Below are 46,557 nucleotides of genomic sequence, written 5' to 3' on the forward strand. Positions count from 1 at the left end.
TCTCCTTGCAGGCCGGGCACACGGGGCTGCCGGGCTTGGGGCTCTTCGTCACCGGGAAGACCTCGCCGCACAGCGCCTCGACCATGGTGCCCATGACGGCGCTCTCGGCGATCTTGTTCTTCTTGACGTAGTGGAAGACCTCGTTGGCGCTGTCGGTGTCGGCGTCCCGGACGTCCGGCCGCTCGAGGATGTCGCTGCTGCTCACGGGCTCTCCTGATCGTCTGCGGGTCACGCGGACTGCCACCCCCGGGGTGGCGGTGCGACCGCACCGGCACTCCATGATGACAGGGTGCCTGCCGCTCCCGATCTTCCCGCCCGCCCCGTCCTCTCCCCCGAGGTCGCCGAGGCCCTGGCCGGCGGACGCCCGGTCGTCGCCCTGGAGAGCACCCTGCTCGCGCACGGTCTCCCGCGGCCGGAGAACCGCCGGGCCGCGGACGACGTCGAGGCGGCGGTGCGGGCCGGTGGCGCCGTGCCCGCGACGATCGCCGTCCTGGACGGCGTCCCGCACGTGGGGCTGACCGCCGACGAGGTGGACCGGGTGTGCGCCGATCCCGAGCTGGCCAAGCTGGGCGTCCGGGACCTGCCGGTGGCCGTGGCCCTGGGACGCAGCGGCGCCACCACCGTCTCGAGCACCGCGCTGCTGGCCGCCGCCGCCGGCATCGACGTCTTCGCCACCGGCGGCCTCGGTGGGGTGCACCGGGAGTCCGTCGACACCTTCGACGAGTCCGCCGACCTCACGGCGCTGTCGCGCACCTCCCTGGTCGTCGTGTGCGCGGGGGTGAAGTCGATCCTGGACGTGCCGGCCACCCTCGAGCGGCTCGAGTCGCTGTCGGTCACCGTGGTGGGGTACCGGACGACGAGCTTCCCCGGGTTCTACGTGGCCGACTCCGGGTCGGCGCTGGACTGGTCGGTCGCCGATGCGGCCGAGGCCGCCCGGGTGTTCGCCGCCCGGCGGGAGCTGGCGCCGGGCGCCGTGGTGGTCGCCAACCCGCTGCCGCCCGACCAGCAGCTGGACCCCGGCCTGCACGACCGGGTGATCGCCGGGGCGCTGGCGGCCGCCGGCGAGGCGGGCGTGCGGGGCAAGGACGTGACGCCGTTCGTCCTGGACCACCTGCACCGCGCCAGCGAGGGGGCCACGCTCGCGGTGAACGTCCGGCTGGTGCTGCGCAACGCCGAGCTCGCCGGGCAGATCGCGGCCGAGCTGGCGGGGCTCTCCCACCGATGATCATCGGCAGGTGGCTGCTCGACACGCCGGCGGCTTCCGCCGTCCGCCGATGATCGACAGCAGACAGCGACCGCGCGTGGTCGTCGTCGGGGACGTCGCCACGGACGTCGTCGTCGTGCTGTCCGGCGAACCGGCGCCCGGCTCCGACCGGCCGGCCGCGATCCGCACCCGCGGCGGGGGTGCGGGGGCCAACGTGGCGGCGCACCTGGCCCGGCTGGGTGCCGGGACGACGCTGGTGGGCTGCGTGGGCGACGACGCACCCGGGACAGGGCTCGCGGCGGAGCTGGCCGCCGTCGGCGTCGAGCTGCGGCTGCGCACCGTGCCCGGCACACCGACGGGGACGATCGTCAGCCTGGTGGAGCCCGGCGGCCAGCGCAGCATGCTGGCCGACCGCGGTGCGAACCTCCGGTTGCGGCCGGCCGACGTCCCCCACCCCGCGCCCGGGGAGCACCTGCACCTCTCCGGCTACACGCTGCTGGATCCGGGGCCGCGGGCCGCCGGCCTGGCGGCGCTGGAGGCGGCGGCCGATGCCGGGTGCACCGTCTCGCTGGACCCTGCCTCGACGGGCCCGCTGGCCGGATACGGGGTGGACAGGTTCCTCGCCGACACCGCCCGGGCGACGATGCTGCTGCCCAATGCCGACGAGGCGCGGCTCCTGACCGGCTGCGGGGACCCGGGCGACGCGGCGCGGGCCCTGGCCGCGCGCCACCGCATCGTGGCGGTGAGCCTGGGCGCCGACGGCGCGCTGTGGGCGTCGGGCGACGTCCTGGTGCACCGGCCCACGCACCCGGCCGACGTGGTCGACACCACGGGCGCCGGCGACGCCTTCGCCGCCGGCCTGCTCGCGGCCTGGCTGCGCTCCCCGGACGACTCCCCCGCGTCGCTGCTCGATGCGGGGCTGGCGCTCGCCGCCGAGGTCGTCCGCCGACCGGGAGCCCGGTAGCCTGCGATCACGGCCCGACCGCGGTGTGATCGCGGTCACCGCACGGCCATCGTGACCTGTTCGTGATTGTCAGTCGACACGTCCCTCCCTAGGTTAGGCGAGGCTCACCTAAGCGGTGTGGCTCTCCAGCTTCCGGAAGGACCCCATGCGCCGCGCACTCCGACTCGCCGCACTCTCCACCGCTGCGCTCCTGGCCGGCGGGCTCGCCGCCTGCTCCTCGGACTCCTCCGCCGCCGAGGACACCGCCGGCGGTTCCGCCGACTTCACCCCCGTGACGATCGAGCACGCCTTCGGCAGCACGACGATCGAGTCCGAGCCCGAGCGCGTGGCGACGGTGCAGTGGGCCAACCACGAGGTCCCCCTCGCGCTCGGCGTCGTCCCGGTCGGCATGGCCGCCGCCAACTTCGGCGACGACGACGGCGACGGGCTGCTGCCCTGGGTCAGCGAGCGGCTCGAGGAGCTGGACGCCGAGACCCCGGTGCTGTTCGACGAGACCGACGGCATCGACTTCGAGGCGGTCGCCGACACCGACCCCGACGTCATCCTCGCCGGCTACTCGGGACTGACCCAGGAGGACTACGACACGCTGAGCGAGATCGCTCCGGTCGTCGCCTACCCGGAGGCGCCCTGGGCGACCCCGTGGCGCGAGATGATCGAGGTCAACGCCGCCGGGATGGGCATGGCCGAGGAGGGCGCGGAGCTCATCGCCGACCTCGAGCAGGAGATCGCCGACACCGTCGCCGAGCACCCGCAGCTCGAGGGCACGTCGACCATGTTCCTGACCCACGTGGACACCACCGACCTCAGCGAGGTCAGCTACTACACGCCCTTCGACACCCGGAGCGCGTTCTTCACCGACCTCGGCCTGGCGACCCCGGCGAGCATCGAGGCGGCCTCGACCGATCCCGAGAAGTTCTCCGGCACGATCAGCGCCGAGCAGATCGACACCCTGGACGACGTGCAGATCATCGTGACGTACGGCGACCAGGCGCTGGTCGACGCGTTGTCGGCGGACCCGCTGCTCTCGCAGATGCCCGCCGTCGCCAACGGGGCGATCGTGCTGCTGCCGAACACCCCGCTGGGGACGGCAGCCAACCCGACGCCGCTGGCCATCTCCTGGGTGCTCGAGGACTACGTCGCCCTGCTGGCCGAGGCAGCCGACAAGGCTGCCTGACGATCACCCGGTGACGCTCGCCCCATCCCCCTCCCCGACCCCGGGTGCCGCCGTCGCGCAGCGCCTGGGGTCGGTGCGGCGCCCGCGGTCGGTCCGGGTGCTGTGGCTGCTCGTCGTGCTGGCGGTGCTGGTCGCGGTCATGACCACGTCGGTCGCCGTGGGCTCCCGGGGCGTCGGCTGGTCGGAGATCGTCGCCGCCCTCGGCGGCTCGTCGGAGACGATCGGCGAGGCGGCCGTGACCAAGCGGATCCCGCGCACGGTGCTCGCGGTGGTCGTCGGTGCGGCCCTGGGGCTCTCCGGCGCCGTCATGCAGGGCGTCACCCGCAACCCGCTGGCCGACCCGGGTGTCCTCGGCATCAACATGGGCGCCTCGCTCGCCGTCGTCGTCGGCTTCGCCTGGTTCGGGCTCTTCTCGGCGACCAGCATCGTCTGGACGGCGATCGCCGGCGCGGCCCTGGCGGCGGTGTTCGTGTACGCCGTCGGCTCCCTCGGCCGCGGCGGGGCCACCCCGCTGAAACTGGCCCTGGCGGGCACGGCCACCTCGGCCGCCCTCATCTCCTTCCTCACCGCCGTCGCCCTGCCGCGCGGCGACATCGCCGAGAGCATCCAGTCCTGGGAGATCGGCGGCGTCGGTGGCGCCAGCTTCAGCGGCCTCAGGACGGTGCTGCCGTTCCTGGTGGTGGGGTTCGCCGTCAGCCTGCTGTCGGCGCGGGCCCTCAACTCCCTCGCCCTGGGCGACGAGCTGGCCGCCGGTCTGGGCGAGCGCGTCGTCCTCGCCCGGGGCGTCGCGGCCCTGGGCTCCGTCCTGCTGTGCGGAGCCGCCACCGCGGTCGCGGGGCCGATCGGCTTCGTGGGGCTCGTCGTCCCGCACGTGTGCCGGCTCCTGGTCGGGGTGGACCACCGCTGGCTGCTGCCGTTCACGGCGCTCACTGGCGCGTGCCTGCTCACCGCCTCCGACGTGGTCGGGCGCATCGTGGCCCGCCCGAGCGAGATCGACGTTGGCATCATCACCGCGCTGATCGGGGCACCGTTCTTCATCGCCATCGTCCGCCGGCAGAAGGTCCGGGAGCTGTGACCGTCGTCGTGCCCCCACCGGCCGCCACCGTCGACGCGGTCGCCCGGAACCGGGTGCGCCGGGCCGGCCGCCGGCGCGCGGTGATCACCGTCCTGGCGGTGCTGGTCGTGGTCGCGTTCGCGGCGTCGCTGATGATCGGGCGGACCTTCTACCCGCCCGGCGACGTGGTCCGGGTGGTGCTCGGCCAGGAGGTCCAGGGCGCCACCTTCACCGTCGGCCGGCTGCGGCTGCCGCGCGCGGTCCTCGCGGTCGTGGCCGGGCTGAGCTTCGGCCTCGCCGGCGTCACCTTCCAGACCATGCTGCGCAACGCGCTCGCCAGCCCGGACGTCATCGGCGTCACCTCGGGAGCCGGCGCGGCGGCCGCCTTCGCCATCGTCTTCCTCGGCTGGAGCGGCACGGCCGTCTCGGTGACCGCGATCGTCGCCGCGCTGGCGGTGGCCCTGCTGATGTACGCGCTGGCGTTCACCGACGGCGTGGTCGGCACCCGGCTGATCCTCATCGGCATCGGCATCGCCGCGATGGCGCGGAGCATCACCTCCTGGGTGCTGTCCGAGGCCGGGGCCTGGGACTTCGCCGAGGCGCTGCGCTGGCTGACCGGCAGCCTCAACGGCTCGACGTGGGAGGCCACGGTGCCCGCCCTGGTCGCCCTGGTGGTGCTGGCCCCCGTGCTGCTGGTGCTCACTCGGCAGCTCGGGGCCCTCCAGCTCGGCGACGACACCGCCTCCGCGCTGGGCATCCGCGTGGACCGCACCCGGGTCGTGGCGATCGTGGCGGCGGTCGGCCTGCTCGCCTTCGCGACGGCGGCGTGTGGTCCGATCGCCTTCGTGTCGTTCCTCGCCGGCCCGATCGCGGCGCGCATCGTGGGGCCGAACGGGTCGCTGCTGATCCCGGCCGCGCTGGTCGGGGCGCTGCTGGTGCTCCTGGCCGACCTCGTCGGCCAGTTCGCCCTCGGCACGCGCTTCCCGGTCGGCGTCGTCACCGGGGTGCTAGGGGCGCCGTACCTCATCTACCTGATCGTCCGCACCAACCGGGCCGGAGGCTCGCTGTGAGCGACACCCATTCCCTGACGGCCGAGCAGCTGACCCTCGGGTACGGCGACCGCACGGTCATCGAGGACCTCGACCTCGTCGTCCCGGCCGGCCGGATCACGGCCATCGTGGGCGCGAACGCCTGCGGCAAGTCGACGCTGCTGCGCTCGATGTCGCGGCTGCTGGCCCCTCGCGGCGGGCGCGTGCTGCTCGACGGGCGGGCGGTCCACGGCATGCCCGCCAAGGAGCTGGCCCGCACGCTGGGGCTGCTGCCGCAGTCACCGATCGCCCCGGAGGGGATCACCGTCGCCGACCTGGTCGGTCGCGGCCGTCACCCGCACCAGGGGATCTTCTCCCGCTGGAGCCGGGAGGACGACGCGGCGGTGGCCGCGGCGCTCGAGGCGACGCAGACGACGGCGCTGGCCGACCGCGCCGTCGACGAGCTGTCCGGGGGCCAGCGCCAGCGGGTGTGGATCGCGATGGCGCTGGCCCAGCACACCGACGTGCTGCTGCTCGACGAGCCGACCACGTTCCTGGACGTGAGCCACCAGATCGAGGTCCTCGACCTGCTGACCGACCTCAACCGGACCCGCGGCACCACCGTCGTGATGGTCCTGCACGACCTCAACATGGCCGCCCGGTACGCCGACCACCTCGTCGCGCTCGCCGCCGGCCGGGTCCACGCGGCGGGTGCCCCGGCGGACGTGCTGACCGTGGACACCGTGCGCGCGGTGTTCGAGCTGGAGTGCCGGGTCATCGTCGACCCGACGTCGGGAACCCCGCTGATGCTGCCGATCGGCCGCCACCACATGACGGCGGACGAGCCGGTTGCGGCCGGCGGCCGGGCCGGCTGACCGACGGCGGCGTCTCAGCCGTCGATGACGCGGACGGGGCGGCTCTCCAGCACTCGGTCGGGCCGGGCGTCGTAGGCGTTGACGTGCAGCCGCTTCTTGGGCGGCCGGTCGTTGGCCATGAGCACGGCGACCCACGGCAGGACGGTGCCCAGGAGGACGAAGATCAGCATCAGCCAGACGACCTGGTAGAAGGCCGCCGCCAGGATGATGGAGACGGCGCGGACCCCCATGGTGATCGCGTAGCGCTTCTTCCGGAAGGCGTGCTGCTCGGCCACGCTCGGCTCGGCCTCGGTGATGAGCACGGGCTCCGGCCGGCGCTGACGCGGGAACTGCTGGCTCGAGGCCACGGGCTCCATCCCTCCACGACCGGGCGTCCGGGGCGCTCCCCGGGCAGTGCACGGTGCACAACCCATCGTGCCACCGTCTCGCCGCCGATGCTGCCGCCGCCGGCTACTTCTGCTTCGCCGCCCGGGCCGCCTGCTTCTGCTCCTGCTTGAACGCCCGGACCTCGGTCAGCGACTCGGGGCCGGTGATGTCCGCGACGGAGCGCCGCGATCCGTCGAGCCCGTAGTCGCCGGCCGCCTCCCGCCAGCCCGGCGGCGCGACGCCGTACTGCTTGCCGAGCAGGGCGAGGAAGATCCTCGACTTCTGGGCGCCGAAGCCGGGCAGCTCGTTCAGCCGCCGCAGCAGGGTCGCGCCGTCCGGCGCATCGGCCCAGAGGTTCTCCGGACGCCCGTCGTACCGCTTCACGAGCAGCCGGCACAGCTCCTGGGTCCGGCCGGCCATGGAGCCGGGGTAGCGGTGCAGCGCGGGCGGGCCCTGGAAGACGCGGGTCAGCTCCTCGGCGTCCATCCCGGCGAGTTGCCGCGCGTCCAGGGCGTCGACGCCCAGCCGGTCGGCGAGCAGCCGGGGCGCGCCGAACGCGCGCTCCATCGGGAACTGCTGGTCTACTGGCCTCCCAATGAGCCTCCACGCCCTTAGGTCGCTCTGAACGGCGCACTATGGGGCAGCGGGAGTGCTCGCGACCGTGAGGCGACCGCGCGAGAAGACTGGGCTTCTCAGAGCGCCGAGTTGCGGGGCCTTGGCGCGTCTTCGAGAGTTCGCTTCCAAGATCACGGACTCTCGGCAGGAACGGTGCAGCAGCGATGATCCAAGGCAATGGCTGGTTCGGTGTCCTCCTGTTCTTCGTGTTCTCCGCTGTTGCGGTCTACCTGGCATACCGGACCTGGAAGAAGCGATGACCACGTCACTGGCTGGCAATGCCGTCCGCATCTACGCGGGCGCATCAGGTGGGGACGGCATACCGGTGCCGACGTGGGTTGCCATGTTGGTGGTGATTGCGGCCGTCGCAGCGATTGCGTTCGCCATCAGCCGGTGGATCCGACGCATGAGGAAGTAGGACCGGCTGCGGGCAGGTGTCTCTGAAGCCGCCTTCGGGGCGAAGGAAGGCTGCCGGGAAGTTAGTGGCTAAGCACTACGCTGGTCCAGCAGCATCCCGACCAGCAGGGCGAGCGGATCCCGGCCCAGCAGTTCGTCGGCGGCGTCGTCCTGGGCGATGCGGAGTGTCGGCACACCGAAGATCGTTGCCGCGCGGCGGGGACACCGCAATCACCTGCCGCCCGGGGCTCCCCTCGACCGCACCGAGGCCGGACGTCGTGCTCCGTGAACCGCCGCCGGGAGGACGTCCGTCCCGGCCAACCACAGGCCTTCGGCCCTCGCGGGACCCGGTGGTCGGCCACCTAGCGTAAGACTCGCCGACCCTCACTCGACCCCGAGGAGCGCCCGTGCCTACTGCACCGCATGACTACGTCGACATGTTCCTCGCGCCGGTGGCGCTGCGGATCGATCAGCGGCTCGAGCAGTTCGCGAGGCTGGATCGCGACGACTTGCACAAGCGCATCGTTCTGGAGACGAACAGCGAGGCCGACGACCGGACCCTCCGGGCGCGCGACGTGGTCGAGAGCGTGACGCATCTGCTGGATCTGCACGGGTGGAACACCAGCTGGGACGACCGCGGCCTCCGGCTGAGTCACGGCCCACACAACCTCGTCCTCGGCGCACCCCCCAACATCACCGCGTACATCGAAGAACTCCCATCGGCTGAGTAGCCCTGTCGCCGGAAACGTTCCAGCGATCAGCTGCTTCGTCGACGCATGTGCTGGTCCAGCAGCATCCCGATCAGCAGCGCGAGGGGGTTGCATCCCAGCAGGTCGTCGGCGGCGTCGTCCTGGTCGATGCGGATCGTCGGCACGCCGAAGACGGTCCCGTGTCGGGATCCTGACGCAATCGCCCGCAGCAGCAAGGAGCGACAGCCGCACGGGGTGAGCCAACCGAACGAAGGTCGTTGCACAGTAGTACAACAATTGTATAACCTCGGGGCATGACCAGGACCATCGGATTTCGTCCGACCGACGAGGACGACCGGATCATCCGCGAGGCGATGAGGGACGACGAGCGAACGGCCGACGTCATCCGCCGCGCCCTCCGCCTTCTCGACCGTGAGGCGTGGTTGGCGAGAGCACGGGCCGACGCCGAGCGGCTGGCGGACGAGGACCTGTCCGACGAGACCGACGCCTGGTGATCCGCGGGGCGGTCTACCGGGTGGACCTCGGGGAGGCCCGTCGTGGACATGAGCAACGCGGTCGGCGCTACGGCTTGGTCCTGAGCCCGACCGACATGGCTTGGCACGTCGCCACGATCGTCCCGACGTCGACCCAGGCACACCAGACCGTCTTCCGGCCCGAGATCGAGTTGGGCGGAGTTCCCACCCGGTTCCTCGCCGATCAGCTGCGCAGCATCGACGTCCGTTTCGTCCACGACGAACCCGCGTTCTTCCTCCATCGCCACGAGCTCGAGGAGGTCGAACTCGCCGTCGCCAGGTACCTGGGGCTCTGACAGCGACCCCGGCTGCTAGCGGATCCGGGCGCCGGCGAAGGCGACGCTCTCACCGCTTCGCCCATGGATGTGCTGGTCCAGCAGCATCTCGATCAGCAGCGCGAGCGGGTCGTGTCCCGGCAGATCGTCGGCGGCGGGATGCAGGGCGATGCGGACGGTCAGGGCGACCGGCTCATGCCCGGCGAACCACCATCGCAGGACCGGCTGCTCGGGACGGTGTGGGCACCTCGGCACAGCGCCCGCTCCGCATACCGGGAGCAGACTGTGCGGCGAGGCCGATCCCGACCGAGTGGCCGGCAGGAAGGGCCTCCGACGCTCAGGAAGGGTCCGCCATGGACGACGACATCCCGATCCTGTACTACCGGCCGGGCTGCCCCTACTCGACCAAGCTGCGGGCGCAGCTGACCCTGGCCCGTGTGCCCTACCGATCCGTCCGTTTCCGCGACGAGGTGGGGGCGGCCGAGGTCCGGGCGCGGCACGAGAAGGGGTACGAGCTCTCGCCCACCGTGGTCGTCGGAGGCGAGCACCTGACGAATCCCTCGGTGCGGCAGGTCCGTGAGGCGATGGCCCGTCGCTGACACGCGCGGCCGGTCCGCGCTCCCGCCAGGAGCACCCCGTCGCCACCCGGTGGCGCCCGGCGGACGCCGGGACTCCCCTCGTGCCGGCCCTCGTCGCAGGGGCAGGGTGCCGCATCAGTTCCGTTCGGCCGGGGGGTCGGCGTCCTCGACGGTTGCCGGACGTCTCCCCTCCTGCTCCCGCCGGCGCCTCGTCGTCCACGACAGGCCCGCGGGGACGAGCAGCACGAACCAGACCGCGGGCCCGACCAGGATCGCCAGCACCTCGCCGAACCGGCCGCTGCCGGACAGCAGGATCCCCAGGGCGACGACCGTGCCGCCCCACACGGTGACGGCTCCGACCAGGTAGACGACGGTGCTGCGCCGGTCCACTGCGCTCCCTCGCTGCTGCCGGGTCAGCGACCGGCGATGCGGCCGGCGTCGGCCGCCTGATCGGCCACCGGGACCGGGCGGTGATCGAAGCCGAGCCGGCCGCGGGTCAGCACGACCAGGGCGACGGCCGCCAGCACGAGCACGCCGAGGATGGAGGCGTCGACCACGAGGCTGTCGTCGACCAGGACCAGGTGATCCAGCGACGGCGTGAAGGCACCGTGCAGGGCGACGCACAGGAGCAGGCTGCCGGTGCGGTTCCACAGCCACGTGTAGAAGACGGCGAACAGCATCGGTCCGACGAAGCCGATGCCGTAGATCGGCAGGTGCCACAGCCCCCAGATCAGCGCGAGCAGGGCCGTGGCGGCCAGGGGTGAGTGGCGGGCCTGCAGCCGGTCGAGCGCGAAGCCCCGCCAGCCGGGCTCCTCCTGCCCCCCGCCGACGAGCGCCACCACGACGAAGGTGCCGATCCAGGACCCGGCCGCCGCACCGAGCCGGTCCAGGTGCACCTGCTCGCCCAGCAGCGCCAGCACGACGTTCACCGATAGGAACAGCGCGACCGGCAGCCCGAGGGCGTAGACCCAGTAGCGCGCCGGTACCCGCCAGCGCAGCAGCGGCTGGAGCCAGCCGCGCACCGAGCCCCCCGACCAGCGGACGACGAGCCCGGCCGCGACCGCCGGGCCGAACGCGCCCGCCGCCAGCAGCACCGTTCCCGCGGGCCCTCCGACCCCGAGCACTGCCGGTGCCCACAGCAGCCAGGAGATGCCGTAAGCCAGCAGCACGAAGGTCAGCAGCGGACGTGCGCTCGCCGCGGTACGGACACCGGCGCTCCGCGTCGCGCTCATCCCCGGGCCGCCGGCGCCGGGCGCCCGATGTGCGGGTGGGCGCGCACCAGACGCACGCGACATCCGGTCATGCGGGCTCCTCGGTTCTCGACCACGGCTGCGACGCTGCCGGTCACCCGTGCGGCCCCACATGGGCGAACGGCCGTGCCGGTGAGGACCTCGGTCGGTGGTCCGGGATCCGTGGGGTCTCGGCCCGGAGGTGCCGTGGTCACGCGGCGCGCGAGCGGTGCACGAGCCACCGGATGGACTCTTCCTCCTCGTCCCGCTCCCGGTACTCGCGGGCGATCGCGGCCGCCGCGCGGCGGGCGCGCTGACCCGCGGCGGCGAGCAGTCCCGGCCGCATCCCGAAGTTGACGAACCGGAGCCCGGGCAGCGCCGCCTCCTCGTCCTGTGCCACCGGCAGCCCGTCGTCGTCGAGCACGTCGAGGTCGCCCAGCAACGGCTCCAGGCCGGGGCGGAGTCCGGTCGCGGCGATGACGGCGTCGACCTGCAGGACGCTGCCGTCGGCCAGGTGCACGCCGTCGCGGTCGAAGCGGTCGACCGCGGCCACCACCGGGATCCGGCCGGACCGCAGGTCGTCGACGACCCCGCGGTCGACGATGGCCGGACCGGCGTCGTGCGGCCGACGCTGACGGGTGAAGGGCCCCTCCTCCGGTGCGGGCAGGCCGACGTCGGCGAGGTCGCCGATGGTGAGCCGCTGCAGCGGTCGCACGGCGGCGTCGGCCACCCGTGGCGGCAGCCGGCGCAGCAGGTGGACCGCCGGATCACCGGGCATCCCGGCCACCGACCGGGGCAGGATGTTCGGCGGTGTGCGCACCGACAGCCGGACGCTGCGGGCGCCACCGTGCGCCAGGTCGTGCGCGATCTCCAGCCCCGACGAACCGGCGCCGGCGACGAGCACGTCGCATCCGGCGAACGGAGCCGGGTCGGCGTACTCGGTCGAGTGGACGACGCGGATCGAGGATGCGTCCGCGTTCCACTCCGACGGCACGGTGCCGCGGGCCAGCAGCCCGGTGGCGACGACGACCTCTCCGGTGCGCCAGTCGCCGTGGTCGGTGACGACCCGCCACTGGCCCGCGTCGTCGCTCACCTGCTGCACGTGCACGCCGGTGCGGACGTCGAGACCGGCGGTGGCGGGGTAGGACTCGAGGTAGGCGATCACGTCGTCCCGGCCGGGGAAGGTGCCGCTGCTCCGGGGGATCGGCATTCCGGGCAGCCCGGAGAACGCCCGGCCGCTGTTCAGCCGGAGCCCGCGGTAGCGGCGGCGCCACGCCGCACCGACGGCGTGCCCCTGCTCGAGGACCACCGCCGGCACCCCGCGGCGGCCGAGGGCGGCGGCGGTGGCCAGACCGGTCGGCCCGGCTCCGATCACCACGACCGGCAGCGTCTCCTCGGATCCGGTGCGTGCTGTGTCGTTCCTCATCGTGGACACATCTCCCCTCGGTTCCGGTCCCATCGTGCGGCTGGACGGCCGGTGGGACCCACCCCCTGCCCGGGGGGTCTTCCGCGGTGCACCGGCGGGTTCGACAGCCCGGCGGAGGAGGCGGACAGTGGCGGGATGGGCACCGGTCCCGCTGCCGCCCGGACCGCCGCGGAACGCGCGGTGGCCCGCCGCTGCTCGCGGGTCCTGCCGCCGGAGGACCTGCTCGACGAGGTGGCCGGCGTCGTGCGCCGGGGACTGCCCTACGTGGCCGCCGGGTGGATGCTCAGCGACCCGGCGACCGGGCTGGCCACCACGGTGCACGGGGAGCGGGTGGACCCGGACGTCCAGCGCCGGCTGATCGAGCACGAGCGGACGACGCCGGACCTGAACTCGTTCGCCGCACTGGCCCACCGCCGATCACCGGTCGGTCGGTTGTCCGCGGAGACCGGCGGGCGGCTGGCCGACAGCGCCCGGCACCGCGAGCTCTACTCGCCGCTCGGCCTGGGGGACGAGATCCGCGGGGTGTTCCGCGCCGGCGGGAACTGCTGGGGGCAGGTCTGCCTGACCCGCCCGGCCGGAGCGCCGTGGTTCACCGCCGCGGAAGAGCGGTCGCTCGCGCGCGTCGCGGCGGCGCTGGGCGGCGGACTGCGGCAGGCGCACGCGCTGGCGCGGGCCTGCCCGGAGCCCGGCGACCCGGACGGCCCGGCGGTACTCCTGGTGACGGACGACGGCCGGGTGACCGGCTGCAGCGATGCCGCCCGGCAGCTGCTCGCCGAACTCCCGGACGACGGGACGCCGCTCCCGGGCGTGGTGCACGAGGTGGCCTCGCTGGCGCGTGCACTCGAGGCGACCGGCACGGGGCCACCCGCCAAGGCGCGGGTCAGGGGTCGCGCGGGGCGCTACCTCGTCGTCCGTGCCGGCGTACTCGGTGGCGGGGGCACGACCGGTGCACTCGTCGCGGTCCTGCTGGAGCCCGCGCGACAGAGCGACCTGGCCCCGCTGGTGCTGGCCTCGGCGGCCCTCACGGCGCGGGAGCGGGAGGTGGCCGGTCTGCTCGCCGGCGGAACCCCGGAGGCGGAGATCGCACGGCGGCTCTGGCTGTCGCCGCACACCGTGCACGGCTACGCGAAGGCTGTCTTCGCCAAGCTCGGTGTCGGCAGCCGGGTCGAGCTGAGCGCCCTCCTCGGCGGGGCTCCGGAGCCCGCTCCGGCCGGCTGAGCCCCACGCCGGTCGGCGTCCGTCGCCCAGGAGCACGACCGGCCCGGGTCAGGGCATCCACGAAGGTCCCCCACTGCCGGGGACGACCCGCCCTGGTCCCCCGCCGCACGGTCGGACAGCGTGGGCGCACATGATCGAGGCCCACGAACTGACGAAACGCTACGGGCACACCACGGCGGTGGACGCCGCCTCCTTCACGGTGCGACCGGGGACGGTGACCGGCTTCCTCGGCCCGAACGGCGCGGGCAAGTCGACGACGATGCGCATGATCGTCGGGCTGGACAGGCCCAGCTCCGGCGAGGTCACCGTCAACGGCCGGCCCTACGCCGAGCACCGTCGACCGCTGGCCGAGGTCGGGATCCTCCTCGACGCGCGGGCGGTGCACACCGGACGCAGCGCGCGGCAGCACCTGCGGGCCATGGCCGCCACCCACGGGATCTCCGCTCGTCGCGTCACCGAGGTCGTCGAGATGACCGGGCTGCAGAGCGTCGCCGGCAGGCGGGTCGGGGGCTACTCGCTCGGCATGGGTCAGCGGCTGGGCATGGCCGCCGCGCTGCTCGGGGACCCGCGGACGCTGATCCTCGACGAGCCGGTCAACGGCCTGGACCCGGAGGGCGTGAAATGGGTGCGCACCATGGTGCGCCGGCTCGCGGCGGAGGGCCGCACGGTGTTCATCTCCTCGCACCTGATGAGCGAGATGGCCCAGACGGCCGATCACCTGCTGGTGATCGGCCGCGGCCGGATCATCGCCGCCGGCGCGGTGCAGGAGATCATCGACGCCACCACGACGGCCACGGTGCTGGTCCGGTCACCGAGGGCCGGGGAACTCGCGGAGCTGCTCACGGCCTCCGGCGGCACCGCGACACCCGCCGCCGACGGCCGGCTGGAGGTGCGCGGGCTCGGCAGCGAGCAGATCGGCGACGCAGCGGCCCGATCGGGGATCCCGCTGCACGAGCTGACTCCTGTCCGGGCGTCGCTGGAGGACGCCTTCCTGTCCCTGACCCACGACGAGGTGGTCTACCGCTCGGAGCCCGCCCCGGAAGGAGCCTCCCGATGAGCACCGCCGTCACTGCGGCGACCGCGACCGCCACCGAGCAGCAGGTCGCCGTCTCCCCCGTGACCTTCCCCCGGGTGCTGCACTCGGAGTGGATCAAGCTGTGGAGCCTGCGCTCGACCTACTGGTCGGTGGTGGCCACCGTGCTCGCCATGGTGCTGATCGCGACGGTCATGGCCCTGGCTGCAGCCGTCGGCGCCGCCGGGGCGGACGATGCGCCGGGCGGGGAGGCAGCCATCGGGCTGGGGTACACCTTCGCCCAGGTCGTCGTGGCCGTCCTCGGCGCGCTGATGATCACCGGGGAGTACTCGACGGGCATGATCCGTTCCTCCCTGGCCGCGGCCCCGCGGCGGACCCCGGTGCTCGCCGCCAAGGCGGTGCTCATCGCCGCCGTGGGATTCCTGCTGGGTGTCCTCGGTGTCGCGCTGGCCTACCTGGTCACCCTCCCGGTGCTCGGCGGCCAGGACGCCGCCGACCTCGCCGATCCGGAGGTTCAGCGCATCTTCTGGGGCACCGGGCTCTACCTGGCCGGGGTCGGCCTGCTGGGCCTGGGCCTCGGGGCCCTCATCCGGCACACGGCCGGCGCCATCACCGCGGCACTCGGCGTCCTCCTGCTGCTGTCCACCGTCGTCCAGCTGCTGATGCTGACCTCGGACTGGTTCACCGGTGTCTACCCGTACCTGCCGTCCACCGCGGGAGAGCGCATCGCCTCGCCGGAGGTCACCGCGGCGGTCGATGGGGGGCCGGTGGTGCTCGCGCCATGGACCGGGTTCGCCGTCTTCATGGCCTACGTGGCCGTCACCCTCATCGGTGCGGCGGTGTCGCTGCGCCGGAGGGACGCCTGACCGGTTCCCCGGGACGATGGTCGGTCACCCGAGGAACCCTCCGGCCCTCCCGGTCCGGGAGGCCGCCGGGGACCGTTCCGTACGGCTGACCGATGCCGGCGGGGCCCTCGGGCCTCGTGGCCCGATGGAGGGAACGCACCGTGACCTGCACCGTGGGATACCCGGAACGGACGCCGGACCGCTGGCCGCCACCGCGGGGACGACGAGGCCCCCTCCAGGTCGCCGACGACGTCCACGTCGTCACGCTGGGCCGCGGCTTCCCCGCCTCGAACGTCTACCTGGTCCGCTCCCGGGAGGCGTGGGCGCTGATCGACGCGGGATGGGCCGGCGACGCAGACACGATCCGGCGGACGGCCGAGTCGCTGTTCGGCCCGGGTGCGCGTCCCGCGGCGATCCTGCTCACCCACATCCATCCCGACCACTCGGCGGCCGCCGGGGAGCTCGCCAGGTCGTGGGACGTGCCGGTCCACGTCCACCCCGTCGAGCTGCCGATGGCAGCCGGGAAGTACCTCCCCGAGTTTGACATGCCGCTGGACCACTGGGTCGTCATGCCGATCATGCGTCTGCTGCCGGCCAGGACCCGCTCCCGGATCGAGGCCGTCGGTGACATCACCGACGTCGCCCGCGCCCTCCCGCCCGGAGGTGTCGTACCCGGGCTGCCGGACTGGGAGTGGATCGCCGCCCCGGGGCACACTCCCGGTTCCGTCGCCTATCTCCGCCGGCGCGACGGCGTGCTGGTCTCCGGCGACGCCGTCCTCACCGTGGACTCGAACTCGGTCCCCGGGGTGCTGTCCGGCCGCCGGCGGCTGGCCGGGCCACCCTGGTACTCGACGTGGGACCGGCGCGCGGCTCGGGAGTCCATCGCTGCGCTGGCCGCCCTGGAACCCCGCGTGCTGGCGCCGGGGCACGGGTATCCGCTCGCGGTCGGCGCGACGGAGGCGTTGCGGGCCTTCGCCGACGACGGACGCAGTCGTCTGCGGCGAAGGATGGACCGACTGCTGGTCCCGGTCGGCGATCCACGCGCGGAGCGCTACCGGCCACCACCACCGCTGTATGCACGGCTCCAGTGGCTGGGGCACGCGCTGACCGCACTGGGGCTGAGCCCGGGCTACGTGGTGACCCTCGAGGTGCCCGGCCGCCACACCGGCGTGCTCCGGCGCACCAACCTGGTGCGGGCGGAGCACGCCGGTCAGGACTACCTGGTGTCCCTCACCGGCGAGTCGGAGTGGGTGCGCAACGTCCGTGCGGCCCGCGGTCGGGTCGTGCTGGCCCGCCGCGGTCGTCGCCGGGAGGTGACGCTGGTCGAGGTGCCGCCCCCCGACCGTGCGCCGGTGATCCGCTCCTACGTGCTGCGGGCGGGACGACGCCGGGGCAGCAGCACGGTCGGCCGCGAGGCCCGGGCGTTCTTCGGCGTCGGACCGGACCTCGCCGTGGAGGAGATCGCCACCGTGGCCGACCGGTTCCCGACCTTCCGGGTGGTGCCGGACACGGCGGAGGCGACGATCCCGAGCCTCCGGGCCGGCCGACGGGTGGACCCGGTCGGGTGAGTAGGCCACCCACGGAGGGAGGTGAGCGGCCCGGCATCGAGCGGGTCCTGGCTCGCACCAGGGAGCCCCGGCGCGCCCCGCGGCCCGCCGGACCTGCCGGTCCGGGACGATCGGCCCTCCCGGGCGGCCGCCGAGCCGGGGACCGTGCGGTCATGCCCCCTCACGATCGGCGTCCGTCACAGGATCCGGCGGACGCGGGTGCGCGCCCGCCGGCTGGGAGCGACGCACCGGGAGACGTCGGGGTAGCGCCGGGAAGCGGTCCGGCGCAGCCCCACCCCGCGCTGGGCGCTGCGCTCAACCTGTTCCGGTTCCACCAGGAACACGAGCGGTTCTACGCCGCCTCACCGCTGGAGAGCGCCCTGCGGCTCCAGCGCCACGAACGGGCACTGCTGGCCCTGGCCGACCGGTGGACCACCGCAGAGCCGTCCTCCCGTACGGCGCTGAGTCCGTACGAGGGCGCCGACGACCTCAACAGCGAGGCCGCGACCGCCCTCGACGGCATCCTCTTCCTGGAAGGGGAAGGCCGCCCGGCGGAAGTGAGCGCGATGATCGCCGACCTGCGTGCCGACGCGGACCGCTTCGCGGCCAGCGGTGAGTGGTTGGCCGCCGCGATGCAGGCGTCGTGGGCCGCGACCGCAGCGTTGCTGGAGCTCGAGGAGCTGGCCGACGTGATGGGCGAACGGCACCGGATCATCAGCAACGACTGGTTGTCCGCGCACATGCAATCCCTGATCTCGCACCTGCTCGGTCGGGCCGGCGACATGCTCGAAGGCATCGACTTCCGCCCGGCCGCGCTGCGCGCGGACCTCGCGGGCACCCGCGCCGTCCCCCGCCGGCTGTACGCGGCCACCGAGGTGATCTCGCGCGCGGCCGACCTGTGCTGCGAGTCGGCCGCGCTCGTGCACGACAACCAGCGCCGCTGGCGCGTCTGCCAGGAGCGGGTGGAGCAGGTGGTGGCAGCCGTGAGCACCGACCGCGGGCCGGAGTCGGCGGGCGGTCGCAGCGCACCAGCCGGCGGTGGACCGACCGGGACGCCGGGCCGCGGGTGACGGACCACCGGGCTGTGCCCGGTGAGCCCGCCCTCCGCCCGGCAGTTCCGCGGCGGCCGAACCGCCTACTGCATGCCGCCTGCGCCGCCCCCACCGCCGCCGCCCAGCCCGTGGGCGATGATGGCGGCCTTCGTCACCCGGTCGTCCGGCGGCAGGTCGTTGGGGTTGGCCCCGTACACCCCCTCCGTGTCGGCAGCCGAGTGCCGGACCCAGCCACCGAAGCGCCACACCGCTCGGAACGGTGCTCCGCTGAGCCGGCCGGCCCTGCGCATCGCCGACCGCACATTCCCTCCTGCACCCATCGCTCGTCCTCCTCGTCCACCGGTGCGGACCCACGTTCGTCGCGGGCGAGGTCGAGCGCCAGGGACGAAGGTTCCCGCGCGCGGAGACCTTGCGCGCGGGCGAGCGGTGGCAGCGGGTCGTCCGGTCCCCCCGCGGCGGGAGGTCCGGTTCCTGCATCGGCGGGACCGTCCCGGAACCGGCAGTCAGCCGCCGGGGATGGTCAGCCGCTGCCCCACCCGGATCAGACCGGGATCGGGCCCGATCGTCGCCCGGTTGGCGGCGTAGATCTCCCGCCAGCTCACGTCGTGTCCGGCCGCGATCGAGGCGAGCGTGTCCCCCGGCCGGACGACGTAGGCGGTGCTGGCGCCGCCGCCCGCGCCGCCGCCCGGATCGCCGCCCGCACCGGGGATGGCCAGCCGCTGCCCCACCCGGATGAGACCCGGGTCGGGCCCGATGGTCGCCCGGTTCGCGGCGTAGATGTCCCGCCAGCTCGTGTCGTGGCCGGCCGCGATCGAGGCGAGCGTGTCCCCCGGCCGGACGACGTAGGCGCCCCCTGAGCCCCCGCCACCGCTCGATCCCCGTCCCAGCGGGTCGGTGAAGGTGTACCCGCGGGAGGCGTAGAAGGCGATGATGTCGTCGAGCGCGGCCACGGTGTTCTGCCGGTAGCCGCCACCGTCGTGCATCAGCACGATGGGGTGCGCGCTGCCCGGCGAGGTGGCGCGGGCGACGATCTGCTGCTGGAACGACGGACTCCAGCCCGACGGAGTCGACCAGTCCCGGGTGTCGATCGACCAGTCCACGACCGTCATGCCGCGCTCCCACGCAGGTCCGGCGATCGCGGCGCTGTGGTGGATGCCGTACGGGCCTCGGAAGAAGCACGGACCCGTGCCGGTCGCATCGACGATCGCCCGCGTCGTCCGGTCGATCTCGGTCGCCCGCCCCGCCGCGGAGAGCCGGCTGAGGTCCGGGTGCGACCAGGTGTGGTTCCCGATCGCGTGCCCCTCGGCGGCGATCCGCCGCACCAGGTCCGGATGGCGGGCGGCCTGGTCCCCGCGCACGAAGAACGTGGCCCGGACGCCGTGGGACCGCAGCACGTCGAGGACGGCCGGCGTGTTCTCCGGCCACGGCCCGTCGTCGAAGGTCAGCGCCACGGTGCGCTCCGCCGTGGCCGGCGTGGTGTCCAGGACCGCGCGGACCGGGTCGGGGCAGTCGGCCGCCCGTGCGACCTGGCCACCGAGCACCGGGCCGGTGCTGAGCGTCACCACCGCGGCGAGCACCGTGGCCAGCCGCGCGCCCTGTCGTCGTCCGTCCGTCGTGCCACCGATCGCGCGCATGGGACCGCCCCCGCGTCTCGAGACCATCGTGCTGACCACGCAGGGCCGATCGTCGCGCAGTTCCGACCGCGGCTCACCGGCATCGACGCGACGTCACGGAACCGTCATCGGACCGCGCGGTACTGGAGCTGCCCGGGACCGGTTGCGCCCGTTCCGGCACGGGACCGGGCCCGGCTGCCTACTGTCCTCCTCGTGCCTGAACCCAGCGGAGCGGAACCCAGTCGGCTCGAGGTGATCGCGGCCCAGCTGGACGCGGTCATCGACAGCGCGCCTCTCGGCATCGGACTGTTCGACGAGGAGGTCCGGCACGTGCGGGTCAACCCGGTGCTCGAGGACATGAACGGCCTTCCGGCCGGGGAGCTGCTGGGCCGGACGCCGGCCGAGCTGCATCCCGGGATCGGTGACGAGGCCGAGGTGCTCTACCGCGAGGTGCTGCGCTCCGGCCGGCCGCGGCGGGACGTCCTGATGACCGGCGCGGTGGGCAGCCGGCCGGGGGACGTCCGCCACTGGAACGCGAGTTTCTTCCCCGTGTCGCACGACGGTCAGGTCATCGGGTTGTGCGTGGTCGTGGACGACGTGACCACCGAGCACCGTCTCGCCGAGGCACTCGCCGCGTCGGAGGAGCGCCACCGCCGGCTCGCCGAGGACCTGCAGACCAGCCTCCTGCCGCCCGACGTGCCGCAACCCCGAGGGGCGGAGCTGGCGGCCGCGTACCGGCCGGGCGGGACGGTGGCCACCGTCGGCGGGGACTTCTACGACCTCGTCGAGATCGACGACTCCTCCTGGCTGCTGGTCATCGGCGACGTCGAGGGCAGCGGGCCGGTCGCCGCCTCGATCACCGCCGCCGTCCGCTACGCCGTCCGGGCAGCGGCCATGCACACGTCCGACCCCGCGGACGTGCTGCGCACGGCCAACGCCGTCCTGGTCCGGCAGGGCACGCCGAACGGTACGTGCACGGTCGCCTGCGTCCTCGCGCGACGGGTCGGGGACCGGATCGACCTGCGCGCCGCCTCCGCCGGCCACCCGCTCCCGCTGGTCGTCCGCGGGGACACCGGAGCCGTCGAGGAGGTGGGCACGCCCGGTGCGCTGCTGGGCAGCCTGCCGGAGATCCAGCTGCCGGTGGCGGACACGACGCTCACGCCCGGCGACCTCCTGGTCCTCTACACCGACGGGATCACCGAGGCGCGCTACCGGACCGGTGAGGGCGGCCTCGCGCTGTTCGGCGAGGAACGGCTGCGGTCGCTGCTCGCCGCGGCGCCGGAGCCGGTGCCGCGGACGTCGCCACGATGCTGGAGACGGCGGTCATGCAGTTCCAGTCCGGCCGCCCGGCCGACGACCTCGCCGTCCTCGTGCTCCGTGCCACCGGGGAGGGCTGAGCCCGTCGGCCGACACGGGCCGGGCCGCGCCGGTGCGGACGCGGGCGGACCGGCCGCGTCCGGATCAGCGGAGCCGGACCGGCCCCGCGCCGATCGGCGTCCGGAAGAGGACGTACGGCTGTCGCCGCTCGTCCACTCCCCCGCGGTACCTGTCCTGCCGGTACAGCTGGTTGGCCGTGACGTAGAGGAAGCCGTCCGCGGCGACCGACATCGTGTCCGGCCACAGCAGGCGCGGGTCGTGGACCACGGTCTGCCAACTCCCGTCCGGCAGGCGGCGGTGGATCGCGTCGTGCTCCCCGTCGGTGACGTAGAGCCGGCCCCGGTCGTCGGTCTCCAGGCCGTCGCTGATGCAGCCCTTGTCGCCCTCGTCCTGAACGGTGGCGGCGACGGCCTCGTCGTCCTGCGCGCGGTCGGCGAGCGCGTCGACCGACGCGCTGTACCAGCGCCGCCCGGCGAGGGGGCAGTAGTACAGCCGGCTCCCGTCGGCGGCGATCGCGATGCCGTCGGCGCCCATCCTGACCGGGGAGATCTCCCCGTCGGGCGAGCGCTCCACGAACTCGACGCCTTCGACCACCATCCGCAGGTCGGGCGGGACCGTCGCCTTGGTGGTCGGGTGCTCGTGCAGCCGGCGCCACGACTCCCCCGACGCCAGGTCGACGACGACGATCCCGTTCGGCCCCTGGTCGGAGGAGTCGGTGATGAACGCGACCCCGCCGTCCCCCCGTCGCAGGTCGAACCGGACGTCGTTGAGGTAGGTCGTCGGCAACGCCACGTCGGCCGGGAACAGGATCGTCGCGACCACCTCGTCGGTGGTCAGGTCGACGCAGACCAGCTTGGGGCCGCCGTGCTCGGTCGGCCGGAACATCGGGCTGCCGGTGTCGAGGATCCACAGCCGGTCGGCCGGGTCGACGACGACGCTCTGCACCGACACCAGCCGCTCGGGGTCGGCGTCGGAGCGGTTGTCGTTGAGCTCCTGCGACGGGTAGGCGACCTCCCGGCCGTCCCGCAGCTCGGCCACCGTGAACCCGACGTCGTCGCCCCACTTCGGATAGCAGACGAAGACCCGCCCGCCGTGCGACACGGTCACGCCGGTGGGCATGGCACGGTTGAACTGGTGGACCACCTCCAGGTCGCCCACCGTCTCGTCGACGGCCAGCCGGAGCGCCGCCGTCACCGGGACGAACCGCCCACCGGTGCCGCGCCGACCGTGGTCGGCACGGCCCCGAACGCGCGGGTGAAGTGCGCGGCCGCCTCCTGCTGGGCCTGCTCCGCCTCGTCGAGGACGGCGGCGGCACCGAAGAACTCGTGCATGACGCCGTCGTAGTGGCGGTGCGTGGTCTCGACGCCGGCGGCGGCGAGGTCGTCGGCGAACTGCTGCCCCTGGCTGCGCAGCGGATCGCGTTCCGCGGTGACGACCAGGGTGGGCGGCATCGACGCCAGCTGGTCGCGCGACCAGCCGAGCAGGTCCACCCGCGGATCCTCGGCACCGCCCGGGACGCCCTCGAAGGCGTGCATCGCCATCCAGCTGATCAGTGCGCGGTTGGCCGGCCGGGCATCGGCCGCGTCCTCCATGGACTCGCCGAACTGCTGCCCGGTCGTGAGCGGGTAGACGCACACGGCCGCAGCCGGCAGCGGTTCCGCTGCCCGCACCAGCTGCAGCACGGTGGCCGCGGTCATCGTGCCGCCGACCGATTCACCGCCGATGCCGATCCGGAGCGGGTCGCCACCGATCTGGGGGGCGTGCTGCACGACCCAGCGGTACGCGGCGAGGACGTCGTCGTGCGCGGCGGGGAACACCGCCTCGGGCGCCCTGCGGTACTCGGGACTGACCACCATCGCGCCGGTCTTGTTGGCCAGGCCGCGGCAGGAGGCGTCGTAGGTGTCGATGTCGAAGAGCACCCACCCGCCACCGTGGATCCACATGATCACGGGGAGCGGTTCGGAGCCCGCCTCGAGCGGCCGGTAGACCCGCATCCGCATCTGCCCGCCGGCGGCGTCGGGGACGACGATGTCCTCCACCGAACCGACCTCCTCGGGGCCGTCGATGCCCCGGTCGGCCATCACCTTCCGGACCGCGTCGTCGGGACCGGGCTGCCTGCGCGCCTGGTCGGGTTCGAGGATCTCGAAGGGCAGCGGGCCCAGCGCGGAGTGCGCATCGACGACGGCCTGCGCCTGGGGCGTGAGCAGGCCGGAGGCGTCGGTGGCCATCTCCTTCTGCTTGCCGGACAGCAGGTCGCGGACGTGGTCCAGGGGTTTGGCGAGCATGCCGGCGACCCGCTCGGCGATGCCCTCGTCGGGGGCGTGCGGGTGCGGCCGGGTGGGCGCCATGCGCTTGGCGGCCAGGAACTCCCGGCCCAGCCGCGCCATGCGCCCGGCGCCGGCCTTCTCCCGGAACTCCGGCAGCTCGTCCTGCTCCTCGTCGTCCACGTGGTGGCGGACGACGCCGATCAGGTTCTGGAGCGCCTCCTCGAACTCGTCCTCACCGGGTTCGGTCCGGCCGAGGGTCACCAGCAGCTCCTTGATCTGCTGGTGCTCGTGCTCGGCGTCGTCGTGCTCGTCGGTCATCCCGATCTCCGGCCAGATCGGGTACAGCACGGTCTCCTCCGCGAAGGCGTGCAGCGCGAGCTGGAAGGAGATCTGGTCCACGAGCACCCGCCGGTTCCCTCGCCCGGCCTCGAGGTGCTGGAACTGGCGGTCGACGGCGGCGTGGTCGTCGGCGATCAGGTGGTCGATGTCGCCGGGCTGGGTCGGGTAGGACAAGGCCATGGGGCCCTCCTGGGCGAGAGGAGGTGGAGCGCCTGGGTTCGACGGTCCTCGCGCCCTACCCGGCGCCCTCGGAGGTACACCCGCCGCCGCCGCGTCACCGCGCTCCGGCCGGTCCGCCCGCGGGACACCCCCGCGCGGGCCGCGTAGGTGCCGTGGGCAGGGGTAGGAGGCGGTCCTGCCCCGCCGGCGAGCACGTCGGAGGAGGGCGGCGAGCGCTCCAGAGACGTCCGGGCGACTCGTGGACGAGAGGACCAGCATGAAGGCAGTCGTGTGGCACGGCGTCGGCGACATCCGGCTCGACGACGTCCCCGACCCCACCATCCAGGACCCGACCGACGCGATCGTCGAGATCACCGCGAGCGCCATCTGCGGCACCGACCTGCACTTCGTGCGCGGCACGATGGCGGGCATGGTCGAGGGCACGATCCTCGGCCACGAGGCGCTCGGCGTCGTGCGCGAGGTCGGACCCGGCGTCCGCAACCTCCGCACCGGCGACCGCGTGGTGGTCCCGTCCACCGTCGCCTGCGGCACCTGTTCCTACTGCCGGGCCGGCTACTACGCCCAGTGCGACAACGCCAACCCCAACGGGCCCGCGGCCGGCACCTGCTTCTTCGGCGGCCCGCAGACCACCGGGCCGGTCGACGGTCTGCAGGCCCAGTACGCCCGCATCCCGTTCGCCAACGTCGGCCCGGTCTGGCTGCCGGAGGAGGTCGGCGACGACGCGGCGATCATGCTCTCCGACATCTACCCCACGGCATGGTTCGGCGCCCGGCTGGCCGAGGTGGGCGACGGGGACACCGTGCTCGTGCTCGGCGCCGGACCGGTCGGCCAGTTCGCCGTCACCAGCGCCTTCCAGCAGGGCGCCGGGCGGGTCCTCGTCGTCGACGGCATCCCGAGCCGGCTGGACCAGGCCCGTTCCCGCGGCGCCGAAGCCATCGACTTCAACGCCGAGGACCCGGTCGCCGTCGTCCAGGAGCTGACCGGCGGGATCGGCGTCGACCGGGTGATCGACGCGGTCGGCGTCGACGCGCAGCGGCCGAAGAGCGGACCGGCCGCCGAGGCCGCGCAGGAGCAGGCCGACCAGTTCGAGCAGGAGCGCTCCCAGGTGGCTCCCGAGCAGGACCCGCACGGGCACACGTGGGTACCGGGTGATGCGCCGAGCCAGTCGTTGCAGTGGGCGGTCCAGGCCGTCGCCAAGGCCGGGAGCATCGGCATCATCGGCGTCTACCCGCCGCAGATGACCAGCTTCCCGACCGGCGCGGCGATGAACAAGAACCTGACCGTGAAGATGGGCAACTGCAACCACCGGCGCTACATCCCGCACCTGCTGGAGCTGGTGCGCACCGGCGCGATCGACCCGTCCACGGTGCTGACCCAGGTCGACGACATGCCGTCGGTCCTCGAGGCCTACGAGACCTTCGACCAGCGGCAGACCGGCTGGACCAAGGTCGCCCTCGACCCCTCGCCCTGACCCCCACCACCCACCGACGACGCGGCCGTCCGCGTGCCGCACGAGGAGGTACCCATGGCCGCCCATGCGGGCGAGAAGGCGCAGAAGACCGGCGACTTCTACTGCGCCCACTGCAGCGAGAAGGTGCACGTGACGCAGGGCGACGAGATCCCACCGTGCCCGAACGGTCACAAGACGTTCGAGACCCACCGGAACGAGCCGGGCACCAAGAGCTGACCCGGACCTGGGGGTGCCCTCTCGACAGGTGCACGACAGCGGGATGACAGCCGGCGGAGCGAGTGTCGGCCATCAGCTGTCGACACCGAGGGGTGAACCGGATGTCCATCGACGAACGGAAGGTCGAGCAGTTCCTGGGGCAGGTGGTCGGTGATCTCGGCGCCACGGTCTCGACGGCCCTGGCGCACATCGGTGATCGTCTCGGTCTGTACCGGGCGATGGCCGGCGCCGGTCCGCTGACGCCGGCGGAGCTGGCCGCACGCACCGGCGTGCACGAGCGCTATCTCCAGGAGTGGCTGGCCAACCAGGCGGCCGGCGGGTACGTCGGCTACGAGCCCGCGCGCGGCACCTACGAGCTCCCGGCGGAGCACGCCCTGGTCCTCGTGGACGCGGGCAGCCCCGTCCTCCTGGCCCCCGGCTTCGCGCAGATGGCGGCGGTCTGGGCGGTCGAGGAGAGGCTCGAGGCGGCGTTCCGCTCGGGCGGCGGCGTCGGCTGGCACGAACAGGACCCGGGGCTCTTCGGATCGACGGAGGCGATCTTCGCACCCGCCTACCGGGCGCACCTCGTCGACAGCTGGATCCCCGCGCTCGACGGAGTCCAGGCCAGGCTGCGGCAGGGCGGGCACGTCGCCGACGTCGGCTGCGGCCACGGTGCGTCGACGATCCTGCTCGCCGAGGCCTTCCCGACCGCCACCTTCACCGGCTTCGACTACCACGACGCGTCCGTCGAGGTGGCCCGGCGGCGTGCTGCCGACGCCGGACTCGGGGACGGCGGCCGGATCGGTTTCGAGGTCGCCGACGCCGGCGGCTACCCGGCCCCCGAGGGGGGCTACGACCTGATCTGCTTCTTCGACGCGCTGCACGACTTCGGCGACGCGGTGGGCGCCGCCGCCCACGCGCGGGAGTCCCTCGCCGAGGACGGCACCGTGCTGCTCGTCGAGATCCGGTCCGGCGACCGGACCGAGGACAACCTGAACCCGCTGGGCCGGCTCGGCTACGGCATGTCCACCGTCGTCTGCGTGCCCAACGCGCTCGCCCAGGAGGGCCGCTACGCGCTGGGCGGACAGGCCGGAGCCGCGGCGATCGGGGAGATCGTCGGGAAGGCCGGTTTCACCCGCTTCCGCACCGTCGCCGACGCCGCGATCCACCGGGTGTTCGAGGCCCGGCCGTAGGCCCGGAGAGGAGTCCGGAACCCACGTCGGAGGAGGGGACGCATCTCGAGGACCACGCCGAGGGCATCTCCTGCGGACGGTTCCTCACCGTCGTCCGGTCCGGAAGGCTAGGCCGGGACGCCGACCAGGAGGTCTCCGATCACCTCCCGCGCGAAGCCGACCGCGTCCTCGTCGCTCATGCACCGACCCCGCGCGTCGGCGGCCGCGAAGGCCTGCTCACCCAGGGTGCGGCGCAGCGCGGCGGCCGTGTGCCGCAGCCGCTCGGCGTCCCCGCCGAAGGGCGGGGCGCCGGTGGACGCGGTCCGCACCGCACCGTGGAGGACCGCTGCGGCCTCGTGCGCTCCGGCGCGCTCGAACAGCACCAGGAGGTTGTGCACCGCGGTCCACAGGTGGACCCAGTCACCGCAGCGCCGCCAGGAGTCGATGATCTCCCGGAAGGAGGCGAGGGCCTCCTCGGGCGATCCGTGCCGCGCCTGCAGGGCGGCGACGGAGACCTGGGTCACCCCGACGACGAACCGGTTGCCGACGGACCGGGCGGTCTGGATGGCCTGGCGGAACGCCGCCAGCGCCACCTCCGGCGCGGCGTCCAGCCGGATCTCCCCCTCCAGATAGCTGAACCCCGCGCGCAGGGTCGGGGTGCCCGCCCTGCCGGCCACGCGCCACCCGGTGCCGAGCCGTTCGGCGGCGGCCTCGGCCCGCCCGCCGTAGGCGGCCGCGTGGATGCGGTAGAGGTGTCCCAGCGCCTCGAAGTAGGGGTCCGCGGCCGAGGCGGCGCGGTCCTGGAGCTCCTGCCCGCGCCGCTCGGTGTCGTCCAGCCGGCCCTGGTAGAGGGCGACCTCCGCGAGCAGCTGGGTCGCACGCAGGACCAGACGTTCGTCCGTCGCCGCGGCGAGCACGCGGGCCCCGGCCTCCAGTGCCCGGTCGAGCGCGCCCCGCTGCATGTGGCCGACCGCTGCCGTGAGCAGCGCGGCCGGGAAGAAGGGGTGGGCCGACGCGCCCGGCAGCTCGAGCGCCCGCTCCGACCACCCGTGCACCTCCGGCCGGAGCCGGTAGTAGCCGTAGTCGCACAGCAGCCCCGGCAACCGCAGCGCCACGTCCAGCTGCCCGGATGCGCAGGCCCGGTGCTGCGCGACGCGGATGTTCGCGAACTCCGTGTCGAGCAGCCGCACCCACCGTCCCTCGTCGGGACCGTGCAGGCCGTCGGCGGCCCGCACCGCCAGGGACGTGCAGTGCTCGGCGTGCCGGCGGGTCCAGGTGTCCAGCTCCCCCCGTTTCCCGAGGTGGGCCTCCCCGTGGGCGCGCAGGCTCTCCAGCAGGCGGTAGCGCGCGTTCCTCCCCGAGCGGTCGACGGAGACCAGGCAGTGGTCGACCAGCTCGGCCACCCGGTCGGCGACCGCGTCGGCGGGCACGGCGCCGCCGGCGCAGACACGGGCCGCCGCGTCGGCGGAGAACCCGCCGGCGAAGACCGCCAGGCGGTCGAACACCTGCCGTGCCGCCACGGGCAGCAGGTCGTAGGACCAGTCCAGGGCAGCCTGCAGGCTCCGGTGGCGGGGCGGACCGGTGCCGGGCCCCTCGGTCAGCAGGTCGAACCGGTGGTCGAGCCGGCCGGCGATGTCGGCCGGCGTCATCGAGCGTGTCCGCGCGGCCGCCAGCTCGATGGCCAGGGGCAGGCCGTCGAGCCGCCGGCAGATCTCGGCGACGGCGGCCCGGTCGGCGCCGGTCCACCGGACGGTCGGGTCGACCCGCTCCGCCCGGTCGCGGAACAGCTCCACCGCGCCGCCGTCCCCCGGCGCGAGGCCCAGCGGCCGGACCGGCCAGACCTGACCGGCAGCGAGGTCGAGGGGCTGGCGGCTGGTGGCCAGCACGTCGACCCCCGGGCAGCTCTCCAGGATCCGCTGCACCAGTCCGGAGGCACCGCGCCGCACGTGCTCGCAGTTGTCGAGCACGAGGAGCAGCCGCTGTCGGCGCAGGAGCTCGACCAGGCCGGCGAGGCTCCCCCGCCCGGACGGCAGCACCCCGAGCGCCGTCGACACCACCTCCGGGACCGCCTCCGGGGTGGCGGCACCCACCAGGTCGCACCACACCACGCCGTCGGCGTGGTCCCCGGCCGGCTCCCGCGCGACGCGGCGGGCGAGTCGGCTCTTGCCCACCCCGCCGACCCCGGTGAGGACCACGACGCGCCGGGCCCGGAGCGCCTCCACGACGCCCCGGACGTCCGCCTCGCGGCCGATGGGCGTGGTCAGCTCCTCGGGGAGCGCGGGTCGTTCCGCCCGGTCGGCTCCCGACGCCGCGCCGTCCTCCGGGGAGACCGGCCACGGGAGGTGCTCGACCTGCTGCAGGATCCGCTGCTCCAGCGTCCGCAGGGCCGGCGAGGGCTCCACCCCGAGCTCGTCGACCAGCCTGCCGCGCAGCTCGCGGTAGGCGGCGAGCGCCTCCGCCTGCCGGCCGGATCGGTACAGCGCCACCATCTGCTGGCCGCGGAGCCGCTCCCGGAAGGGATGGCGGGTGATCGGCAGCTCCAGTTCGGCCACCACCTCGGGGGCGCGGCCCAGGCGCAGCATCGCGTCGGCGCGCAGCTCCCACGCCGTCGCGCGCAGCTCCTCCAGACGAGCCGCCTCGGCGATCGCCCGCTCGTGCTCGATCTCCGGCAGGGGCGTGCCCCGCCACAGGCGGAGGGCCGCCCGGGTGAGCTCGACCGCGGCCTCCGGTGTCGCGGCAGCGCGCGCCTCGCCGACCAGGCGCTCGAAGCGGCCGGCATCGACCATGTCGCCGTCGGCGAGCAGCGCGTAGCCCGGAGGGCGGGTGACCACCAGCTCTGCCGCCCGCTGCCCGCCGTGGTCGTGGAGCACCCTCCGCAGCCGGGAGACGTGCGTGTGGACGGCACCGGCCGGGTCATCCGGTGGGCGAGCGGCCCACAGGATCTCGGCCAGCCGGTCCGAGGGCACGAGCACACCGACGTCCATCAGCAGGGCCGCCAGCAGGCTGCGCTGCTTGGGACTGCGCAGCGGCACCTCGCCGCCGCCGACCTCCAGGCGCAGCGGTCCGAGGATCCCGAACCGTGGCGCGGGTCCACCAGGACGCGGCTGCACGCTCATCGCCCCGACGACCGTACCGGTCCTACGTCGCTGCCGACGGCGGTGCGCGCGTCCCCCGTCGGCAGCGACCGAGTGCGGCGGGCGGGTCTCCGGCTGCCGATCGGGCGGCCGCCGTTTCTTGACTCTTTCAAGGGAAGCGCGCGAGGATGGGTCCGTGCCCGGCCCCACCGAACTCGAGCGGAACCTGCGTGCCGCGGGTCTGCGGGTCACCCGGCCCCGCCTGGCGGTGCTGGACGCCGTGCACGCGCACCCGCACCTCGACACCGAGGCGCTGATCGCTGCCGCGCGCACCCGCCTGGACGCGATCTCCCACCAGGCGGTCTACGACGTCCTGCGGGTGCTCACCGACACCGGCCTCGTGCGCCGCATCCAGCCGCAGGGGTCGGCCGCCCGGTACGAGGCGCGCGTGGGCGACAACCACCACCACCTGGTGTGCCGCGACTGCGGCGCCATCGTCGACGTCGACTGCGCCGTCGGCGAGGCACCGTGCCTCACCCCCTCCGACCACGCCGGCTTCACCGTCGACGAGGCCGAGGTCGTCTTCTGGGGCCGGTGCCCCGGGTGCACGGCCGCCTGACCGCCCGACCACTCCCCTCCCCCGCCCGACGCCCAGAGAGGTTCGACGTGACCGACGAGACCGACAAGGTCCAGACCGACAGCACCAGCGAGAGCGAGAACCCGGCGATCCCCTCGCCGACCTCCCACACGTCCGGCCGCCCGCGCAGCAACCGGGACTGGTGGCCCAACCAGGTCGACCTGGGCGTGCTCAACAGGCCCGCGAAGGACTCCGACCCGCTGGGCGCCGACTTCGACTACAAGGCCGAGTTCGCGAAGCTCGACGTCGAGGAGCTCAAGCGCGACGTGGTCGAGGTCATGCGCACCTCGCAGGACTGGTGGCCGGCCGACTGGGGCCACTACGGCCCACTGTTCATCCGCATGTCGTGGCACGCCGCCGGCACCTACCGGATCGCCGACGGCCGCGGTGGTGGGGGCGCCGGCGAGCAGCGCTTCGCGCCGCTGAACAGCTGGCCGGACAACGCCAGCCTCGACAAGGCCCGCCGCCTGCTCCTCCCGATCAAGCAGAAGTACGGCCGGAAGCTCTCCTGGGCCGACCTGCTCGTGCTCGCCGGCAACGTGGCCCACGACGACATGGGCCTCCCGACCTTCGGCTTCGCCTTCGGCCGCGAGGACGTCTGGCAGCCCGAGGAGGTCTTCTGGGGCCCGGAGGACACCTGGCTCGGCGACGAGCGCTACGCGGGCGACGACCCGCTCGACCTGGACGAGGGCCCGCTCGCGAACGTGACGATGGGCCTGATCTACGTCAACCCGGAGGGACCCAAGGGGCAGCCCGACCCGCTCGGCTCGGGCCACGACATCAAGGTGACCTTCCGCCGGATGGGCATGACCGACGAGGAGACCGTCGCGCTGATCGCCGGCGGCCACACCTTCGGCAAGACGCACGGCAACGGCAACCCCGAGCTCCTCGGCCCGGAGCCCGAGGGCTGCCCGGTGCACGGCAACGGACTCGGCTGGGCCAACCCGAACGGCACGGGCAAGGGCGCCGACACGATCACCAGCGGTCTCGAGGGCGCCTGGACCCCGACGCCCACCACGTGGGACAACACCTACTGGGAGACCCTCTTCGGCTGGGACTGGGAGCTGGTCACGAGCCCGGCCGGCGCCAAGCAGTGGCAGCCGAAGAACCCCGAGGCGCAGGAGCTCGTGCCCGACGCGCACATCGCGGGCAAGAAGAACCCGCCGATGATGTCCACCGCCGACATGGCTCTCCGGATGGACCCGGAGCTGCGCGCCTACGCCGAGCGGTTCCGGGACGACCCGGAGTACTTCGCCGACTCCTACGCCCGCGCCTGGTTCAAGCTGCTGCACCGTGACATGGGCCCGAAGAGCCGCTACCTCGGCCCCGACGTGCCGGCCGAGGACCTCATCTGGCAGGACCCGGTCCCGGCGGTCGACCACGAGCTCGTCGGCGACGCCGAGATCGCCGACCTGAAGCAGCGGCTGCTCTCCGCCGGGCCGACCGTGTCGCAGCTGGTGCACACCGCGTGGTCGGCGGCCGCGTCCTACCGCGGCACCGACAAGCGCGGTGGCGCCAACGGCGCCCGCCTGCGGCTGCAGCCGCAGATCGACTGGGCGGCCAACGCGGGTGTGCAGGACGTGCTGCCCGTGCTGGAGCGGGTGAAGGGCGAGTTCGAGCAGCAGACCGGCAAGAAGGTCTCGCTGGCCGACCTCATCGTGCTCGGCGGCACCGCGGCGGTCGAGAAGGCCGCCGCCGACGCCGGCGTGCAGGTCACCGTCCCCTTCCACCCGGGACGCACCGACGCGTCGCAGGAGCAGACCGACGTCGACAACTTCCGCTGGCTCGAGACGCGGGCCGACGGCTTCCGCAACTGGATCGCCCCCGGCACGAAGATCGCCCCGGAGACGCTGCTCGTCGACAAGGCCTACATGCTCGAGCTGACGCCGAAGGAGATGACCGTGCTCGTCGGCGGCCTGCGCGTGCTGGGCGCCACCACCGGCGGCGTGCCGCACGGCGTCCTCACCGACCGCCCGGGCGTGCTGTCGACGGACTTCTTCCGCAACCTGCTCGACCTCGGCGTCTCGTGGCGCACGTCGGCCGACACCGAGGGCGTCTACGAGGGGGTGGACGCCGCCGGCAGCGTCGTCCGCACCGCCACCGCGGCCGACCTGGTGTTCAACTCGAACTCGATCCTGCGCGGCATCGTCGAGGTCTACTCGGCCGACGACGCGAAGGAGAAGTTCGTGCGGGACTTCGCCGACGCCTGGGTCAAGGTGATGGAGCTCGACCGCTTCGACCTGCGGTAGGCAGCAACCAACCCCGGACGCCCCGGCCCGCCTCGTGCGGACCGGGGCGTCCGCGTGTCCGGGTCCAGGGCCGGCAGTGCGGGACGACGGCGACTCATGCCGACCGGCGGGCCAGCACCTGCTCCCGGAGGATGTCGGCGTGGCCGCAGTGCTGCGCCAGCTCCCGGACGACCTGGAGGTACGACGCCCACACCGGGCGCTCTCCCCGACCGGTGACCACGGCCCCGGGGTCGAGACCGGCGGTCGCCTCTCGCGTCCTCGATCAGGCGGTCGAGAGCATGGCGCAGGGCCGTCCGGTAGAGCTCGATCAGCTCGTCGAGCCGGACCCTGAGGTCCCGGGGCCACTCCTCCGCACTCACGCACGCCACCCTGCGCGCCGCGGCCGGAGGAAGCAAACGCCGTTGCCGGTCCGGCAATCTGCGCGGCCGCGCCACCGCCGAGCCGGACGCCCCTACCGGGACCGACGGAACCGGGAGAAGAAGCCCCCGGACGACGGTTCGGCCTGCGGCTCGTGCCCCGGGCACCGCTGCGCGGCGGGCACACCGCGCATCACCTGATCCACGTGCTGGCCGCAGCCCGCCCACGTCGTCCGCCCGCAGGTCCGGCAGGTCACCGCTCGGCACATTCGTCCTTCTCCCTTCGTCGGGGCCCGTGACGGGGATGTCCACGGACCGTTCGCCCCAGCTCCGCTCCCCTCGGGGATACCCCCCCGGGAATGCATGCCGCGGTGCTACGGTTGGTCGAAGCATACCCCAGGGGGTATCTGCCACCCACTACAGAGGAGCTGCCGTGATCCCCGAGATCGACCAGTCCACCTTCGCCGCCCGCATCGCCGAGGGGGACGCCGTCGTCCTCGACGTCCGCGAGGCACGCGAGTACCGCCCCGGCCACGTCCCGGGCGCGAAGAACATGCCACTGAGCCTGCTCCCGGCGCTGCTGCCGGAGGTGCCGAAGGACCGCCCGGTCTACGTCATCTGCCAGGCCGGCGGGCGCAGCGCGCAGGCCACCGCACTCATGCGTGGCGTGGGCATCGACGCCACCAGCGTCGCCGGCGGCACCGGCGAGTGGATCGAGGCCGGGCGCCCGGTCGAGACCGCTGCCTGACCACTCCGCACCACAGCACGAGAGGACATCCACGATGACGATCTCCGTCCTTCCCCTGGACACGCCCGGCCTGGGCGACCGCACCTACCTGGCCCACGACGGCGAGGTCGCCCTGGTCGTCGACCCCCAGCGCGACTACGACCGCGTGCTCGGCATCGCCGAAGCGGCCGGCGTCCGGATCACCCACGTCTTCGAGTCCCACATCCACAACGACTACGTGACCGGCGGGCTCGAGCTGGCGCGCGAGGTCGGCGCCCAGTACCTGCTCAACGCCGACGACCCGGTCTCCTTCGAGCGCACCGGCGTCTCCGACGGCGACGTCGTCGAGGTCGGTGACCGGATGCGGGTGCGGGTGCTGCTCACCCCCGGGCACACGCACACCCACCTGTCGTTCGCCCTGTCCGACCGCGACGAGCCGGTCGCGGTGTTCACCGGCGGCTCGCTGCTCTTCGGCTCCACCGGACGGCCGGACCTGCTCGGACCGGACCACACGCAGACGCTGGCCCACGCCCAGTGGCACTCCGCCCGGCGGCTCGCCGCCGAGCTCCCGGACGAGACCGCGGTCTACCCGACGCACGGCTTCGGCAGCTTCTGCTCGGCGACCCAGTCCGGCGGCACCGCGAGCACGATCGGGCAGGAGAAGCTCGCCAACCCGGCGCTGACCACCGACGAGGCGCGCTACGTCGAGGACCTCCTGGCCGGCCTGGACGCCTACCCGGCCTACTACGCGCACATGGGCCCGGCCAACTCGGCAGGACCGAGCGAGGCCGACCTCTCCCTCCCCAGCGTGGCGGACCCGGCCGAGCTCCGGCGTCGCATCGAGGCCGGCGAGTGGGTCGTCGACCTGCGCAGCCGCACCGCCTTCGCGGCCGGGCACGTGGGCGGCACGGTCAACTTCGGTCTCGACGGGCAGTTCGTCACCTACCTCGCCTGGCTCATGCCCTGGGGCACCCCCGTGACGCTGCTCGGCGAGACCGCCGAGGACGTCGCCGAGGCGCAGCGCGAGCTGGTCCGCGTCGGCATCGACCGGCCGGCCGCCATGTCCACCGGCACACCCGAGGCCTGGGCCGGCGGCGAGCCGCTGCGCAGCTACCGGACCGCGACCTTCGCCGACCTCGCCACCACGCTGGCCGGCGACCCGCGGACGGCCGTGCTGGACGTGCGCCGCAACCAGGAGCGGGCCGAGAGCTTCATCGAGGGCTCGGTCCACATCCCGATCCACGAGGTGCTCGACCGCCTCGACGAGGTCCCGGCCGGCGAGGTCTGGGTGCACTGCGCCGGCGGCTACCGCGCCGGTGTCGTGGCCGCCCTCCTCGACGCGCACGGCGTCGACGTCGTGGCCATCGACGACTCCTTCGACAACGCCGGCCCCGCCGGCCTCCCCCTCACCACCGCCACCCTGCAGGAGATCTCCGCATGACCAGCACCGTCGACGCCCCCACCCTCGCCGAGCGCCTCGGCGACTCCGCGAACCCGACTCCCACGCTCATCGACGTCCGCACGCCGGTGGAGTTCGAGGCCGGGCACATCCCGGGCGCGGTCAACGTGCCGCTCGACCAGCTCCACGGCAGCCTGGACCAGCTTTGCTCCGTGCTGGACGACCACCACGACGTCGTGCTGGTATGCCGGTCCGGGCAGCGCGCCGGGCAGGCGCAGGAGGCGCTGCACCGGGCCGGGCTCGGCACCAGCCGCGTGCTCTCCGGCGGCATCGTCGACTGGGAGGCCACCGGTGGTGACCTCAACCGTGGGCGGCAGGCCTGGGAGCTGGAGCGGCAGGTCCGGCTCGCGGCCGGGTCCCTCGTGGTCACCGGCATCGCGGCCAGCACCGTCGCGCCGCGCGCCAAGTGGCTCTCGGCCTTCGTCGGCGGCGGCCTGGTGTTCGCCGCCGTCTCCAACACGTGCGCCATGGGCATGGCGCTGGCGAAGATGCCGTGGAACAGGCGGGGTGCCCGCGCCACCGGCTCGGCCCTGGACCAGCTGACCGCGAAGCGGTGACCCGATGCTGATCGCACTCACCGTCGCGCTGGCCGTCGTCGTCGGGGTCACCCTGGGTGTCCTCGGCGGCGGCGGGTCGATCCTCATGGCCCCTCTGCTGGTGTACGTCGCCGGCATGGACGCCAAGGAGGCGATCGCCGCCTCGCTCGTCGTCGTCGGCGTCACCGCGGCGGTGAGCGTGATCGGTCACGCCCGTGCCGGCCGCGTCCGCTGGCGCACCGGCCTGCTCTTCGGGTCCGCCGGCATGGCCGGCGCGCTCGCCGGCGGGTTCGTCGGCGGTCATCTCCCCGGGCAGCTGCTGATGATCGCCTTCGCGCTCATGATGGTGGCCACCGCGGTGGCCATGCTGCGCGGCCGCAAGGACGTCGACCCGTCCCGGGCGCACACCGAGCTGCCGGTCGGCCGCGTCCTCGTCGACGGGGTCGTCGTCGGCCTGGTCACCGGCCTGGTCGGCGCGGGCGGCGGCTTCCTCGTCGTCCCGGCGCTGGCGCTGCTCGGCGGGCTGCCGATGGGGGTGGCGGTGGGCACCTCGCTGCTGGTCATCGCCATGAAGTCCTTCGCCGGGCTGAGCGGCTACCTGGCCACGGTGTCCATCGAGTGGCCGCTCGTCGCCGCGATCACCGTCGCGGCGGTCGCCGGGAGTCTCGTCGGCGCCCGACTGGTCGACCGGATCCCGGCCGACGTCCTGCGGCGGGCCTTCGGCTGGTTCGTGCTGGCGATGGGTGCCTTCGTGCTCGTCCAGGAGGCACCGGACGGCGCGCGGATCCCGGCACTGATCGCGGTCCTCGGCATCGCCGGCGCAATGGGGACCTGCACCGCGTTCGTGCCGCGCTGCCCGCTCCGCCACGCCGGGATCGTCGGCCCGCGGGCGGCCGGCGCCTGACAGCAGACGGTCGCGCGGCGCGCCCGGGAATGCCCACGCGCCGCGCGGCGCTCCACCATGGCAGTACCTGCCGGGGTATGTCTCCGGCGGACGCGAGAGGATGAGGACATGCAGCTCGAGGACACCCAGGTGGTCGGCGACGTCATCAAGCGGCTCCGGCGAGCCGAGGGCCAGCTGGCAGGCGTGATCCGCATGCTCGAGGCCGGCCGGGACTGCGAGGACGTCGTCACCCAGCTGGCCGCCGTGTCCCGGGCGCTCGACAAGGCCGGCTTCGCCATCATCGCCACCGGCCTGGAGCAGTGCATCACCGCCGGGGAGGACGGCGACGCCCTGGACCGCGCCCGGCTCGAGAAGCTCTTCCTCTCCCTCGCCTGAACACCGGCCTCCCCCGCGGCCCGCACCGGTCTCCCGGTGCGGGCCGCGTCGTCGTCCGGGTGCCGTTTCACCCCTGAGCTCCGGGGGCACGCAGTCCTCCCAGGAGGCATCCGGCCGCAGCGGCTGACGCAGCGCCCGGACCGCGGCCGGTGCCGGTGCCGTACGAGCGTCCCGGTCCGCTCCCTCGACCCCCGGAGGTCCGCGTGAACCCCGCCATCACGGCCCGCCCCAGTCCCGTCCGCCCCGCCGGTGAGGACAAGGGAGCCTGGCTCGCGGTGCTCGAGCAGGGCTCGCACCTGCTGCAGGAGACGACACCGCTCGACGGTTTCCACGTCTACGTCGTCGGGTTCCACCCGGCGAAGGACGACCCCGGCATGCAGATGGAGGCCCACCACTTCTGCCGCGTGGTCAACGACGACCTGCTGCAGTGCGTCCTCTTCGACGGCAACACCCGCGAGGCCAACCTCATCGGCGTGGAGTACATCGTCAGCGAGAAGCTGTTCGCCACGCTGCCGGAGGAGGAACGGGCCTACTGGCACCCGCACAACTTCGAGGTCCTCTCCGGCCAGCTCGTCGCCCCGGGACTGCCGGAGCCGGCCGAACGCGCGTTCATGCGGCGGCTGGTGAACTCCTACGGGAAGACCTGGCACACGTGGCACACCGGCCGGCACGACGGGGAACCCGGGATGACCCTCCCGCTCGGGGACCCGAAGCTGATGTGGTCGTTCAACCGCGAGGGCGAGTGCGACGAGGCCATCAAGCAGCACCGCAACGAGCACATGGGCATCGACCCGGAGGAGAAGCGCTCCCGGCGGCAGGAGCTGCTCGCCCTGGCCCACCCGCAGGAGGGCGTGGACGCGCTGAAGGACGCCTTCCCGGGCAGCGTGCCGGTGCCGGGAGTCGTCGACGTCCACACCGCTGACCGGGCCGCCGAGGGCGACCGTCTCAGCTAGCGGATCGGCCGGCCGCCGGCGGGCCCCGCGCGCTAGGCGTCCGACGGCCGGACCTCGAGCCCGGCCTTCCCCGCCGCCTCGTAGGGATCGTTCACCAGGACCACCGAGCGCCCGGGCCGGTCCAGCACCGAGGCGGCGATCGACGCCCGGTAGCCCGATCCGCAGTAGACCCACACCTCGCCCTGCGGCACCTCACCGAGCCGGTCGGCGAGCTCGTGCAACGGGATGTGCTGCGAGCCGCGGACGAAACCGTTCGCCCGCTCGTCGTTGCGCCGCGCGTCGAGGACGTGGACCGGTCCGCGCGACATGGCCTCGGCCAGTCCGGCGAAGTCGCTGACCGGGTACGAGCGCAACAGCTGCCCGTCCGCGAGGGACTCGACGTCCCCGATCGCGGCACCGGCCAGGTCGTCGATGCCGATGCGCACCAGCTCGCGGCGGGCCTCGGCCACCTGCTCCTCGCTCTCGCCGATGAGCGTCAGCGGCGCGCCGTAGCGGTAGAGCCAGCCGAGGTAGGTCACGAAGTTGGTGCCCAGCTCCACGTTCGTCGAGTCGGTCAGGTGGCCCGCCGCGAACGCCGTCCGTTCGCGCAGGTCGACCACCCATTCCCCGGCCTCGAGCCGCCGGCGCAGCTCCGTCGGGTCGACCCTCTCGGGCATGGAGAGGTCGACCGGCGCCGGACCCCGGCGGTTGATCGGCGCCATCCTCGCGTAGTAGGCCGGGTAGACGTCCAGCCCGGCCAGCAGGGTGTCGACGTACTGCTGCTCTTCCTGCGTGAGCGCCGGATTGACCTTCCGCTGCTCGCCCACGGTCGAGGAGGTCCCGCTGGTCGGGGTGGCCGAGCAGAAGCTGCCGAACCCGTGGGTCGGGAAGACCTGCGCCTCGGCCGGCAGCTCCCGGGCCAGCCGCCGCACGGAGTGGTACTGGGCATGGGTCAGCTCGTCGGTGGTCTCCGGACTGACCAGATCGGTGCGTCCCGTGGCGCCGTAGAGCATGGACCCGCCGGTGAACACGGCCCCGGCGTCGCCGTCGCCGTCGGCCAGGGCGTAGCTGACGTGGTGATGGGTGTGCCCGGGGGTGTGCATCGCGGTCAGCCGCAGCCGCCCCGCCTCGATCACCTCGCCGTCGGCCACCGCGACGTGCTCCACCTCCACGTCGCTCCCGGTGGGCAGGACGTAGGCGGCGCTCGTCTCCTTCGCGAGCTCGGGTCCGCCGGTGACGTAGTCGTTGTGGACGTGCGTCTCGAGGACGTGGGTGATGCGCACCCCCCGCCGGGCGACCAGATCCAGCACCCGGTCGATGTCGCGCTGCGGGTCGATCACCACCGCGACCTCGCCGTCGTCGACGAGGTAGCTGCGGTCGCCCAGGCCTTCGGTCTCGATCGTCTGCACGTCGAACATACCGACCCTCCTTCCCTACCCCGGAGGGTATGAACCGCGAATCTCCGGGTCAGCTCCCCAGTGCGGCCAGCGCCGCATCCAGCCGGCGACCGGCCTCGTCGGCCATCGGCTGCAACTCAGGCCGCTCCGTCATCGACACCATGGTCTGCGGGTCGAGGACCTGCACCGTGGAGCCGCTGCCGGCCTGGCTGACCACGACGTTGCACGGCAGCAGCACGCCGATACCGCGGTCGACCTCCAGCGCCTGCTGCGCGAGGTCGGGAGCGCAGGCGCCCAGGATCAGGTAGGGCTCCATCTCCACTCCCCGCTTCTGCCGCAGGGTGGCCTGCACGTCGATCTCGGTGAGGATGCCGAAGCCCTGCTCGGCCAGGGCGTCCTTCGTGCGGGTCACCGCCTCCGCGAACGGGACGGCGAGGTCGAGGGTGCGCCGGTACTCCATGTGCCACTCCTTCCGGGACGCCGCCCGACGCCGCGCAACCCTCCTGCTCGGGTCGCCGGTCGGTGCAACGAGGCCTCCCTACCCCGACCGCCGCTGCCGTACCGCTGCTCCCCGGACCGAGCGGTCGGCCGCACGGGCGACCGGCCGACCTGCGACGTTGCCCCCGCCTCCGGCATCTGCCTATTCTCGACCGGTGTACTGGGGATTCGCAGCGAGCCGGCCCGCGTTCTGCGTGTGCCTCCTCGCGGTGACCCCGCTCCTGGTCGACGACCGGCTCTGTCCGGGCGGCACACCCTCCCGCTGAGCCAGCGCTCAGCGGCCCGTGTCCGCCCGCACGCCAGCCGAAGGACCTCCGTTGACCGAGATCGCCGCGCCCGTTCCCGTCCCCCTGCAGCTCGGCCCAGCGCCGGAGACGGCCGTTCCCGTCACGCCGCCGGCGAACAGCGCTGTTCCGGCCCACCGTCCACGGTGGCGGCGCCTGGCCTCAGCGATCGCTGACACCCACCGGGCAACCGTCCCCTTCTGACCCGCCGCACCGCCGGCACGGTTCAGCCGTGGGCGCGTCCTCGACCCACCTCGAGCTCGGCGATCCGGCTCTGCGCCCTGAACTCGAGGTCCGTGGTGTCCCCGAGCCCGAGGACGCCGGTGACGCCGAGCTGCTGCCCCTCGCGGAAGTCGGTCGTGACCGCGTCGAGCGTCTCCTGCGACTGCATCGTCGCGGTGGACCGCTCGACGTCGAGGTCGCGGGCGAGACGGATCAGCACGTCGTCGGTCAGCTGGCCGCTGTTCGGCGGGAAGCCCAGCGCGTAGACCGCGTCGTGGTACTCCCAGAAGGAACCTTGCTCCCCCGTCACCCGCGCGGCCCGCGCAGGGCCTGGGCCGTCGAGGACCGGCCGGACCCTGGTTCCGACCGGGTGGATGGAGCAGCGCTGGGCCGGTGGACTTCCCCCTGGGGCGCCGACGTCGGACGCTGGTTGTCCGGACAACTTGTCTACAGTTGGCCGGACAAGAGCCGCCCGGGTCGGCGATCGGCACCCGCCATCCCTGCACCCGACCTGGAGGAACCGTGCCGGAGCTCCCGCCCACCCCGCCGGCGGCGCGGCTGCACCGTCACGTGGGCACGCCGCTCTGGCGCCAGCTCGCCGCCGATCTCCGCGAACGGCTGGACGGAGGTGAGTTCACCGGGGGGTTCCCCGGCGAGGTCGAGCTCGGCCTCCAGTACTCGGTCAGCCGGCACACGGTCCGCGAGGCGTTGCGCCAGCTGCGCGCCGACGGCGTGATCAGCACCGGGCGCGGTCGGCGCCCCCGGCTCGCCGCGCCCGACCCGGTCATCGCCCAAGCCACCGGGATCGCCTACTCGCTGTTCTCCTCCGTGGAGGCCTGCGGGCTGGTGCAGACGTCGGTGGTGCGCGTGCTGACCGTGCGGGCGGACGGCGTCGTCGCCCCCCGGCTGGGGCTGGAGGAGTCGACGCCGCTGGTCCACCTCGAGCGGTTGCGCCTGGCCGACTGCACGCCGCTGGCGCTCGACCGCGTCTGGCTCCCCGCCTCGATCGGCGAGCCACTGCTGGACGTCGACTTCTGTCGCACCAGCCTGTACGAGGAGCTCGCCCGCACGGGCATCCCGGTCACGGGTGGGCAGGAGACGGTCCGGGCGGTCATCCCGAGCCGGGCCGAGCACGACGCTCTCGGCCTGGAGCGGCCGTCGGCGGTGTTCTCGCTCGAGCGGACCGGCACGAGCTCCGGCGTCCCCGTCGAGTGGCGGCACACCCTGATCCGGGCCGACCGCTTCGCCCTGACCAGCACGCTGGAACCCCGACCGGGAGCGGCCGAGCCCGCGAGCGGTGACCACTCGAGCTCAGCCCTCACGCCGAGCTTCGACTGACCCCGAGGAAGGACCGACGATGACCGAGCCCTCCGCCACCGACCGGCTCCCCGACCTGGATCCCGACCGCGCAGCGGAGCTGCTCGAGCGGGGCGAGGCCGTGCTCATCGACGTCCGGGAGCCGCAGGAGTGGGCAGCGGGCCACGCGCCCCAGGCCGAGCACCTGCCGCTCGGCCGGCTCACCCCGGACGCGGTCCCGCAGGACCGTCCGGTCATCGCCGTCTGCCGGTCGGGCAACCGCTCGGGCAAGGCCGCCGACGCCCTGGCCGCGGCCGGCGTGCGGGTGCACAACCTGGCCGGTGGCATGGCGGCGTGGGCCCGGGCCGGCCTGCCGGTCGTCACCGACGACGGGACGCCGGGCACCGTCGCGTGATCGTCGCCGCCACGCTCGGGCTCGGGCTGCTCATCGGCCTGAGCCTGGGCGCACTGGGCGGCGGCGGATCCATCCTCACGGTTCCCGCCCTGGTCTACGTCCTCGGCCAGGACGCCCGCGCGGCCACGACCAGCAGCCTGTTCATCGTCGGCATCACCTCGGTCGTCGCCGCACTCGGCCACGCCCGCAGCGGGCGGGTGCGGTGGGGCGTCGGGGTCGTCTTCGGGGCCACCGGCCTCGCGGCCGGCTTCGTCGGGACCGCGGTCAACCGGCTCGTGAACCCCGACGTGCTCCTGCTCTCCTTCGCCGTCGTCATCGTCGTCGCCGCCGTGGGCATGCTGGTCTCCAGCCGCGGCGAGGAGCCCGCGCCACAGGAGGACGGCGCCGCGCAGCACGCACGACGCTGGACCCCTGGGCGGATCGGTGGGGTCGTCGGTGCCGGGCTGCTCGTCGGCTTCATGACCGGCTTCTTCGGCGTCGGCGGCGGCTTCGTGGTCGTCCCGGCGCTCACCCTCGCCCTGGGCCTGCCCATGCCCCAGGCGGTCGCCACGTCCCTGGTCGTCATCTCGATCAACTCCAGCGGTGCGCTGCTGGCCCGCGCTGGCACGGCGCACTTCGACTGGGCGGTGATCGTCCCGTTCACGCTGGCCGCCGTCGCCGGCTCGCTGGGCGGGAAGGTCGTGGCCGACCGGCTCTCCGCCGCGACGCTCACCCGCGCCTTCGCGGTCCTGCTCCTCGCCGTCGCCGGCTACACCGCCACATCGAGCGTGGTGTCACTCCTCGGCTGACCGCCGGGAACATCATGCTCGGATCTGCGGTTTATACCCCCGTGGGTATCCGTCGACGAAAGGGCCACATCATGAGCTCGACCGCTCTCACCGCATCGACCTTCCAGGACACCGTCAGCCGTGACGGCATCGTGCTGGTCGACTTCTGGGCCGCCTGGTGCGGCCCCTGCCGCGCCTTCGCTCCGGTCTTCGAGGCCGCGGCGCAGCAATACCCCGACATCGTCTTCGGCAAGGTCGACACCGAGGCCGAGCAGGAGCTGGCCGGCGCCGCCGGGATCCGGTCGATCCCGACGCTGATGGCCTTCCGCGACGGCGTCCTCGTGTTCGCGCAGCCCGGCGCGCTGCCCGCCGAGGCGCTCGAGGAGCTGGTCACGGCGGTGCGCGGGTTGGACATGGACCAGGTGCGCGCCGACCTCGCCGATCAGCGTCGCACCGCCTGACCGGCGGTGCCGACCGCCGATCCACCGGTGAGCCGCGCCAGCGGGGTCGAACTGGGACTGCGGCAGAACGCGGCCCAGTTCACCCTGCTGGTCGCGGTGAACGCGCTGGTCGGCGGCGTGCTCGGCCAGGAGCGCACAGTGCTCCCGCTGCTGGCCGAGCGGGCGTTCGGGCTGAGCGCGCACACCGCCGTCCTGACCTACATCCTGGCGTTCGGCCTGGCGAAGGCGGGGACGAACTACCTGGCCGGCGCCTGGTCGGACCGCTTCGGGCGCAAGCCCGTGCTGGTCGCCGGGTGGCTCGTCGCCGTCCCGGTGCCGCTGCTGCTGATCTGGGCGCCGTCCTGGGGCTGGATCGTGGCGGCCAACGTCCTGCTGGGCATCAGCCAGGGGCTGACCTGGTCCACGACCGTGATCATGAAGATCGACCTGGTCGGGCCGGCCCGCCGCGGCCTGGCGATGGGCCTCAACGAGGCCGCCGGCTACCTCGCCGTCGCCGGCACCGCACTGGCCACCGGGTACCTCGCCGCTGCGTACGGCCTCCGGCCGGCACCGTTCCTCGTCGGCGTCGCCTACGTGGCACTGGGCCTGGGGCTGTCCGCCCTCGTGGTGCGCGAGACCCGCGACCACGCCCGGCTCGAGGCGCGGGGACACACCCCGCGCGCGGACGGCCGGCAGGACCACCTGCACGGCGAGCTGACACAGCGGCAGGTGTTCGTGCAGACCAGCTTCCGGGAGCCCGCCCTCTCCTCCGCCAGCCAGGCGGGGCTGGTCAACAACCTGAACGACGGTCTGGCCTGGGGGCTGTTCCCCGTCCTGTTCGCCGGCGCCGGGCTCGGCATCGGCCGCATCGGCGTGCTGGCCGCGCTCTATCCGGCCGTGTGGGGCCTGGGCCAGCTGGTCACCGGGGCGCTGTCGGACCGCTGGGGACGCAAGCCCTTCGTCGTCAGCGGCATGCTGCTGCAGGCCGGGGCCCTCGCGCTCGTCGCCGCGGCGGACACCTTCCTGGTGTGGGCCGGCGCCGCGGTCCTGCTCGGCGCCGGTACCGCGATGGTGTACCCCACCCTGCTGGCCGCGATCGGCGACGTGGCCCACCCCGCCTGGCGGGCGAGGTCCGTCGGCGTCTACCGGCTGTGGCGCGACGGTGGCTTCGCCGCCGGCGCGCTGCTCGCCGGCGTCCTCGCCGACCTCTACGGCATCCGCGCCGCCGTCTGGGTCGTCGCCGGCCTCACCGCGGCGTCCGGCGTGCTGGCCGCCGTCCGCATGTACGAGACGCACCAGCGCACCGATCCCGCGCCGGCCGGTTGAATGGCGGCGTGCGCGCCGTGGTGAGCAGGGTCGGTACAGCCGCTGTAACCGTCGACGGCGCCGTCGTCGGCGAGATCGGCGCCGGATTGCTGTCACTGGTCGGAGTGACGCACACCGACGACGCGGCGGCGGCCCGGGCGCTGGCCCGCAAGATCCACGAGCTGCGCATCTTCGCGGGGCCGGACGGGGAGGTGTCCGCGGCCGACCTGGGCCTCCCCGTGCTCGTGGTCAGCCAGTTCACGCTCTACGCCGACACCCGCAAGGGCCGCCGACCCTCCTGGCAGGAGGCCGCGCCCGGCGAGGTGGCCGAACCCCTCGTGGGCGAGGTGGTCGCCGAGCTCCGCCGCCGCGGGTGCCCGGTGGCGACCGGCGTCTTCGGGGCACGCATGCAGGTGTCCTCGGTCAACGAGGGCCCCATGACGGTGCTGCTCGAGGTCTGAGCGCCACATCCGTGCCCTCCGCCAGGTGAGTCCGGCCGCCCAGCGGGTAGGGACCGGTGACGGAGCACACTCCCTGCGGGTTTGCTGTGAACGCCCGGATCGTGGAACACCGGACCGGGTCCGCGCCGTTGTGCAGGGCGTACCACATCGGACAGAAGAGGCAGGGACCGGTCCGACACCCGGACACCGCCCGCACTCGACGCCTGGATGCAACGCTACGTCGCACGACGCGGCGGGTGCATCCGAACAGAAGGCAAGGACGAAGACCCATCGTGACGCTGCTGCAGTCTTCCCCCAACGACACCCTCGGGGTGCGCTCACCGCGACGTGAGCCTGACACCAGTGGTCTGGTGTCGACCGACCTCGTGCGCGTGTACCTCAACACCATCGGCAAGACCGCGCTGCTGACGGCCGAGCAGGAGGTCGAGCTGGCCAAGCGCATCGAGGCCGGCCTGTACGCCGGGCGCCTCCTCGCCGAGAAGCCCGACCTCTCCCCCGCCAAGAAGCGGGACTACAAGACCCTGGCGATCGACGGCAAGGCGGCGAAGGCCCACCTGCTGGAGGCCAACCTCCGGCTGGTCGTGTCCGTGGCCAAGCGCTACACCGGCCACGGCATGACGTTCCTGGACCTGATCCAGGAGGGCAATGTCGGCCTGATCCGCGCGGTGGAGAAGTTCGACTACACCAAGGGCTTCAAGTTCTCGACCTACGCGACGTGGTGGATCCGCCAGGCGATCACCCGCGCCATGGCCGACTCCGGCCGCACCATCCGGCTGCCCGTCCACCTGGCCGAGCAGGTGAACAAGGTGGTCCGCACCCGCCGGCGGATGCACCAGGAGCTCGAGCGCGAGCCCACCGCCGAGGAGCTCGGCCTCGAGCTGGACATCCCCGAGGCCCGCATCACCGAGCTGCTCGAGTACAGCCGCGACCTGGTCAGCCTGGACCAGACCGTCGGTGCCGACGAGGAGTCCCGTCTCGGCGACTTCATCGAGGACGCCGACGCGGCCGTGGCCGAGGACGCCGTCGCCTTCCAGATGATGAAGGGCGACGTCCGCAACGTGCTCAACACCCTCGAGGACCGCGAGCGCGACGTCGTCGTCCTCCGCTTCGGTCTCGACGGGTCGCAGCCGCGGACGCTGGAGCAGATCGGCAAGCAGTTCGGCCTCTCCCGCGAGCGGGTGCGGCAGATAGAGCGCGAGACGATGGCGAAGCTCCGCGACCCCGAGCGCGCCGACGCCCTGCGCGACTACCTGGCCTGACCCACGCCCCTCGCGGCTCGCGGTGGGCCCCTGCGCGGCCGAGAGCCCGTCCCCTCCCCGGGGGCGGGCTCTTTCGCGTCCTGGACGCGTCCTCCCTCACCGGAACGCGTCCTCCCCCACCGCAGGCCGCGAGGGAGGACGCGCCATGATCAGGGACGGCGGATTCAAGGGGCGGACGCAGCACCCGCGGTTTGATCGCCTGACAGTAGTGGGCCGATGACCTCGTCGGGCTTGAGCCAGCCGAGGGTC

The 46,557-nt window shown here is 73.7% G+C and carries 49 protein-coding genes and 1 pseudogene (1 of these 50 only partly in view); 34 read left to right on the plus strand and 16 right to left on the minus strand.

The window, feature by feature from the left end; all coding sequences use genetic code 11:
• On the minus strand, positions 1-205 hold the 5' portion of the coding sequence (locus BM142_RS16465) for a DUF3039 domain-containing protein (protein WP_092201197.1). It extends 23 nt beyond the left edge of the window; only the first 205 of its 228 coding nucleotides appear in the window; its start codon is at positions 203-205; the stop codon falls past the left edge of the window.
• An 84-nt stretch (positions 206-289) separates the two neighbouring features.
• On the opposite strand from BM142_RS16465, the gene BM142_RS16470 reads away from it, so the two are divergent.
• From BM142_RS16470 to BM142_RS16495, 6 genes are all read left to right on the plus strand, one after another.
• Positions 290-1,225, plus strand: a complete 936-nt coding sequence (locus tag BM142_RS16470) for a pseudouridine-5'-phosphate glycosidase (protein ID WP_092201199.1) — start codon at positions 290-292, stop codon at positions 1,223-1,225.
• A 49-nt stretch (positions 1,226-1,274) separates the two neighbouring features.
• Positions 1,275-2,168 carry a carbohydrate kinase family protein gene (locus BM142_RS16475; RefSeq protein ID WP_092201201.1) on the plus strand — a complete coding sequence of 298 codons (894 nt, stop codon included), beginning with the start codon at positions 1,275-1,277 and terminating at the stop codon, positions 2,166-2,168.
• 145 nt (positions 2,169-2,313) lie between these two features.
• Positions 2,314-3,342, plus strand: a complete 1,029-nt coding sequence (locus tag BM142_RS16480) for an iron-siderophore ABC transporter substrate-binding protein (protein ID WP_092201298.1) — start codon at positions 2,314-2,316, stop codon at positions 3,340-3,342.
• Positions 3,343-3,352: 10 nt separating this feature from the next.
• The gene (locus BM142_RS16485) at positions 3,353-4,417 is read left to right on the plus strand and encodes a FecCD family ABC transporter permease (RefSeq protein WP_254791018.1); all 1,065 of its coding nucleotides are present in this window, start codon (positions 3,353-3,355) and stop codon (positions 4,415-4,417) included.
• Positions 4,414-5,466: a FecCD family ABC transporter permease gene (locus BM142_RS16490; RefSeq protein WP_092201203.1), complete on the plus strand. Its 1,053-nt coding sequence runs from the start codon at positions 4,414-4,416 to the stop codon at positions 5,464-5,466. The genes BM142_RS16485 and BM142_RS16490 overlap by 4 nt, the downstream gene beginning before the upstream one ends.
• Entirely contained in the window at positions 5,463-6,299 is an 837-nt protein-coding gene (locus tag BM142_RS16495; RefSeq protein ID WP_092201205.1) for an ABC transporter ATP-binding protein, read from the plus strand. The genes BM142_RS16490 and BM142_RS16495 overlap by 4 nt, the downstream gene beginning before the upstream one ends.
• Positions 6,300-6,313: 14 nt before the next feature.
• Here the strand turns inward: BM142_RS16495 and BM142_RS16500 are convergent, their stop codons facing one another.
• Both BM142_RS16500 and BM142_RS16505 read right to left on the minus strand, forming a co-directional pair.
• Positions 6,314-6,646 (minus strand): DUF3099 domain-containing protein, encoded by a 333-nt coding sequence (locus BM142_RS16500; protein ID WP_217640754.1) that lies wholly within the window; start codon positions 6,644-6,646, stop codon positions 6,314-6,316.
• A gap of 103 nt (positions 6,647-6,749) precedes the next feature.
• The gene (locus BM142_RS16505) at positions 6,750-7,262 is read right to left on the minus strand and encodes an HhH-GPD-type base excision DNA repair protein (RefSeq protein WP_305764369.1); all 513 of its coding nucleotides are present in this window, start codon (positions 7,260-7,262) and stop codon (positions 6,750-6,752) included.
• A gap of 821 nt (positions 7,263-8,083) precedes the next feature.
• On the opposite strand from BM142_RS16505, the gene BM142_RS16515 reads away from it, so the two are divergent.
• From BM142_RS16515 to BM142_RS16525, 3 genes are all read left to right on the plus strand, one after another.
• Positions 8,084-8,407: a hypothetical protein gene (locus BM142_RS16515; RefSeq protein ID WP_092201211.1), complete on the plus strand. Its 324-nt coding sequence runs from the start codon at positions 8,084-8,086 to the stop codon at positions 8,405-8,407.
• A gap of 272 nt (positions 8,408-8,679) precedes the next feature.
• Positions 8,680-8,880, plus strand: a complete 201-nt coding sequence (locus tag BM142_RS16520; RefSeq protein WP_092201213.1) for a hypothetical protein — start codon at positions 8,680-8,682, stop codon at positions 8,878-8,880.
• Positions 8,877-9,194 (plus strand): type II toxin-antitoxin system PemK/MazF family toxin, encoded by a 318-nt coding sequence (locus BM142_RS16525; protein ID WP_092201215.1) that lies wholly within the window; start codon positions 8,877-8,879, stop codon positions 9,192-9,194. The genes BM142_RS16520 and BM142_RS16525 overlap by 4 nt, the downstream gene beginning before the upstream one ends.
• Positions 9,195-9,209: 15 nt before the next feature.
• Here the strand turns inward: BM142_RS16525 and BM142_RS16530 are convergent, their stop codons facing one another.
• Positions 9,210-9,428 (minus strand): hypothetical protein, encoded by a 219-nt coding sequence (locus tag BM142_RS16530; RefSeq protein ID WP_092201217.1) that lies wholly within the window; start codon positions 9,426-9,428, stop codon positions 9,210-9,212.
• A 98-nt stretch (positions 9,429-9,526) separates the two neighbouring features.
• Between BM142_RS16530 and BM142_RS16535 the strand changes: the two genes are divergently transcribed.
• Positions 9,527-9,772, plus strand: a complete 246-nt coding sequence (locus tag BM142_RS16535) for a glutaredoxin family protein (protein ID WP_092201219.1) — start codon at positions 9,527-9,529, stop codon at positions 9,770-9,772.
• A 114-nt stretch (positions 9,773-9,886) separates the two neighbouring features.
• Here the strand turns inward: BM142_RS16535 and BM142_RS16540 are convergent, their stop codons facing one another.
• From BM142_RS16540 to BM142_RS16550, 3 genes are all read right to left on the minus strand, one after another.
• On the minus strand, positions 9,887-10,141 hold the full coding sequence (locus tag BM142_RS16540; RefSeq protein WP_092201221.1) for a hypothetical protein: 255 nt from the start codon (positions 10,139-10,141) through the stop codon (positions 9,887-9,889).
• A gap of 23 nt (positions 10,142-10,164) precedes the next feature.
• A complete protein-coding gene (locus tag BM142_RS16545; protein WP_175527309.1) occupies positions 10,165-10,983 on the minus strand; it encodes a CPBP family intramembrane glutamic endopeptidase in 819 nt (272 codons plus the stop codon).
• A gap of 208 nt (positions 10,984-11,191) precedes the next feature.
• Positions 11,192-12,406, minus strand: a complete 1,215-nt coding sequence (locus BM142_RS16550; protein WP_175527310.1) for a flavin-containing monooxygenase — start codon at positions 12,404-12,406, stop codon at positions 11,192-11,194.
• 135 nt (positions 12,407-12,541) lie between these two features.
• Here BM142_RS16550 and BM142_RS16555 point away from each other — a divergent pair, with 135 nt between their 5' ends.
• The 5 genes from BM142_RS16555 to BM142_RS16575 all read left to right on the plus strand — a co-directional run bounded on the left by BM142_RS16555 (position 12,542) and on the right by BM142_RS16575 (position 18,119).
• On the plus strand, positions 12,542-13,624 hold the full coding sequence (locus BM142_RS16555; RefSeq protein ID WP_092201227.1) for a LuxR C-terminal-related transcriptional regulator: 1,083 nt from the start codon (positions 12,542-12,544) through the stop codon (positions 13,622-13,624).
• Between the two features lie 130 nt (positions 13,625-13,754).
• Positions 13,755-14,681 (plus strand): ABC transporter ATP-binding protein, encoded by a 927-nt coding sequence (locus tag BM142_RS16560; protein WP_092201229.1) that lies wholly within the window; start codon positions 13,755-13,757, stop codon positions 14,679-14,681.
• A complete protein-coding gene (locus BM142_RS16565; RefSeq protein WP_092201231.1) occupies positions 14,678-15,523 on the plus strand; it encodes an ABC transporter permease subunit in 846 nt (281 codons plus the stop codon). The genes BM142_RS16560 and BM142_RS16565 overlap by 4 nt, the downstream gene beginning before the upstream one ends.
• Positions 15,524-15,663: 140 nt before the next feature.
• Entirely contained in the window at positions 15,664-17,070 is a 1,407-nt protein-coding gene (locus tag BM142_RS16570; protein WP_217640755.1) for a nitroreductase/quinone reductase family protein, read from the plus strand.
• Between the two features lie 152 nt (positions 17,071-17,222).
• A complete protein-coding gene (locus BM142_RS16575) occupies positions 17,223-18,119 on the plus strand; it encodes a hypothetical protein (RefSeq protein WP_217640756.1) in 897 nt (298 codons plus the stop codon).
• 65 nt (positions 18,120-18,184) lie between these two features.
• Here the strand turns inward: BM142_RS16575 and BM142_RS24615 are convergent, their stop codons facing one another.
• Together BM142_RS24615 and BM142_RS16585 are read right to left on the minus strand one after the other, a co-directional pair.
• Complete coding sequence (locus BM142_RS24615; RefSeq protein ID WP_175527311.1) at positions 18,185-18,421, minus strand: hypothetical protein; 237 nt, start codon at positions 18,419-18,421, stop codon at positions 18,185-18,187.
• Between the two features lie 183 nt (positions 18,422-18,604).
• Positions 18,605-19,735 (minus strand): polysaccharide deacetylase family protein, encoded by a 1,131-nt coding sequence (locus BM142_RS16585; RefSeq protein ID WP_175527312.1) that lies wholly within the window; start codon positions 19,733-19,735, stop codon positions 18,605-18,607.
• 231 nt (positions 19,736-19,966) lie between these two features.
• On the opposite strand from BM142_RS16585, the pseudogene BM142_RS25685 reads away from it, so the two are divergent.
• A pseudogene (locus tag BM142_RS25685) lies at positions 19,967-20,983 on the plus strand (PP2C family protein-serine/threonine phosphatase); the annotation flags it as partial.
• 192 nt (positions 20,984-21,175) lie between these two features.
• On the opposite strand, the gene BM142_RS16600 reads toward BM142_RS25685, so the two are convergent.
• Together BM142_RS16600 and BM142_RS16605 are read right to left on the minus strand one after the other, a co-directional pair.
• Positions 21,176-22,285 (minus strand): major royal jelly family protein, encoded by a 1,110-nt coding sequence (locus BM142_RS16600; RefSeq protein ID WP_254791019.1) that lies wholly within the window; start codon positions 22,283-22,285, stop codon positions 21,176-21,178.
• Positions 22,282-23,877 (minus strand): alpha/beta hydrolase fold domain-containing protein, encoded by a 1,596-nt coding sequence (locus BM142_RS16605; RefSeq protein ID WP_092201241.1) that lies wholly within the window; start codon positions 23,875-23,877, stop codon positions 22,282-22,284. The genes BM142_RS16600 and BM142_RS16605 overlap by 4 nt, the downstream gene beginning before the upstream one ends.
• Before the next feature lie 256 nt (positions 23,878-24,133).
• On the opposite strand from BM142_RS16605, the gene BM142_RS16610 reads away from it, so the two are divergent.
• From BM142_RS16610 to BM142_RS16620, 3 genes are all read left to right on the plus strand, one after another.
• The gene (locus BM142_RS16610) at positions 24,134-25,348 is read left to right on the plus strand and encodes a zinc-dependent alcohol dehydrogenase (protein WP_092201304.1); all 1,215 of its coding nucleotides are present in this window, start codon (positions 24,134-24,136) and stop codon (positions 25,346-25,348) included.
• A gap of 54 nt (positions 25,349-25,402) precedes the next feature.
• On the plus strand, positions 25,403-25,564 hold the full coding sequence (locus BM142_RS16615; protein WP_092201243.1) for a zinc ribbon-containing protein: 162 nt from the start codon (positions 25,403-25,405) through the stop codon (positions 25,562-25,564).
• A gap of 101 nt (positions 25,565-25,665) precedes the next feature.
• The gene (locus BM142_RS16620) at positions 25,666-26,736 is read left to right on the plus strand and encodes a class I SAM-dependent methyltransferase (RefSeq protein WP_092201306.1); all 1,071 of its coding nucleotides are present in this window, start codon (positions 25,666-25,668) and stop codon (positions 26,734-26,736) included.
• Between the two features lie 107 nt (positions 26,737-26,843).
• Here the strand turns inward: BM142_RS16620 and BM142_RS16625 are convergent, their stop codons facing one another.
• Positions 26,844-29,831: an AfsR/SARP family transcriptional regulator gene (locus tag BM142_RS16625; RefSeq protein WP_092201245.1), complete on the minus strand. Its 2,988-nt coding sequence runs from the start codon at positions 29,829-29,831 to the stop codon at positions 26,844-26,846.
• A gap of 154 nt (positions 29,832-29,985) precedes the next feature.
• Here BM142_RS16625 and BM142_RS16630 point away from each other — a divergent pair, with 154 nt between their 5' ends.
• Positions 29,986-30,408 carry a Fur family transcriptional regulator gene (locus BM142_RS16630; protein WP_092201247.1) on the plus strand — a complete coding sequence of 141 codons (423 nt, stop codon included), beginning with the start codon at positions 29,986-29,988 and terminating at the stop codon, positions 30,406-30,408.
• Positions 30,409-30,455: 47 nt separating this feature from the next.
• Complete coding sequence (gene katG / locus BM142_RS16635) at positions 30,456-32,675, plus strand: catalase/peroxidase HPI (RefSeq protein WP_175527313.1); 2,220 nt, start codon at positions 30,456-30,458, stop codon at positions 32,673-32,675.
• 94 nt (positions 32,676-32,769) lie between these two features.
• Here katG and BM142_RS16640 read toward each other — a convergent pair whose 3' ends face one another.
• Positions 32,770-32,868 carry a mycothiol transferase gene (locus tag BM142_RS16640; RefSeq protein WP_217640757.1) on the minus strand — a complete coding sequence of 33 codons (99 nt, stop codon included), beginning with the start codon at positions 32,866-32,868 and terminating at the stop codon, positions 32,770-32,772.
• Positions 32,869-33,464: 596 nt separating this feature from the next.
• Here BM142_RS16640 and BM142_RS16650 point away from each other — a divergent pair.
• The 6 genes from BM142_RS16650 to BM142_RS16675 all read left to right on the plus strand — a co-directional run bounded on the left by BM142_RS16650 (position 33,465) and on the right by BM142_RS16675 (position 37,985).
• Entirely contained in the window at positions 33,465-33,779 is a 315-nt protein-coding gene (locus BM142_RS16650; RefSeq protein ID WP_254791020.1) for a rhodanese-like domain-containing protein, read from the plus strand.
• A 34-nt stretch (positions 33,780-33,813) separates the two neighbouring features.
• The gene (locus BM142_RS16655; protein ID WP_092201253.1) at positions 33,814-35,199 is read left to right on the plus strand and encodes an MBL fold metallo-hydrolase; all 1,386 of its coding nucleotides are present in this window, start codon (positions 33,814-33,816) and stop codon (positions 35,197-35,199) included.
• Positions 35,196-35,774, plus strand: a complete 579-nt coding sequence (locus BM142_RS16660; RefSeq protein WP_092201255.1) for a rhodanese-like domain-containing protein — start codon at positions 35,196-35,198, stop codon at positions 35,772-35,774. Before BM142_RS16655 ends, BM142_RS16660 begins: the two co-directional genes overlap by 4 nt.
• A gap of 4 nt (positions 35,775-35,778) precedes the next feature.
• Positions 35,779-36,657, plus strand: a complete 879-nt coding sequence (locus BM142_RS16665; RefSeq protein ID WP_092201257.1) for a sulfite exporter TauE/SafE family protein — start codon at positions 35,779-35,781, stop codon at positions 36,655-36,657.
• Positions 36,658-36,765: 108 nt separating this feature from the next.
• The gene (locus tag BM142_RS16670; protein ID WP_092201259.1) at positions 36,766-37,032 is read left to right on the plus strand and encodes a metal-sensitive transcriptional regulator; all 267 of its coding nucleotides are present in this window, start codon (positions 36,766-36,768) and stop codon (positions 37,030-37,032) included.
• 203 nt (positions 37,033-37,235) lie between these two features.
• The gene (locus BM142_RS16675) at positions 37,236-37,985 is read left to right on the plus strand and encodes an OBAP family protein (RefSeq protein WP_092201261.1); all 750 of its coding nucleotides are present in this window, start codon (positions 37,236-37,238) and stop codon (positions 37,983-37,985) included.
• Positions 37,986-38,017: 32 nt separating this feature from the next.
• Here BM142_RS16675 and BM142_RS16680 read toward each other — a convergent pair whose 3' ends face one another.
• The 3 genes from BM142_RS16680 to BM142_RS16690 form a co-directional block, all read right to left on the minus strand.
• Entirely contained in the window at positions 38,018-39,382 is a 1,365-nt protein-coding gene (locus BM142_RS16680; RefSeq protein ID WP_092201263.1) for an MBL fold metallo-hydrolase, read from the minus strand.
• 49 nt (positions 39,383-39,431) lie between these two features.
• Positions 39,432-39,821, minus strand: coding sequence for a DUF302 domain-containing protein (locus tag BM142_RS16685; RefSeq protein WP_092201265.1), 390 nt, complete (start codon positions 39,819-39,821; stop codon positions 39,432-39,434).
• A 548-nt stretch (positions 39,822-40,369) separates the two neighbouring features.
• Complete coding sequence (locus tag BM142_RS16690; RefSeq protein ID WP_092201267.1) at positions 40,370-40,675, minus strand: DsbA family protein; 306 nt, start codon at positions 40,673-40,675, stop codon at positions 40,370-40,372.
• A gap of 212 nt (positions 40,676-40,887) precedes the next feature.
• Between BM142_RS16690 and BM142_RS16695 the strand changes: the two genes are divergently transcribed.
• The 7 genes from BM142_RS16695 to sigB all read left to right on the plus strand — a co-directional run bounded on the left by BM142_RS16695 (position 40,888) and on the right by sigB (position 46,308).
• A complete protein-coding gene (locus BM142_RS16695; protein WP_217640758.1) occupies positions 40,888-41,703 on the plus strand; it encodes a GntR family transcriptional regulator in 816 nt (271 codons plus the stop codon).
• Positions 41,704-41,722: 19 nt separating this feature from the next.
• Positions 41,723-42,076, plus strand: coding sequence for a rhodanese-like domain-containing protein (locus BM142_RS16700; RefSeq protein ID WP_092201269.1), 354 nt, complete (start codon positions 41,723-41,725; stop codon positions 42,074-42,076).
• Positions 42,073-42,864, plus strand: a complete 792-nt coding sequence (locus BM142_RS16705) for a sulfite exporter TauE/SafE family protein (RefSeq protein WP_254791021.1) — start codon at positions 42,073-42,075, stop codon at positions 42,862-42,864. The genes BM142_RS16700 and BM142_RS16705 overlap by 4 nt, the downstream gene beginning before the upstream one ends.
• Before the next feature lie 71 nt (positions 42,865-42,935).
• Positions 42,936-43,304 (plus strand): thioredoxin, encoded by a 369-nt coding sequence (trxA, locus tag BM142_RS16710; protein WP_092201271.1) that lies wholly within the window; start codon positions 42,936-42,938, stop codon positions 43,302-43,304.
• 27 nt (positions 43,305-43,331) lie between these two features.
• Positions 43,332-44,609 (plus strand): MFS transporter, encoded by a 1,278-nt coding sequence (locus BM142_RS16715; protein ID WP_217640759.1) that lies wholly within the window; start codon positions 43,332-43,334, stop codon positions 44,607-44,609.
• Between the two features lie 8 nt (positions 44,610-44,617).
• A complete protein-coding gene (dtd, locus tag BM142_RS16720; RefSeq protein WP_092201275.1) occupies positions 44,618-45,049 on the plus strand; it encodes a D-aminoacyl-tRNA deacylase in 432 nt (143 codons plus the stop codon).
• 272 nt (positions 45,050-45,321) lie between these two features.
• Positions 45,322-46,308, plus strand: coding sequence for an RNA polymerase sigma factor SigB (gene sigB / locus BM142_RS16725; RefSeq protein WP_092201277.1), 987 nt, complete (start codon positions 45,322-45,324; stop codon positions 46,306-46,308).
• Positions 46,309-46,557: the final 249 nt, after the last annotated feature.

Source organism: Blastococcus tunisiensis (assembly GCF_900112815.1).
Lineage (GTDB): Bacteria > Actinomycetota > Actinomycetes > Mycobacteriales > Geodermatophilaceae > Blastococcus_B > Blastococcus_B tunisiensis.

What these genes read in the sequence shown, in the direction of transcription:
- BM142_RS16475 (WP_092201201.1), top strand. Translation starts at nt 1,275, where the DNA reads ATGATCGACAGCAGACAGCGACCGCGCGTGGTCGTCGTCGGGGACGTC.
- BM142_RS16480 (WP_092201298.1), top strand. Translation starts at nt 2,314, where the DNA reads ATGCGCCGCGCACTCCGACTCGCCGCACTCTCCACCGCTGCGCTCCTG.
- BM142_RS16520 (WP_092201213.1), top strand. Translation starts at nt 8,680, where the DNA reads ATGACCAGGACCATCGGATTTCGTCCGACCGACGAGGACGACCGGATC.
- BM142_RS16535 (WP_092201219.1), top strand. Translation starts at nt 9,527, where the DNA reads ATGGACGACGACATCCCGATCCTGTACTACCGGCCGGGCTGCCCCTAC.
- BM142_RS16545 (WP_175527309.1), bottom strand. Translation starts at nt 10,983, where the DNA reads ATGAGCGCGACGCGGAGCGCCGGTGTCCGTACCGCGGCGAGCGCACGT.
- BM142_RS16550 (WP_175527310.1), bottom strand. Translation starts at nt 12,406, where the DNA reads ATGAGGAACGACACAGCACGCACCGGATCCGAGGAGACGCTGCCGGTC.
- BM142_RS16555 (WP_092201227.1), top strand. Translation starts at nt 12,542, where the DNA reads ATGGGCACCGGTCCCGCTGCCGCCCGGACCGCCGCGGAACGCGCGGTG.
- BM142_RS16560 (WP_092201229.1), top strand. Translation starts at nt 13,755, where the DNA reads ATGATCGAGGCCCACGAACTGACGAAACGCTACGGGCACACCACGGCG.
- BM142_RS16565 (WP_092201231.1), top strand. Translation starts at nt 14,678, where the DNA reads ATGAGCACCGCCGTCACTGCGGCGACCGCGACCGCCACCGAGCAGCAG.
- BM142_RS16575 (WP_217640756.1), top strand. Translation starts at nt 17,223, where the DNA reads ATGCCCCCTCACGATCGGCGTCCGTCACAGGATCCGGCGGACGCGGGT.
- BM142_RS24615 (WP_175527311.1), bottom strand. Translation starts at nt 18,421, where the DNA reads ATGGGTGCAGGAGGGAATGTGCGGTCGGCGATGCGCAGGGCCGGCCGG.
- BM142_RS16585 (WP_175527312.1), bottom strand. Translation starts at nt 19,735, where the DNA reads ATGCGCGCGATCGGTGGCACGACGGACGGACGACGACAGGGCGCGCGG.
- BM142_RS16605 (WP_092201241.1), bottom strand. Translation starts at nt 23,877, where the DNA reads ATGGCCTTGTCCTACCCGACCCAGCCCGGCGACATCGACCACCTGATC.
- BM142_RS16610 (WP_092201304.1), top strand. Translation starts at nt 24,134, where the DNA reads ATGAAGGCAGTCGTGTGGCACGGCGTCGGCGACATCCGGCTCGACGAC.
- BM142_RS16615 (WP_092201243.1), top strand. Translation starts at nt 25,403, where the DNA reads ATGGCCGCCCATGCGGGCGAGAAGGCGCAGAAGACCGGCGACTTCTAC.
- BM142_RS16620 (WP_092201306.1), top strand. Translation starts at nt 25,666, where the DNA reads ATGTCCATCGACGAACGGAAGGTCGAGCAGTTCCTGGGGCAGGTGGTC.
- BM142_RS16625 (WP_092201245.1), bottom strand. Translation starts at nt 29,831, where the DNA reads ATGAGCGTGCAGCCGCGTCCTGGTGGACCCGCGCCACGGTTCGGGATC.
- BM142_RS16655 (WP_092201253.1), top strand. Translation starts at nt 33,814, where the DNA reads ATGACGATCTCCGTCCTTCCCCTGGACACGCCCGGCCTGGGCGACCGC.
- BM142_RS16660 (WP_092201255.1), top strand. Translation starts at nt 35,196, where the DNA reads ATGACCAGCACCGTCGACGCCCCCACCCTCGCCGAGCGCCTCGGCGAC.
- BM142_RS16665 (WP_092201257.1), top strand. Translation starts at nt 35,779, where the DNA reads ATGCTGATCGCACTCACCGTCGCGCTGGCCGTCGTCGTCGGGGTCACC.
- BM142_RS16670 (WP_092201259.1), top strand. Translation starts at nt 36,766, where the DNA reads ATGCAGCTCGAGGACACCCAGGTGGTCGGCGACGTCATCAAGCGGCTC.
- BM142_RS16680 (WP_092201263.1), bottom strand. Translation starts at nt 39,382, where the DNA reads ATGTTCGACGTGCAGACGATCGAGACCGAAGGCCTGGGCGACCGCAGC.
- BM142_RS16685 (WP_092201265.1), bottom strand. Translation starts at nt 39,821, where the DNA reads ATGGAGTACCGGCGCACCCTCGACCTCGCCGTCCCGTTCGCGGAGGCG.
- BM142_RS16700 (WP_092201269.1), top strand. Translation starts at nt 41,723, where the DNA reads ATGACCGAGCCCTCCGCCACCGACCGGCTCCCCGACCTGGATCCCGAC.
- trxA (WP_092201271.1), top strand. Translation starts at nt 42,936, where the DNA reads ATGAGCTCGACCGCTCTCACCGCATCGACCTTCCAGGACACCGTCAGC.